This is a genomic window from Jejudonia soesokkakensis, from assembly GCF_042664795.1.
GTDB classification, from domain to species: Bacteria; Bacteroidota; Bacteroidia; order Flavobacteriales; family Flavobacteriaceae; genus Jejudonia; species Jejudonia soesokkakensis.
On sequence record NZ_JBHTBN010000007.1, the window covers coordinates 1 to 57,671 of the forward strand.

Consider the following 57,671-nt stretch of genomic DNA (forward strand, 5'->3'; position numbering starts at 1 on the left):
AGGGTAACTCCTACCAATCCATCCAAAATCTCCAAATCCTTAGAAGTCAAATCAAATACCTCACTGCCATCCCCATCATTATCACACTCAACATAATCCATAATAGGATCCTCTATCTCTGGGGAATCATTGACATTTAATTCCAGTTCGACTACATTATAGCAAGTAGGACTGGATGCATTGGCTACCCGAACATAGATGATCTGAAAACTGGACATAGTATTTTCAAAAGGACTTGATTGTGGATTCATGCCATTATCTGCTTCTAGCTGAGATAAATGGTAGGTTACCATGGCATTGGGATTAGGCCCGTTGGTTATTTCATCTGTTTTGCTTTCAAGGTCAAACTCTGCAATACCATCATTAGGAACCTCATCACACATTTCCATTGGAGTTGGCTGCACAAATTCTGGAGCAACCGCAATAGTAATATCAAAACTATCCGTACCATAGCAATCTGTATTATCTCTATTTTCTACTCTTACAAATACCTGTTGTGGAGTAACGTTTGTTACATACGGATTGGCTAATGGAGACGTATTGCCGTCTGCATCCATCTGAGTAGGGTGAAATGAGACCCTATAATCTAAAGGGTCCTGTCCATTAAGTGCTTCTGAACCCTTTAAAGTTTGTAGGTCTAAAGAAACAGTACCGTCACTATCAAGATCACAAGCATCTAAACTTGTCATGGGACCTGCAGAGGCTTGAGAATAAGTGATTGTAAAAAATGCAGTTGCAAAACAAAGCCCTGCATTTTGTTCTATTCGTACATAAATTGTTTCCGTACCACCTGTTGCAGGATATGTAGTAGGATTAAGAATGTTATTTGACCCCATATTTGCATCAGCTTGAGAAGTATGATAAGTAATATTGTCAAATTCGGTAGGGTCTTGACCTCCTAAAACATCATCATCATTCTGAGTTAAGTCAAAACTATTTGGCATAGTACTATCATCACATATAAAAAAATCTTCTGGCTGTGTAGCAATAACAGGTTGAGGATATATAGTTACATTAAATGTCATATTGCCTGACGGTGCTGAAGGATACTCTATGGTAACATCGTAAATTCCAGTTTGTGTTGCATCAAAAGTAGGGTCTGGTGAATTCTGAACAACAACTGGTCCGCCACCCATTCCATCATCAAATGTCCAAATATAATTGTTTGCAGCAGGGTCAGTTGCGTCTAATTCAAAACTATCTCCTTGGCAACCAAAAAAATCATTTGTAGCACCACCTACAGTTACATTAACAGTATCGAATACTGTTGTTGTTGTACCATTTGGAAGTGTAAATGTTACCGTAACGGTGTATGTTGTTGTTCCTATTGGAGAACAAACACCTGCTGCCAATAAATCCGAGGATATTACACTTCCATCTGGGGCTGTCCAAACAACGGTCGTATTCGGATCTTCAGGCCCATCTGGAATAAATCTATAACTTTCATCCACAGCATCCCATACTCCAGTATTTCTGCCTGGAGGTACAGCAAATTCTCCCGTGTTATTGCCTTGAATCCCTAATGTGGCACGTCCTCCATTCCAACCAGTACAGGCAGGCTTGTCAACTAAATTAACTTCAATGACATTTGAACTTTCGTATAAAATCACCTGCTGTGTTGTAGAAAAACTACTACAAGAACTACCAAAATGCTCTACATCATCAAAATTTAAAATAAAACTTCTAAAAGGTGCAGTGCCTGCTACTAAATAATTAATTTGAGTAGGATCAGGACTTATACTCGGATCCATATCATGATAGGCTCCGTAAATCGTATTTAATGTAAAAGTCCCATTAGTGGTGGGTAATAAATCCCCAGCTCCAATCACATACCCACTCCCAGTGTCAGCCAGCGAGGTGTCAAAACTAATTTGGCCATTAGCTCCTATAACTAGGCTTGTATACGTGTTTTGATAGTATTCAAACTCAAAAGGAATATTAATAATTTGACTCCACCTATCATCAATTACAACATTAGAAGGAGACCCCCCATTAATTGGAGGTAATGGACAAACAGGTTCTCCTACAACGTAGGTCGATGTATCTGTATTCGGAAGCCCTATCAAGGTTGCAAGCAAATCGGTACAAGGCATCGAAACATCTAATGTAACATCTGAACCTGCATCTAAACTCTCACAAGCAAGTTGTGAGAAAGAATGTAATGGTAATAGAAAAACAAGTATAATAAAATAGGGGAATGTAATTTTCATAGCATTAAAAATAGTTCTAGCGCGAAATTTAAGAATTTTTTATGAAAATTATAGTTTTCAAAAGTAAAAATAGTAGGGATCAATATTTTAATCCACGTGGCTAAAACCGTATCTTTGCCCCTTATTTCCTTTCAAGGATATTTTTTCAGAAAAATGGATTTAGAAAAACAGCTTAAAGAAATTGAAGAATTAGGAAATGATCATGAGAGTGGCGCTACCGAAACTCCTATGCGTCCTGATGCTTTTGAGCTAAGTGATATCGAGAAAATCGCAGCTATCAAAGAAGATGTTCAACACATCATGCACACGCTGGGTCTTGACCTAACAGACGACAGCCTAAAAGGTACTCCTACTCGTGTTGCAAAAATGTTCGTTCAGGAAATCTTTGGTGGATTACACCCAGATCGCAAACCAAAAGCTTCGACCTTCGATAATAAATATAAGTACGGCGAAATGCTGGTAGAAAAGAATATTACCTTGTATTCTACCTGCGAGCATCACTTACTCCCTATCGTAGGAAAAGCCCATATTGCCTACATCTCTTCTGGTGCTGTCGTGGGTTTAAGTAAAATGAACCGGATCGTCGATTATTTTGCTAAAAGACCACAGGTTCAGGAACGTTTAACCATGCAGATTGTAAAAGAACTTCAAAAAGTACTAAAAACAGACGATGTAGCATGCGTCATAGACGCTAAGCATCTTTGTGTGAATTCTAGAGGTATACGCGATATTGACAGTAGTACTGTGACCAGTGAATTTGGAGGCGCTTTTAAAAAGGCAGACGTGCGGAGAGAATTTCTGGATTATATAAAACTGGAAACCGAATTCTGATAACAGTGTAAAGACTACTCCATGAAAAGATACGAATCGCAATCCATTACGATTTATAATTCTATTAGTAAACAAAAAGAGAAATTCACTCCTATTCATGAAGGAGCCGTAGGCATGTATGTGTGTGGCCCCACTGTATATAGTAATGTTCACTTAGGGAATTGTCGTACTTTTTTATCTTTTGATTTGATCTTTAGATATTTAAAACATCTTGAATACAAAGTACGCTACGTTCGTAATATTACCGATGCCGGTCACCTAGAAAATGATGGTGAAAGTGGTGACGATCCCATCTTGAAAAAGGCACGTATTGAGCAATTGGAACCTATGGAAGTGGTGCAGAAATACACTGTGGACTTTCATGAAACCATGGCAAAATTTAATGCACTCCCTCCAAGTATAGAGCCCACTGCGACAGGGCATATTATGGAGCAAATTCATATTGTAGAAGATATCATTAAGAAAGGATACGGCTACGAAAAAAACGGATCGGTCTATTTTGATGTATTGAAATTTAATGAAGATCATTCCTACGGAAAGTTAAGTGGAAGAAATCTTGAAGATATGATCACCAATACGCGTGAATTGGCTGCGCAGAGCGAGAAGAAAAATCCGCAGGATTTTGCCTTATGGAAAAAAGCCGAACCACAACATATTATGCGATGGCCGTCTCCTTGGAGCGATGGATTTCCGGGATGGCATCTCGAATGTACTGCGATGAGTACGAAGTATCTGGGAACTAATTTTGATATCCATGGTGGCGGAATGGACCTAAAATTTCCACACCACGAATGTGAAATTGCACAAGCGGAAGCAAGTAACAATCAATCTCCTGTAAATTACTGGATGCACGCCAACATGCTTACGCTAAATGGTAAAAAAATGTCGAAATCTACGGGGAATAATATTTTACCTTCGGAGTTGATCTCGGGAGAGAACGATATTTTAAATAAGCCGTTTTCAGCTTCAGTCGCAAAATTCTTTATGTATCAGGCGCACTACCGAAGCATCTTGGATTTTAGTAATGATGCATTGGAAGCTGCCGAAAAAGGGTTTAACAGACTTATGGATGCTAATAGGACTGTGGAGGAACTTTCGGTTGCTGAAAAGAGTTCAATTGACATCCCAGCTTGGAAACAATCTTGCTATGATGCCATGAATGACGATTTTAACAGCCCGATTCTCATCGCTCATTTATTTGAAGGCGTTAAATACTGTAATGGTATTAAGGATGCTTCAGAAACAATTACCGAAGCAGACAAACAAACGCTTAAAGAAACGTTTTACACCTTTATTTTTGAAGTATTAGGATTGGAGGATGAAGTTTCAGCAGGAAAGAACGAATCTGGAAAACTAAACGGGGCTGTCGAGTTATTGATTGAACTTCGCAACCAAGCACGTGCGAATAAAGATTTTGCGACCAGTGACCGAATTAGAGACGATTTGCAGGCAGTAGGCATTCAATTAAAAGATGGCAAAGAAGGCACTACCTTTTCTTTAAACTAGATTCATACCTTTGGGCCATTTATTCTCACAACTGAGCGTGTAGATCCATGAAAAAAATATTCACATACCCATTGGTTTTACTAGTGAAATGTTACCAACTCGTCATTTCTCCCTTAACACCCAATACGTGCAGATTCTCCCCTACTTGTTCTCATTACACGATTGAAGCATTACAAACACACGGACTCATTAAAGGGTCGTGGCTTGCGATAAAACGTATAAGTAGCTGCAATCCGTGGGGAGGCAGCGGATATGATCCTGTACCTCCAATTAAAAATGACCAACCTTAAATGGGTTCGCACTCGCTACTTTTAGTATCTTTACATCACTTAAAACACTTTACATGACACATTTTTTAAGTTTCACCTGGGATCCCTCTTCAGGAATTGACCTTGGTTTCTTTTTAGTTCGTTATTACAGTTTAATGTTTGTAATCGCCTTTGTTCTAGGGTGGTTTATTATGAAGAAGATCTTCAAATTTGAAGGTGAACACGAAAGCAAACTGGACAGCCTTTTTATCTATATGGTGGTTGCTACGTTGCTAGGTGCACGATTAGGTCATGTGTTGTTTTACCAAACAGAATTACTATGGCAGGATCCGTTGGCCGTGTTTTTACCTTTTGAAACACAACCTGAATTCAGGTTTACAGGATTTCAAGGACTAGCAAGTCATGGAGCAGCGATTTCGATTATTATCGCGATGTTTATCTACAGCAAAAAAGTATTGAAAAAACCTGTACTTTGGATTCTTGATAGAATCATTATTGCGGTTACTTGCGGCGGAATCTTCATCCGTTTAGGAAACTTTATCAATAGTGAGATCATTGGTAAGCCAACCGGAACAGACTATGGAGTAATCTTTAAGCAATTAGGGGAAGATTTTGCACGTCACCCTACCCAGTTATACGAAGCTGGAGGGTATCTATTGGTATTTTTAATTGTTTGGTATATTTACTGGAAAACAGAAAAACGTCACTATTTAGGATATATTTTTGGAGTATTTCTGGTATTATTATGGCTCGTTAGATTTATTGTAGAATTCTGGAAAGAAGCGCAGGTAGGTGAACGTGGAGACTGGATTTTAAATACAGGGCAATGGCTAAGCATTCCTTTTATTCTCTTCGGAATTTACTTAATATTTAGTTCAAAAAACAAAAAATATTCTGTATGAAAAGATTGATCATTCCACTAGCTTTAGCCGCTACGCTATTACTTTCTGAAAGCTGCAAGGAAACCACACAGGAGAAAGTACTTACCAAACAAGTAAAATTCACAAAGGAAGGTGAGCTTGCTATTAGAAAAGCAGTAACCGACTCGGTAATTGCGGTGTTAGATGTGGAATTTGCCAGAGATGATTATGAAACGCAGACAGGATTGATGTACCGTAAAGGCATGGTGAATAATCAAGGAATGCTTTTCGTATTTGACGATGAATTGGTTCGCTCGTTTTATATGAAAAATACCGAATTCCCATTGGATATTATCTACATCAACAGCAAGAAACAGATAGTAAGTATTGTTAAAGATGCAAAACCTTTAGATACCTCTTCCTTACCTTCAGCCGCTCCTGCACAATATGTTTTGGAAGTAAACGCTGGACTTAGTGATACTTGGGGATTAGAGGTTGGTGATGAAGTGCATTGGATTGAACTTGAATAGTAGTATGGTCGTATTTTAGATTACTGGTATTTTAGTATGTATTTAAACAATAAAAAAAGCCGCTCATGGAGCGGCTTTTTTTATTGTTTACTTTTCCGAAGAAAAGAACATTACTTCTTTTTTGCTTCAGGAAGTAGTTCGTCCTCTTCTTCTTTCTTTTCGGTTAAGTCAATACCTCTTTTCTTGACACTGTCAAAGAATACTGGTGTTGCAATAAACAGAGATGAATAGGTACCTACTAATACACCCACGATCAATGCAAAGATGAGTCCTCTAATCGATTCGGCACCGATTAAAAAGATACATAATAATACGATCAATGTAGTGATAGACGTATTTAACGTACGACTTAATGTACTGTTCAAGGCACTATTGATAATTCTGTTCATTTTCCATTTAGGATGCTCATTAAAGAATTCTCTAATACGGTCAAATACAACCACGGTATCATTTAGTGAGTATCCAATTACCGTCAAGATCGCAGCGATAAACGACTGATCGATTTCCATATTAAACGGCATGAACTTATAAGTTAACGAGAAGATCCCTAATACAATCAATACATCATGAAACACTGCCGTTACAGCACCTAAACTGAACTGCCATCTTCTAAAACGCAACAAGATGTATAAGAATACTACGATAAGGGATCCTAAGACGGCCCAGAACGATTCCTTTTTGATATCATCTGCAATGGTTGGACTAACTTTATAGTATTCCATACGACCCGCGACTTTCCCTTCATCATCTTCTTTGAATTCTTCAAAGGTCATTCCACTAGGTAAGTTAGGCTGTAAGCCTTCATACAACATCTGCTCGATTTCACCGTCTACTTCTTCGCCAGTTTCATCAACTTTGTACTTCGTTGTGATTTTTAACTGATTGTCTCCACCATAGGTTTTAGCTTCCGCAGAACCAAACACAGCTGTTAAATCTTCAGTGACAGCTGTTGCATTTACATCCTTGTCAAAACGTACTGTATACGTACGACCTCCTACAAAGTCAACACCCTGATTTAATCCATTTGTAAATAAAGAACCTAAACTGATTAAGATTAAAATTCCAGAGATCACATAGGCTACTTTACGTTTTCCTAAGAAGTTAATGTTTACATTTTTAAACAGATTCTTAGTCATTGCTGTAGAACATGGTAATGACTTCCCATTTTTCGTATAACTGTCGATAAACAATCTTGTAATAAAGATGGCTGTAAATAATGAGGTAGCAATACCAATTAATAAGGTCGTTGCGAAACCTTTAATAGGTCCTGTTCCAAATACTAATAAAATAAGACCAGTAAGTCCTGTTGTAATATTCGCATCTAAGATAGAAGACAATGCGTTACTAAATCCGTCTTTAATAGCATCTTTCTGAAGCTTCCCTTTGGCAAGCTCTTCCCGAATCCTCTCAAAGATAAGTACGTTCGCATCAACCGAAATACCAATCGTTAATACAATACCTGCAATACCAGGAAGCGTTAATACCGCTCCAAGTCCTGCTAATATTCCGAAAATAAACAGAATGTTTACTACCAAAGCGATATCGGCGAAGATACCTGCCTTTCCGTAGTAAAAAATCATCCATATCAATACAAATGCCAATGCAATAGCAAACGATAAAATACCACTGTCAATCGCTTCTTGCCCTAAGGTAGGTCCAACAACTTCAGCCTGAATAATATCTGCAGAAGCTGGTAATTTACCAGCACGTAGTACATTTGCTAAATCCTGCCCTTGTGTAATGGTAAAGTCACCTGTAATTTGTGAACGCCCTCCTGCTATAGGACCAGAAGTAACTCCTGGTGCAGAATATACGATATTGTCCAATAAAATTGCAATCTGAGATTGATTCGTATACGCGTTTCCGGTCATTTCTTCCCATTTCTTCGCTCCAACACCATTCATTTGCATGTCTACTGCCACACGGCCTACTTGGTCATATGATTGGTCTGCTCCTACAACTACAGCTCCTGCTAAAGGTGGCTGTCCTGTTCTGTCAACTTTTAAAGCATATAATCCAGAAGTAGCAACTGTCTCTCCTTCTTCATTAATTTGAGTGTCTTCAGGAATTCCCCAAACAAATTTTGTATATCGCTGCTCATTCGATAATAACGAACGAACTTCTGGCATTTTTAAGTATTTGTTTACAGTCGCCGTATCTTTTACTGAAAATCTTGCCAATACCGGTGAACCTTGAAATCCTGGAGACACCATTAATCCTAGAATAGGATTAGATTGTGAAGCGTTTTGTGCGTCTTCGATATCTTCAGTTTCCAAAAGATCTGCAATCACGTCTTCTTCTGTTTTTGTTGAGTCCTGTGCTACAGCTGCATCTTCTTGTGCTCCTTCTACTACTTCTTCATCTGAAGCTTCTGCGTTTTCTTCAGCAGCATCTCCAGCATCGTCAGCATCCATTAATTCCTTTACTTTCGCATCTGCCTGAAATAAGAACCCACCTAACTCATCACTCTTGTATACATTCCAGAATTCTAACTGTGCGGTCGATGTCACTAATTTCTTTACACGTTCTACATCACGAGCTCCTGGCAATTCTACCAAGATACGCGCAGAGTTTCCTAATCGCTGAATGTTTGGTTGTGTTACTCCAAACTTATCGATACGCTTTCGCAATACTTCAAAAGCAGAGTTGATTGATTCGTCAATTTTTTGCTTGATTACTGGCTCAACTTCTGCGTTGGTCATAGAACCATCAATATCTTCTTCTAAATTTTTGTTGAAGAAAATACTTGGAGAAGCTAAATTATTTTCCCCTGGCAGTTCTTCAAATGCTTCAAAGAAAAGGTCGATATACGTATCCTGAGATTGTTTTTGAGCTTCGGTAGCATTAGCGATTGCCTGATTAAAAGCAGGATCTTTGGTGTTATTTGCCAATCCTCTTAAAATATCCTGTACAGAAACCTGTAAGATAACGTTGATACCTCCTTTAAGGTCAAGACCTTTGTTGAGCTCTTTTTCCTTTGCGGTTTTGTAGTCGATTCCCAGCATTACCGGGTTTAACGCTACTGAATCAAGATACTGTGCTTCTGCCTCAGCTCTTTCTTTGTGTTGTTCATCTGTGTATTCACTTCTCGCAAATGCTTTCGCTTCGTCTTCTACCTGATTTGAAATGTAGGTAAACGATAATTGATATAAACTTACCAATCCGAATAGCACTGCAAACACTATTACGAGTCCTTTATTTTGCATTGTTTTATTTTTTAAGTCAGTTTTTTGAACGCGCGAATATAGAATTTACTGCACTAACTGACAATGATTTTTATTGTTAAATGAATTTTTAATTTCTTTCTGAAAGCGAAAGAAATCAATTGAAACGAAGAAAGGGAAAATTTTGCTTTATACTCCCCTTACGACAAAGGTCCGGCACGGACTTCGGGAATTATAAAATGTGGCGTTGTAATTAAAAGTGACAGACGTTTCTGAAACTGATAGGCGACTTCTTGTGTATCAATTCGTTCAGGAAGTAGTACTGAAATAGTCCAGAAATTAACATCCTGAACATAAAAACGAGTCGTTTTGCTTTCAAGGGTAAGCGCGACTCCATTAATATCAGAATCATAGTCTGGTAATTGTGTGATCTCATGTACCTCCAGCTCATAAAGCTTTCCAGGTCCTTCGGCGGGGATATCAGAATTTTCGGTAGTCGTAAGGGTCGTAACTCCAAGATCCAGCTGCTGTTCTTTTGCCAACGTTCGCTTAATCAAAGCGACATCCTGAATGCTGTAGTAGGTAATCTTCAGCAGTCCGCTTGCAGTTTCTGACACAGTGATATGTTCTGCACCAAGACTTTCAAGTTGTGACCTAACAATTTCAATCGTGTCTTTAGCATCTTCCGAAGAAACACGTTCGGCAGAAAATTGCACCACAATCTCTTGATTAGGGACCGTCATTTGACCCAGACTTACTCCTACGAGGGTAAGAACGACCAATAATGCACTTACGTACCATTTTTTCTGCATGCGGCAAATATAATTAAAAAAAAAGAAGAAAGACCGCATCGATTTCCCGATGCTGAAAGAAAAAAACCTCTCACGTATAAAACTTGAGAGGTCTCTTACTTTTTAAAAACTAAATATTAGAGTTCTAACAATCCATTGGTTGCATTCACACCGTCTGCACTTTCCTGCATATGTGCTTTTTCGGCATCGTTTAATTCAATCTCAACGATTTTTTCAATACCGTTTCGTCCTAAAACTACCGGCACACCAATACAAAGATCACTCAATCCGTACTCACCATTCAGCAATACAGAACATGGATATATTTTTTTCTGGTCACACGCAATGGCCTGCACCAATCCTGACACTGCTGCTCCTGGCGCATACCATGCAGAAGTTCCTAATAACCCTGTAAGTGTGGCTCCTCCTACTTTCGTGTCTTCTTTTACCTGATCTAATCGTTCTTGAGAAATAAATGCAGTTACTGGCACACTGTTTCTGGTTGCCAAACGTGTTAACGGCACCATTCCTTTATCACTATGACCTCCAATTACCATTCCATCAACATCACTAATAGGGGCTTCTAAAGCTTCTGCTAAACGATATTTAAAACGTGCACTATCAAGAGCTCCACCCATTCCAATAATACGTTCTTTAGGTAATCCTGTTGTTTTATGTACTAAATAGGTCATGGTATCCATCGGGTTACTCACAACAATGATAATAGTTTCAGGAGAATGTTTAATAAGATCTGCAGAAACAGCTTTAACAATACCAGCATTAATCCCAATTAACTCCTCACGTGTCATTCCTGGTTTACGTGGAATCCCACTCGTGATTACACAAATGTCACTATTGGCAGTTTTACTGTAATCACTTGTTGATCCTGTAATCTTAGTATCGAACCCATTTAAAGAAGCGGTTTGCATTAAATCCATTGCTTTTCCTTCGGCGTATCCTTCTTTAATGTCTAATAAAACAACTTCACTTGCAAAATTTTTAATGGCAATATACTCGGCACAACTTGCACCTACCGCACCTGCTCCTACTACTGTAACTTTCATATTTTTTAGTATTTATTATTAATTAATGTCTTCTTGAAAATGTGGTGCAAAAGTACAATTATCAGTACAATTAATTAAGTAAACGACTGATTATCTCGCTGCTGAATTTATTTATTTGGGCAATTGCTCAATTTTATTGAGCACTGCGCTTTTCGCTACTACTCCTCGCTTTTAAAGATTAAAAAGCTGTGGGGTAACCGCTGCAATCGCTATTGCATAAGACACTTTTTGTTTTAGTATACATTCCTCTCTTATTAGTGGGGAAGACTTAAATTCCAAAATGAATTCCGGCAGAAACGTTGCTATATTCGGCAATGTTATAATCTGCATGCAACCCAAAGAACCCTAACTGAAGCTTGGCTCCTATCGTCCCGTGAACTCCCGAAACCTTTGTGGTAATGGAGTACGGATCTGTAAATTCATTAGTTGTTTCAAATAAAGGGACACCTCCACGAACTCTATAGGTTCCCAGCACATCAAAATCTGAAGTTCCGGTTACCAACCCAACCCCACCATAAAAGTTGATTACTGGTAAATTAGTAGAGGCTTGTACTTGAAACAACCAGCTATTTTGTCTTAAATCAAACTGCTGGTTATCCCCTTCAATAATTTCATCGTCTGTAAAATCATAGTTAGCCGTAAGATTTGTATAGCCAACTACTCCAGAAATTGCTACTGGAAACACGTTGTCTGCAGGCAATAGTTTGGTAAACTCATATTGAAAACCTGCCCCTATCAATCCTACTTTCACATCTTCTTGATCAATTTTAGGAACATAGCGTGCTTTGATTTCGGCACCTTTAAAAAGCCCCAATCGGGCTTGTAAAAAAGCAGAAGGCACTACGTTCACATTCACCGATGCCAAACCTTGTGGCAGTATAAATTCTACTTCTTGGGTAAAGGGTCCGTCTTGAACTTCGGCAAAAACAACAATATCGGGATTATTTTCACCAAAAGCGGTAGCTACCTCTTTTATAGTGCTTCCATCTCTAAATTGTAGATTGTTATAATCTGCTGTGTTTAATGTAAAGGTTTTATTCTCATCACTCACGAAAGTGGCATTCCCTATAATGGAAATTTCAAACTTTAAAGGATCTTTCACCTTGGCTGTTTGCACCCATCCATTAGCTGTATTGTAGATCATAGCTTCGGTAGCCGGAGTGATATATCCATTGGTAAAGCGTTTTGCATCTTCAATCCCTGCCGCTAATAAGTCTTCGAGATTCTCTTGAGCAAAAAGACTACTAGAGAAGACTACACATAAAATAAATAAGAACTTTTTCATAACTAGATTTTTTTCAAAATAAAAAAACCCACAGCAGAAACTGTGGGTCTTTAGATAAAATTTAACGTAAAAAGTTAGGCGTCAATATTTGCATATTTTGCGTTTTTCTCAATAAACTCTCTACGAGGCGGTACTTCGTCACCCATGAGCATGGAGAAGATTCTATCAGCTTCGGTACCATTATCGATGGTTACTTGGCGAAGCGTTCTAAACTCTGGGTTCATCGTTGTATCCCACAATTGCTCTGCATTCATTTCTCCAAGACCCTTATAACGTTGGATATTGGCACTGCCCCCAAATTGTTCATTGAGTGCATCACGCTCTTTGTCATTCCAGGCATATTCTTTTTTCGCTCCTTTTTTCACAAGATATAAAGGCGGAGTTGCGATATACACATATCCAGCTTCAATAAGATCTTTCATATAACGAAAGAAAAAGGTTAGAATTAACGTAGAAATGTGACTCCCATCGACATCGGCATCACACATAATAACTACTTTATGGTAACGTAATTTCTCAAGGTTTAAGGCTTTACTATCTTCTTCAGTTCCAATAGTTACACCAAGTGCTGTGAAAATGTTTCTAATTTCTTCATTTTCAAAAACTTTGTGTTGCATAGCTTTCTCCACATTTAAGATCTTACCACGCAACGGTAAAATTGCTTGAAACATTCGGTCCCTTCCTTGCTTGGCTGTTCCTCCTGCCGAGTCTCCCTCGACCAAAAACACTTCACACTTTTCAGGATCCTGCTCAGAGCAATCAGATAGCTTTCCAGGCAATCCGCCACCACTCATCACCGTTTTACGCTGTACCATTTCACGGGCTTTGCGCGCTGCATGACGGGCTGTTGCGGCCAGTATTACTTTTTGAACAATTGTTTTTGCATCATTCGGGTTTTCTTCAAGATAATTTTCAAGCATTTCTGAAACTGCCTGACTCACCGCTGAAGTCACCTCTCTATTTCCTAATTTTGTTTTGGTTTGACCTTCAAATTGCGGCTCCTGCACTTTTACTGAAACAATCGCCGTTAACCCTTCTCTAAAATCATCACCAGATATATCAAATTTCAGTTTGTCCAACATGCCTGAAGCATCTGCATATTTCTTCAAAGTACGTGTTAATCCGCTACGAAAACCTGAAAGGTGTGTTCCACCTTCATGTGTATTAATGTTGTTTACGTACGAGTGTAAATTTTCATTATACGAGGTATTGTATACCATGGCCACTTCCACAGGGATGTCATTTTTCTCACCTTCCATGGCAATAACATCTCCTATAAGCATTTCACGATTCCCATCCAGAAAACGGATAAATTCTTTCAATCCTTCTTCAGAATAAAAGGTTTCTCCTTTAAATTCACCGTCGTCTTCAGTAAAACGTCTGTCTTCGATTGTAATGGTAATCCCCTTGTTTAGGTATGCCAATTCACGCAAACGACTTGCTAAGGTATCGTAATTGTATTCTAAGGTCTGCTGAAAGATTTTTGGATCTGGCTTAAATTTTACCAAAGTTCCTCTTTCGGTAGTTTCACCAATTGGTTTTACAGGATACATCGTTTTACCACGCTCGTATTCCTGTTCATAAATAGTTCCATCTCTGTAAACGGTTGCTTTTAAACTTTCAGAAAGAGCATTTACAACAGAGACTCCCACACCATGCAATCCACCAGAAACCTTATAACTATCTTTATCAAACTTTCCTCCAGCACCGATTTTAGTCATGACAACCTCCAGTGCAGAAACCCCTTCTTTTTTGTGCATATCCACAGGAATTCCACGACCATTATCCTTTACCGTAATGCTATTATCTTCATTGATCCAAACATCTACTCGATCACAATGTCCTGCCAGAGCCTCATCAATAGAGTTATCGACTACCTCATATACTAGGTGGTGTAATCCACGTGTTCCTACATCCCCAATATACATGGAAGGACGCATACGCACATGTTCCATTCCTTCTAACGCCTGAATGCTATCTGCACCGTACACTTTAATATCTTTTTCGTCAGCCATAAATTGATTTTTATCTATTTTTTTTATCCAAACAAATATAACGAAACCCTTTATAAAATATAGGTGTTTGGCGATGTCGACCTCTTAAGTTATTAACAAATTTTTGTGAAAAAAAAGCCATAAAAACAGGATATTTGTAAAGCGCTTACACAAGCGTTGTAATGAATACGTTATGGCACGACTAAATCGCCACTTGATTTTTAAAAAAATATGAAAGCAATTATCACCTCAGTCCTTATTTTACTTACATTTTTTCCTTCTGAAAATACTTTTGCTCAAAATGCATTTCCAAAAATGGATGCAAGTCCAATGGATTTAGCCATGGCAAGACCAGACAGGAACACACCCCCCTTGGCACGAGTAATTTACAGTCGTCCTTCCAAAAAAGGAAGAGAAATCTTTGGAGAACTTGTACCTTACGGTGAAGTCTGGCGAACGGGTGCTAATGAAGCTACTGAATTAACATTGTATGTTCCTATGGTCATTGACGGTAAAAGACTGGAGGCTGGCACATATACGCTATATACTGTTCCAGGAAAAAACACCTGGGAAGTGATTATTAATAGTGACACCAATGTATGGGGATCTTTCAGCTATAAAAAAGAAAAAGATATTCTTAGAATTAGTGTGCCCAGACATGACTCTCCGGCTCCAACCGAAACACTTTCTATGGTCTTTAGACCTGAAACTAACGGAACCACTTTGATGATAGGATGGGATACAACCTATATAGAAATACCTATGAAAACTAGTAATTAATTAATCCACATAATTTAAAGTAATCAACATGAAAAAATCAAACCTTTTTACAGTTATTGCACTAGCAATTGTAACTCTATTTTGTACAAATGCTACCGCTCAAGAATTTAAAGACTTAGATAAAAGTCCGATGGACGTTGCGTCCTATCCTGTAGACTACAGAGATGCCAACAAACTAATGAAGATCTCGTACAGTCGTCCTCAGTTAAAAGAAAGAACTCTGGCAAAACTTGCACCTAACGGGGAAGTTTGGAGAACCGGAGCAAATGAGGCTGCAGAGTTAACTCTGTATACAGACATGATGCTTGGAGACACTATGGTAGAAGCAGGAACGTATACATTTTATACAATTCCTGGTGAAGACGAGTGGACGGCAATCATTAGCAACGACCTTAATGTTTGGGGTTCATATTTTTACAAAGAAGAAAATGATGTTGCGAGAATTACAGTTCCTGTTACTATGGCAGACGAATCTTTAGAGGCTTTCTCGATTGCAATGTCTCAAGCAGAGAATGGTATTGATATGCATCTTGGATGGGATAAAGTTCGCGTAACTGTACCTTTTACTAAGAAGTAAAATTATCTTTATAAAACTAAAAAATCCGCTCAATGAGCGGATTTTTTTTGTTACTTTCTGTTACACTTTCCTGTACATAACTACGGAATATTTAAATACTTATGTGTCTGTAGCGAAACCATCCACTTCGGATTTGCCATAACGTAATCTACAATCAACGGAATTACAGTATCGCGTTTGCTCCATTCGGGCTGTAAGTACAATATACATTTGTCATTCACTTGGGCTGCTTGTTCTTCGGCAAATTTAAAGTCAGCTTTGTTATAAATAATCACTTTTAATTCGTTTGCTGCTTGATACACTTCGGGTGTCGGCAGTTTTAGCTTTTTCGGAGATAAACATATCCAGTCCCAAGTACCTGAAAGTGTATAGGCTCCTGATGTTTCAATATGGGTATCCAATCCTTTTTCTTTTAGAAGAGACGTCAACGGATTCATATCCCACATGAGTGGTTCTCCTCCAGTAATCACAATAGTTTTTGAATACATCGCTGCATTGTTTGCAATCGCTTCAATCTGCGTTGGCGGATGAATATCTGGATTCCAGCTTTCTTTTACATCACACCAATGACAGCCTACATCACAACCTCCTACACGGATAAAATAAGCCGCAGTTCCTTTGTGAAACCCTTCTCCCTGGATGGTATAAAATTCCTCCATTAACGGCAACATGATGCCTTTATCAACTAATTCCTGTACCTCACTTTTCATAGAGGGCAAAAATAGTATATAGTTGGCAGTTTACAGTAACAGTCCACAGTTAATTATGGGACTCTCCGTGTATAATTTTTGAAGTACCAGATTTTACAGCAACCACTTCAATCTCTATTTTGGCACCTCTGGCTAAGGCTTTGGCAGCAAAGGTCGTTCTTGCTGGTTTCTGCGGAAAATATTGAGTGTATATTGAATTAAAAGCTGAAAAATCACCTATTGTATCCAATACAACCATCGCTTTTACCACATCGGTCATCTGAAGGTCATATTGTTGCAAGACTGCTTTAATGTTTTCAAGTGTTTGTCTCGTTTCAGCCCCAATGCCTCCTTCAACTAATTCTCTTGAAGAGTGATCCATCCCAATCTGGCCTGAAAGGAAAAATAAATTTCCCACTTGAACGGCATCGCTAAAAGGAGCATCTATCTTCTTCGTTTCGTGAGATTTGTGAAATATAGGCGCTTCAAATAGTGTTGATTGTTGATGGTCTTCGGTACCATTTTCGGCACAAGAGAAGCTTCCGAAGCAAATAAAAACTAGTAAAAATTTTAAAAAGGAATTCATTTTTTAGGTATTTAGGATTTTTCAGTATTTTAAATTACTGAATATTTCAATAGCAGCATTACAATTATTACTTTTAACAAAAATTTGAACCATGGCAGATACCCAGGCTTTTTTTGACTATATCAACTCTGGAAACACCTTTAAAGGTGATTCAATCATACTAGGCGCAGCAATGCTCAATGGCGAAACAGTCACCGACGCCTTGGTAAAAATTCCATTAAAAACATTGAACCGCCACGGATTGATCGCTGGAGCTACAGGAACGGGAAAAACAAAAACGCTACAAGTATTTGCTGAAAATTTAAGTGAACAGGGAATTCCTGTACTTTTAATGGATATGAAAGGGGATTTGAGCGGAATTGCACAACCAAGTCCTGGACATCCAAAAATTGATGAGCGCCACGAGAAAATCGGGTTTCCTTTTACTCCAAAAAAATTTCCGGTTGAGATTTTATCTTTAAGTGATCAGGACGGTGTTCGATTACGTGCGACCGTGAGTGAATTTGGACCTGTATTGCTTTCCAGAATTTTAAATGTTAGTGAGACACAATCGGGAATTATTTCGGTGATCTTTAAATACTGTGACGATAATAAGTTGCCACTGCTGGACTTAAAAGATTTTAAGAAGGTACTTCAATATGCTACGGGAGATGGGAAAGAGGAATTAGCAAAAGACTACGGAAGAATTTCAGCAGCCTCCACTGGAGCTATACTTCGGAAGGTGGTGGAATTGGAACAACAGGGAGCTGATCTCTTTTTTGGAGAGAAATCGTTTGAAACTTCAGACTTGCAACGAATCGATGAAAACGGAATGGGCTATATCAATATCGTACGCCTTACCGACATTCAAGACAGGCCAAAGTTGTTTTCAACATTCATGCTTTCGCTACTGGCTGAAATATATTCCACCTTTCCAGAACAAGGAGATAGCGGAAGACCTGAGTTGGTTATTTTTATCGATGAAGCACATTTAATTTTTAAAGAAGCCAGTGATGCCTTACTTGATCAGATAGAAAGTATCGTAAAACTAATACGCTCTAAAGGTGTCGGATTGTATTTTGTCACTCAAAATCCAACCGATGTGCCCGATGCAGTACTGAGCCAGTTAGGTTTAAAAGTCCAGCATGCCTTGCGTGCGTTTACTGCAAAAGACAGAAAAGCAATAAAATTAACAGCCGAGAACTATCCATTATCTGATTACTACGATACCAAGGAGGTATTGACCAAATTAGGAATTGGAGAAGCCTTGGTGACTGCTTTAAATGAAAAAGGAATTCCAACACCATTGGCTGCAACTATGTTACGGGCACCCATGAGCCGAATGGATATTTTAGAAGATTCAGAATTAAAAGATTTGATAAAAGCTTCAGAGTTGATACCTAAGTACAATGAAACGGTTGATAGAGAAAGTGCGTATGAAATGCTTTCAGAAAAAATAGAACAAGCAGATGCCGAGGAAGCCAGAGAAAAAGCAAAAAGAGAAAAAGAGGCCGTAAAGAGAACTTCATCCTCTCGAAGCAGAAGCACACGAACCAAACAAAATCCATTTATTAAAACACTAACAAGTCCCACCGTAATACGCAGCGTATTGGGAATATTGACCAAATTAATGCGTTAACAAATAATCAAAATAAATTACCATTATGAAAAAGACCCTTTTACTGGCAGTTCTTGCCGGAATTTTATTTACTCAATGTACAGATGAAAAAGATCCATTTATGATTTCTAATGTTGCGGTAGGCCCTATTACAAAAGACACAAAAGTCATGCAGCTTGATTCAATTTTTGCACAAGACAGTATTGTAAAACTGAATCCTATAGAAAATGCATTGGGTACTCAGGGTGAAGTCGAAGTTTACGATAAGGGAGGCGCCAAATTATTGTTATTATCGCCTAACGATGAGAATGATCCAAATAGCAAGATTACCAATATTCAAATATTTGACGATCGTTATAAAACCGATAAAGGGCTCACTTCAAAAAGCACTTTTAAAGATGTAAAAGAAAATTATACCGTTAAAAGCGTAGAAACAACCATACGCTCTGTAGTTGTATTCCTTGAAAATAGCCCTATTTATCTAACTATTGACAAGATGGAATTACCAGAGAATTTACGCTATGATCCTTCGGTAAAAGTGGAAGCATCTCAAATACCAGATACAGCTACCTTTAAATATTTTATGATAGGTTGGGAAGCCGACACTGCTTCAGTTGAAAATTAAAATATTCTAAAAACCTTAACAAACTTTTGTTAAGGTAACGAGCTACTTTGGGTTTTTAAACTATTTTTATTTGACAACTTAAAAACCAATAGATATGATTAAGATTTTAGGATTTATTTTGACAATCGGTGGGATGATAGGTCTCATTATGGGTGTTCTAGGAGTTTTCGGAAGTATGGAAACAGGCTTGAGTCCCTGGGCTCTAATTATTTTAGGAGTCGTATTTTTCTTTGCTGGTATAGGACTACTTAAGTATCGAAAAGACACCGATACGATTGATGCTGAAAATAATTGATTACTTTAGACCCTCTGAAAAGAGGGTTTTCTTATTAATTTAAAAGTATGCAAACTATACAACCTTTCCACCTTGCTATACCCGTGCACAATCTGGCCGAATGCCGCATTTTTTACAGAGATGTGTTAGGCTGCCTTGAAGGAAGAAGTAGTGATCATTGGGTTGATTTTAATTTCTTTGGGCATCAACTTGTCATTCATTTTAAGGAGAAAACTTTGGTCGATGATCCTACATTCAACCCTGTAGATGGTAAAGAGGTACCTGTACCACATTTTGGAGTGGTTTTGAGTATGACCGATTTCGAAGCACTTTCAGAAAGACTACAACAACAAAACATTCAATTTATTATTGCGCCTTATATTCGATTTAAGGGACAAACGGGTGAGCAAGCCACCATGTTTTTTAAAGATCCTGCAGGTAATGCCCTAGAATTTAAAGCGTTTAAAGATATTTCTCAATTATTTGCAACCTAACATGAGTAAAGCTACCATTCCTCCACATATTATACGACAGATTTTTATTCTGTTACTCATACTGTTAATGGGTACGCTGATTTTTAAGGAAACTCTCCCCTACTTATCGGGAGTATTAGGTGCTATCACCATATATGTATTGATGCGCCCTTGGATGACTAAATTGGTAAAAAGAGGATGGAACGCAGATCTTGCTGCGGGAGTATTAATGTTTATATCGTTCATTGGAATTTTATTGCCAGTTGCAGGTATTGTACTTATGTTAGGCAATAAAATTGGAGAAGCAGTACAAAATAGTGAAAGAGTAGTAAAGGCTTTTAAGAGCCAGTCACAACAATGGGAAGACAGACTGGGCTACGATTTAAGTAGTCAAATAGACGGACAAGCCATATCATCTTGGCTTTCTGAAAATTTACAAGGACTTGCTGGTGGCACATTCAATATTTTTATTGCCATAGGATTAATGTACTTTATGCTCTATTATATGTTAACAAATCGTAGGGAATTACGTGAGTCAATGTATGAATATGTACCTATTAATAAAGATAATCTGAAAACCATAGGGAAGGAGATCAATCATATGGTACGTTCTAATGCGTTGGGAATTCCTATGGTCGCTATTGCACAAGGAATTATTGCCTTAATAGGTTTCTTAATCTTTGGAATAGAAGATCCGTTCTTTTGGTTTGTTATTGTCACCGTAGGTTCAATGATTCCTTTTGTAGGAACAGCTCTTGGTATCATACCCGTTTTTATACTTACACTTTCTACAGGCACCCCCTTGCAGGCTTGGGGTATTTTGATTTATGGAACTGTTGTAGTTGGCGCTACAGATAATGTAATCCGACTTTATGTACTCAAAAAATTAGACAACGTGCATCCGCTTATCACCTTAATTGGGGTCATTGTGGGAGTTCCACTATTTGGTTTTATTGGGTTGATCTTCGGTCCTCTTTTAATTAGTTTATTTATTGTGGTGGTACGAATCTACCGAAAAGAATACGGTAAAAAGAAACAATCCACTAACCAAGAAGTACTCTAGTGTTTGCCAAACTATCCAAAACTAATTTTCCTCCATCTGTAAAACCGACGTTGGTTTGGGATGGCGATTGTACGTTTTGTAAATTCTGGGTAACCCGTTGGAAAATGCAAACGGGAGATGCTGTTGAATACAAAACCTATCAGGAAGTAGCAGAGCAATTTAAAGACATCCCCATAAAAGAATTTAAAAAAGCGTCCCGTTTTATTGATTTAGACGGAGCAATCTATAGCGGTCCCAACTCGGCCTATAAAAGTTATACCTACGCAAAAAAGAATACGTTACCGTGGCACCAATGGTATCAAAACCACAATTGGTTTGCCTGGCTGAGCGATCATGCCTATAACTTCATCGCCAAACACCGCTCTGCATTTTATAAATTTACTGTGGCGTGCTTCGGAAAGACTCCCGAGCGATTGAAGCCCTATTGGATGTTGTATGTTATAGGGTTGTTTTTTATTAGCTTCGGAATGTGGATGATTTTATAACAAAATTTTAAAACTCTTACTGGCGCTTTTATCCTACCTTTATACAAAACAGAAAAACGATGTTCGGAAAGAAAAAAAGAGACAAGGTGTTCTTCAACCCAGGAAACAGAGATACAGGAGTTTCCGAAGAATATGCCAAAGAAGAAGTTGAGAAAATAGACGATAAAGATGTTGAAGTCATCTTAAGCAAGGAAGAAGATATTGACAAAAAATTTAGCGGAAGTAATACGCTTGGTAAATATCTCGAACTTGGAAAGATCATGATGCAACTCTTAAAAGATACACGTAAAGGACATTATAAAAATGTACCCTGGTTCACCATTGCTACAATCGTATTAGCTTTTTTATATATTTTAAATCCTATGGATATCATCCCAGATTTTATTCCGGGCGTAGGCTATATAGATGACGTCGCTATGCTTTCGATTGGTATTGGTTGGATTGAAACAGATCTTCATAGATACCTAGACTGGAAAGTAAAGCAAGGTGAAGGGATTACGATTTAAGATTGTTGATGGTTGATTGTTGATTGTGAGTAAAAAAAACTGCCAACCGAATATCTGCCTGTCGTGCCCTAGCAGGCAGGCTGTGACTGTAAACTAAACTATCCTCTTCGTTGCTCTCTTGCCAATAGCGTATTTTTTAGCAACATCGCAATCGTCATTGGACCTACTCCCCCTGGCACAGGGGTAATAAAACTAGCTTTCTTACTCACATTTTCAAAATCTACATCGCCAGTGATTACATAGCCTTTTGGATGTGATTCATCTTCAACACGGGTAATACCCACGTCAATAATAACCGCATCATCTTTAACCATTTCAGCTTTTAGAAAGTTAGGTACTCCAAGTGCGGAAATAATAATATCTGCCTGACTCGTAATCTGAGTGATATTCTTCGTATTGCTATGCGTTAAGGTTACCGTACTATTCCCTGGCCAACCTTTTCTACTCATCAAGATGCTCATAGGGCGGCCAACAATGTGACTTCTACCAATAACCACAGTATGCTTTCCTTTAGTATCTACATCATAGCGCTCCAATAACTCTAAAATTCCGAAGGGAGTCGCAGGAATAAATGTACTCATATCAAGTGCCATCTTCCCAAAGTTCTCCGGATGAAAACCATCTACATCTTTACTGGGATCTACCGCCATTAAGACACGTTGCGTATTGATCTGAGGAGGTAATGGCAACTGAATTATAAATCCGTCGATATCGTCATTTTCATTCAGTGCTTCAATTTTATGTAATAATTCGACTTCACTGGTTGTGTGAGGCAAACGAACCATCGTCGATTCAAATCCAACCCTTTCACACGCTCGCACTTTACTACCTACGTAGGTTAGACTCGCACCATCATCCCCCACGATCACTGCAGCCAAATGCGGAACTTTCTCTCCCTTGGCAATCATTTTATCGACCTCAGCCTTGATCTCGTTCTTGATGTCGTTGGATGCTTTTTTACCGTCTAGTAGGATCATTCTTGGCTTGTTAATTGTTATCAGTTGTCTATTTTCGGTTGTCGGTTAAAATTTTAACTAGTAACCTTCAACTTTTAACAGTGCAAAGCACTATCTCATATTGTTCATCATCTGCATCATCTTACGACCACCGCCGCCTTGCATCATCTTCATCATTTTACTCATTTGGTTGAATTGTTTCAGCAATTGATTTACTTCCTGAACTGAAGTTCCGCTTCCTTTTGCAATTCTCTTTTTTCTGCTTCCGTTAATTACTGAAGGTGTACTGCGTTCTTCGGGGGTCATACTATGAATAATCGCTTCAATTCCTTTAAAGGCATCGTCATCAATATCCACTCCTTTTAAGGCTTTTCCGGCCCCGGGAATCATTCCGACGAGATCTTTCATAGACCCCATCTTTTTTACCTGCTGAATTTGTTTTATAAAATCATCAAACCCGAATTGATTTTTTGCTATTTTCTTCTGAAGCTTTCTCGCCTCTTCTTCATCAAACTGTTCCTGTGCTCTCTCTACTAAGGAAACGACATCCCCCATCCCCAAAATACGATCTGCCATACGAGCGGGGTGGAATACATCGATTGCATCCATCTTCTCTCCCGTACCAATAAATTTTATGGGCTTATCGACCACACTTTTAATTGAAATAGCAGCACCCCCTCGGGTATCACCATCCAATTTGGTTAATACCACTCCTTCAAAGTTAAGTCGGTCATTAAACGCCTTTGCCGTGTTCACTGCATCCTGCCCTGTCATCGAATCTACTACAAATAGCGTCTCATCTGGATTGATTGCTTTATGAACGTTTGCAATTTCGGTCATCATTTCTTCATCTACCGCCAAACGACCTGCCGTATCGACAATCACTACATTATGTCCATTTTGCTTTGCATATGCCAATGCATTTTTTGCAATCGCAACAGGATCCATATTTCCTTCTTCGGAATAGACATCAACCTTAATTTGATCTCCTACAACATGCAACTGATTAATTGCCGCTGGTCTGTACACATCACAGGCAACCAATAAAGGTTTTTTTGATTTCTTCGTTTTTAAGAAGTTAGCCAGTTTTCCAGAAAACGTTGTTTTACCACTACCCTGCAATCCTGACATTAAAATAACACTTGGCGAGCTACTTAGATTGATCCCTGCAGTCTCACCACCCATTAATTCGGTTAACTCATCCTTAACAAGTTTCACCATTAATTGTCCCGGTTGAAGCGTAGTCAATACATTTTGACCTAACGCTTTTTCTTTCACCCGATTGGTGAACTCTTTGGCCGTTTTAAAATTTACATCGGCATCGAGTAAGGCACGACGTACTTCCTTTAAGGTTTCGGCAACGTTTACTTCGGTAATGCTTCCATGTCCTTTGAGGACGTGAAGGGCTTTATCTAACTTATCACTTAAATTATCGAACATCTTTTTTCTGAAATTTTGGAATTGCAAAGATAACAATTGGAGAGGGAGTTACAAAGTAAAAAGTCGAAGCAGTTTCAGAGGCAATTCAACCTTTTTAGTTATCTTGACATCGCTAATCACAAAGACTATTCTAATGAAAAAACTTCTTACTACCCTAATCCTTTCCGTAGCCATTTTTGGTCTTAATGCTCAGACTGCTCAAATTATTCATGCGGGTTCTTTACTGGCAGAACCTGGAAAAGCACCTTTAAAAAATCAAAGCATTCTTATAGAAAACGGAAAGATCAAAGAAGTACGAAGCGGATTTTCTACCGCTGAACAAATGGGGTATGAATCCTCCAAAGTAACCTTACTTAATCTAAAAGATAAATTCGTAATGCCTGGTTTTATCGATTTACACACCCATATCACAGGTGAGCGGGATATAAATGCTAATCCATACGAATGGGTAAAACTGGAAGAAGCCGATGGTGCCTACCGTGCTATTCCTTATGCACAACGAACACTGAATGCTGGTTTTACTACGATTAGAAACCTAGGAGGAGAGCCAAATATCATGAATGCCTTAAAAAGGGCGATTAGTCAAGGGGTAGTTACAGGCCCACGCATATTTGCTTCTACAGGAGCCGTTTCTGCAACGGGCGGTCATGGAGATACACATGGATATAACAGTAATATTATGGAAATGATTGGCGTGGATGCAAGTATTTGTGATGGTGCCGATGATTGCCGCCGTGCCGTTCGGGATATGGTAAAGCGTGGAGCAGACGTAATAAAGATCACCGCTACAGGAGGCGTATTAAGCAATACGGCTGCAGGTGTGGGACAACAACTCACCGATGACGAAATGAAAGCTATTGTTGAAACAGCCACCAGCATGGGAAGAAATGTAGCAGCCCATGCGCACGAAGCCGATGGAATTAATGCTGCATTGCGAGCAGGCGTCCAAACCATTGATCATGGTTCGTACTTAAATGATGAGTCAGTTCGATTATTCAATCAGACAGGTGCGTATCTTGTTCCTACATTACTAGCTGGAGTCTCTGTCAAAGAAGAATTGGAAGTAAACGATAAGATTCCTCCAGCCATTGCAGCAAAGATTCGGCAGGTAGCTCCGGTAGTAGAAGCATCTTTTAAAAGAGCACTTAAAGGAGGCGTTAAAATAGCTTTTGGAACCGATAGTGGTGTAAGCAAACATGGCTTAAATGCCCGAGAATTCGAATTAATGGTTCAATACGGAATGGACGAAAACGATGCAATTAAATCGGCAACTATTACAGCTGCTGAAGTATTAGGCATGAGCAATCAATTAGGCACTATAGAAAATGGTAAAATAGCAGATATCGTTGCAGTGGATGGCAATCCGCTACAAAACATTAGCCTTCTTAAAGATGTCAAGTTTGTCATGAAAGAGGGGGTGGTATATAAAGAGTAAAAAATAGGGCAGTTCGAGTGATTTCAAGAAAATTCATTTTTTTGAAGTTATATCGAGAACTTTCATTAATTATCTATTCTTACCACTTCTGTTCTTAGAATTTCCTCCACGACTCCGATTTCTAGAAGTTGAATTTTTTCTGGAATTTTGTCGGCCTCGTTGGTTGGCTGCTTTGTTTTCGGCCTTTGTGTCAAGTACTTCCTGAAGGCTTTCAGAAACTTCAAAGCCTTCAATAGTCTTCTGATCTAATTTTTCGCCAAGTAATTTTTCGATTCCCCGAACATATTCAAATTCGTCTACACTCACAATGGAAATCGCTTCACCACTCGCCCCTGCTCTACCCGTTCGACCAATACGATGGACATAATCTTCGGGAATGTTTGGTAGTTCATAATTGATCACATGAGGTAATAACGGAATGTCTAGTCCGCGGGCAGCTATATCGGTTGCAACCAAGACACGTACACGTCCTTCTTTAAAACCTGCCAGCGCTTTGGTTCGGGCTCCCTGACTCTTGTTACCATGGATTGCTGCGGAAGAAATCTTGGCCGAATCCAACTTTTTTGCCAAACGATTGGCACCGTGTTTGGTTCTCGTAAAGATTAGCACCTGTTGCCAGTCCCCTTCAGAAATAAGTTTAATAACCAAATCTGTTTTATCAGATTTGTTGGTTTTATAGATAAGCTGATCTACTTTTTCTGCCGTAGTATTTTCGGGGGTAGCTTCAACCATCACAGGATTACGAAGAAAACTAGAGGCCAGTTTTTTAATTTCCGAAGAAAAGGTTGCCGAAAATAAGAGATTCTGTCTTCTTTCAGGAATAAGCCGCAATACCTTTTTAATATCGTGAATAAAACCCATATCCAGCATTCTATCTGCTTCATCCAGCACAAAGAATTCGACATTTTTAAGACTAAAAACACCCTGACTGTGTAAATCGAGTAATCTTCCTGGAGTAGCGACCAAAATATCCACTCCCTGTCGTAATGTTCTAATTTGCGGATTGGCATTGACACCACCAAAAACTACGGTAGAACGAATATCAACAAATTTTGAGTATGTTTTTACATCTTCTAAAACCTGGGCTGCGAGCTCACGTGTTGGTGTTAATACCAAAGCTCTTACTTGTCGTTTTCCCTGAATGGGTTTACCGGCTAATATTTGAAGCATTGGCAATGTAAATCCGGCTGTCTTTCCTGTTCCTGTCTGAGCCGAAGCCAGAACATCTTTACCTTGTAAAATTTGAGGAATAGCTTTTTGCTGAATTGGAGTGGGTGTATCGTATCCTTTTTCGCTAATTGCTTTTAGCAGGGCATCGGACAGCCCAAGATTTTTAAATGACATAAATTGTTTTTGAGAAACAACGATTTAGGGATACTGTCATTTCTTTTGAGCGACAAAGGTACGGTTAATATAATTGAATGTGGAAATAATTATTATGAGACAAACTTATCTACAAAATTCATAATTCTATAAAAGGTTCAATTTATACTAAAAAAATAAAAGTATCTTTCTGCTTTAAAAAACATATCATGAAAAAAATCTTCAGCATCACAATTCTATCAATGCTTACCATTACTGCATTTGGTCAAACTGAACAACAAAAAGTAGAAAATACTATTTCAAAAGACAATATTAAAGGTCATATTTATTTTCTAGCAGACGACCTCTTAAAAGGGAGAGAAACCGGAACACCCGAAAATAAAATTGCTGCTTCTTACCTAGCAAATATGCTTCGAGGCTACGGTGTACAACCCAACCCAAAAACTGGAACATATTATCAAGAGGTTCAGTTAAATAAAATTACAACACCACAAAACACTACTTTAGCTATCAATGGAAAAGACATTAAAAAAATGGTCGCTATTGACGCCAATAAAGTTTCTTTCAAAGGAGATGCCGTGTATTTAAATTATGGTTTAGAAGAAGACTATAAAGGCAAAGACTTAAAAGATAAAGTTATCATCATACAAGCGGGAAGTGCCGAAACTAAAGATGCCAGAGGTGCTTTCAGATTACTGTCTCAAAAGAGGGAACTGGCTCAGGAAGCTGGTGTTTCAGCGGTTATCGAGTTATTAAATGCACAGGACCAGATGTGGGATTTTATCGATCATAACTTTAACGAGCCTTCGTTAGCAGTTGCTACTATGGAAAACGAAAGTATGAAGGAAAGTAAGATGGCTTACCTCTGGGTACAGGATGTAGATGCCGCTATGGCTTCAGATCTAATGAATTCAAAAAAACTAACTACTACACTTTCAATAGACAATAAAGTTGAAGAGCGTATAGTATCTCAAAATGTGATTGGCGTGATTGAAGGCACCGATCCCCAGCTTAAAAATGAGTATATCATTTACTCAGCCCATTATGACCATGTTGGGGTTGGAACGCCAGATGAGACTGGTGATACTATTTACAATGGCGCGAGAGACAATGGCGTAGGTACGACTACCGTTTTAAGTATGGCAGAAAATCTGGCAAAATATCCTACAAAGCGTTCGGCCCTATTTATTTTGTTTACCGGAGAAGAAAAAGGCTTATTAGGCAGCGAATATTATGTTGCAAATCCCGTATTACCCTTAGACCAAATGGTCTATTGCTTTAATAGTGACAATGCGGGCTATAATGACACTTCCCTTATCAGTATTATAGGATTACCAAGAACTACAGCCGAAAATCATATTAAAAATGCCGCAAAAACCTTTGGACTTACAGCAGTTGACGACCCTGCTCCAGAGCAAGGTTTATTTGATCGAAGTGACAACGTTCATTTTGCAGCAGCTGGAATTCCGGCACCAACCTTTTCATTAGGTTTTACTGCTTTTGATGGAGATGTGACCAAATACTACCATAGACCTGGTGACGAAGCAGACACCCTCGATTATGAGTATCTAGAACAATTTTTTAAGGCCTATGTGATGGCTGGACGTGCAATTGCAAATGATCCTGTAACTCCTACTTGGACTGCTGGAGATAAATATGAGGAAGCAAGTAAAAAACTGTATAATAAGATTGATAAAAATTAGTGTTTCAGGTTCGAAACTTATTGCTATTACTCATCTTTGGAGCTTCCTTTTCAAGCTGCTTCTGGAAACCGCCCGTAATGACCTATACCTATACCGATCAGAATAATAATCAATATTATATTTCAAGTAGCGAAATAAGGTATGTTCCTATAAAGGCTTCGGAAAGTTCTTCGGGGGAGTATGACGGGGGTGAACCAGTTACCATCCCAATTACCGAAACTCAGTTTTCAGAAATAAAAAAATTGACTGAATCAGTCTTTGAAGCGATAGATTCGCATACCACAAAAAGACAGATGATGACTTCGGTGATATCCTTAACATCCAATGGAGAAACAAAGCGGCTTACGCTAACACGTTCAAAAGAACGAACGGCATTAGAAACATACTTGAAAGCTGTAAAACAGTAGTTTTTATAGCATATCAAAAAGAAAAGCCGTTCTATCTTTCGACAAGAACGGCTTTATCATTGGGGAAAAAAGAAACTTAATTTTTTGTAAAAATAAGGATATCGGTTCCTCCATTTCCACCACTTATATCAATAAGGGAAATGGTAGTTGAGTTGACAAGTGTAATATCCCAGTCATCTACAAGATCATCAAAATCATCATCATCACTCACAGAAAAGAAGATATTGAAATCGTCGTCATCTGTTCCGTCATCATCATCAGATGAATTACTACTGTCTGTCACAGACCAAGTTCCAACCAACGTTCTAGAGCTACTCATAGCTGTTAATACTCCATCACTTCCAAATGTAAATGTGAATCCATTATAATCTGAAGTTTCATCTTCTCCATCATCCGTATAGGTAGATACGCGCCAATTGCCATCCTGTGCAATTAAAGCAACTTGGTCTGCACTTGAAGTACCATCATCGTTGTTATTATCGTCACTCGGATCACAGGCGACAAATACAAACCCAATTGCTAAACTAACCAACCAAATAAAATTTTTCTTTTTCGTTTTCATATTTATAATTCTAAATTATTATTAATTATTACAGTTTTTCAAATACTAAGGTGTCGGTTCCGCCGCCGCCTCCACTTACATCTCTAAGCTCTACTCGTGTACTTGTATAGCTTATCACATCCCAATCATCATCATTAAATTCTTCAAGGGGAGCCATTGGTCCAAAATCTAATGCCATATCAAGCGTAGTACCGCCTAAAACCATCCAGGTACCATTTACGGTTGTTCCATTGCCATTGGCTATAACTTCATCATTCACATTAAATGAAAAATTAAAATCTTGATACGTACTAGTTTGGTCATCTCCATCTTCATCATACAATGCTACAAACCACTCACCCTCTAAGAGGATATTTGTAAGTTCGGTTGCATTATTTCCAGTACAGTCATTTAAAGGATTTCTTTCAAAATTTAGGAAATCGGTTCCACCGCCACCTCCACTTACATCAACTAATCGAATAATTTGACCGTCAAATTCAATCACATCCCAATCATCGTTTAACTCTTCAAAAGGGTCGTTTGTTCCTGTAAATTCATACATAAGTGTCAAATCAATCCCGCTCCCACTATTTTGAGCAGACCATGTTCCATTAACAGTGTTGGTGTCGCTTGTAGCGGTAGAGGTTCCATTGGTAAAAAACTCAAAAGTATAATCTACATAGTTACAAGCTTCATTACCTTCATCTTCTTCATATAAAGTAATAAACCAGTTGTCTGTAATTAAATTTTCAATAAAAGCTGCAGTATTACCACCTGTACCGCAATTAGTAGGTGGCGTACGACCAAATACAAGGTTGTCAGTTCCACCGTTACCTCCACTTATATCTATAAGTCGAACTACCTGAGCATCAAATTCTACCACATCCCAATCGTCATTTAAATCTTCAAAAGGATCATCATCTCCCATGTGGTTAAAATTTAGTACAAGATCCAGACCAGAACCACTATTTTGTACTGCCCAATTTCCTGTCACAGTATTTGCAGAACTTACTGCAGTAACACTCCCATTACTTGTATAAGTAAATTCATAATCAACATAATCACAAGTTTCATCATCTCCATCATCATCATAGGTTGTCACGTACCAATTATTTGATATTAATACTTGAATAAGTGCATTTACATCACCTCCACCAGTATTTGTATTTGGTTCACGCTCAAATGTTAGATAATCTGTGCTTCCGTCACCACCACTAATATCTCTTAAGCGAATGATATTTTCATTAATTTCCAGTATGTCCCAATCTTCATCAAGTTCATCAAAAGGATCCTGTGTTCCGAAGAAGAGTTCAAAATCTGGTGTGCTACTACCTGTTAATTCCCAGGTTCCAGTAACGGTATTACTCCCATTGGTTGCAGCAGCTGTATTGTTGGTCGCAAATGTAAATTCATAACCATCAAAATCATCTGTTTCATCCAAATCATCAAAGAAATAGGTTATATACCAAGAACCGCTAGTGATAAAGGCTTCTAATTCATCTACTGGTATTGAACTATTGTCGCAATTGGTTTCAGACAACAGTGTAACCAACTCAGTATTATTAGCAATAACAGTAGTTTCTCCATTCACAATAACCGATACTGGATATTGTAATGCAATGATGTCATCATCATCTAAATTGCTAAGAAACAGAAACATTTCAACATCGCTATTTATAATTACAGTACCTGTTTGTTGCTGATTTGAATCATAGGTGAAAAATGTGAGTGGATATACAAACGACACGCATTCTAGAGTGTCATCAAGATCGTTTTCACAAGCTGCAATAATGGCATCAAGTTCAGTCTGACTAGTAACAGTTACTTGTGTAAAATCTGCTAAGACAATATTTATTGGAAAAACAATTTCAAGGGTATCTTGATCATTCGGAAATTGATCAAAAATATCTTCTACAATTTCGATATCATCTTCATCTGTAATAATTACTTTTTGACCGTTTGCAAATACTGTAATAGGTAAAACCACTTGAACACAGTCGCTACCGTCAATAATATCGTCTAAATCGCCGGGATTTTGAGAACTTCTACTTAACAGATTCGCTAAGGTAGAATTTGCAGTTATTGTTTCTTCGTCAGTTTCATCGATCATCTCACTTTCTTCCTTCTGACAAGAAAAAAGTACTAAGACAGATACTAAAAGAAATACTAGTTTTGTTAGTGTATTTTTCATAATATATTTTTTGGTGTTTATTAGTAAAACAATTAACTTTTAAAATACCCTACCTAAAAATATAAAAAATTTCTGCTTATTTTTATAAATAATTGTTAATCAGCTTATGAATAAACCCAACAATGTGTGCCAGGAAAGTACATTCAACTCTATATACAGTGACCACGGAAAATCCGTTTGGAGATTCCTTCTTTTCAAATGTGGAGATGAAGCACAAGCAGACGATTTGGTGCAGGAAGCATTTATTAAATTATGGCAGAATTGTGCTAAAGTTCCTGTTTCAAAAGCTAAATCTTTTTTATACACTGTTGCAAACAATATGTTTTTAAATGAAGTCGCTCACAAAAAAGTAGTGCTCAAATATGCTAACGCAAAAAACTCTGGATATAACAATCAATCTCCAGAATTTTTACTTCAGGAAAAAGAATTTTCAGAAAAACTAACTACAGCGATTCAAAATCTTACCGAAGGACAACGCACTGCTTTTTTACTAAATAGAATTGAAGGAAAAAAATATAGAGAAATTGCAAAATTATTAGACATATCTGTTAAAGCAGTAGAAAAAAGAATGAGTCAGGCGCTTGCATCCTTGCGTAATGAAATTGATGAAATAAAATAATACCTACAATAAGTAGGGTAAAAACAAATTGAACTGTTTTAATTATAGTTCACATACCATGGAAAAAAATTACCTTTTACATAAATATCTCAATAATGAAGCTACAGCCGCAGAAATCGAGCTTTTACAAAATGATTCTGAGTATAAGCGCTATATAGAAATTGCCGATAGCACCTCCAGGTTTGATACTCCTGTATTTAACGAGAAGGCTAATTTTGAAGCAATTTCATCAAAATTGACCTCTGCTACCAAAGTTAGAAAACTACATCCGTTGTCTACAGCTTTAAAAATTGCAGCCGTTCTAGTTGTCTTAGTTATGGGCTATTTATTTATTTCAAATTTGGATACGAAAGTTGAAACTGCAATTGCAGAAAATAAGTCAGTAGTATTACCAGACACTTCAGAAGTAATTCTCAACTCAAATTCTCAAATGACCTATAAAAAGAAAAACTGGGAGGAGAATAGGTCGCTTACCTTACAAGGAGAAGCCTTTTTTAAGGTTGCAAAAGGGAAACAGTTTGATGTCGAGACAGCATTAGGACATGTACGTGTTTTGGGCACTCAATTTAATGTTTTTTCAAGGGATAGAAATTTCCGCGTTTATTGTTACGAAGGATTAGTAGAGGTACATATTGGAGAACAAAAAATCCAATTACCAGCGGGGCATAGCTTAAAATGGAGCGGTGGGATTATTACCACCTCAACTAATACAGACGCACAAAGTCCTAGTTGGACAGAAGAGGAAAGCTCATTTGAAAATGATTCATTATCGTTTGTATTAAAAGAACTAGAGCGACAGTACAAGGTTACTGTGGATGCTTCAAAAGTAACTACCTCAATTAAATTTACAGGAAGTTTTACGCATACTAATCTTGAAATTGCGCTTCGAAGTATCTGTGAACCTCTTCAAATAGAATATACAATCGATGATTCTAACATACTACTCAATGAGAAAGAAAGTCGGTAATATTTTATGTTTACTAATCCTTCTCTCTTGCTTCGGAAGCACTTTTTTTTGCAGTGCACAAACTGAAGAAAAAACCTCATTGCTTTCTGTTCTTTCAGCTATTGAAACAAGATTTAATGTGAGATTCTCATATGCTTCCGAAGAAATTAAAACAATCAGTATTGTTGCGCCTTCTGAAGTAAATACACTGGATGAAACTCTTACTTATCTTGAAAAAAACATTCCTTTTCAACTCAAAAAAATTAATGAACGTTATTTTGCCATCACTCCCTACAAAGAAACTCAATGGTGTGGCACCATCATTTCTATCGAGACGGGAACACCGTTGGTTGGAGCTACTATCGTAGAAGACTCAGGTACTTTTTCTGTGGTATCAGATTCAGAAGGTCGGTTTTTTATTGACGATCAAAAATCTTCGACATTTATGACCATTTCGTATGTTGGTTATAAAAACCTTCGCATATCTACAAGTGAGCTTACAAGAGAATGTGTGCACATTTTTATGGAGGCTGAAACAACCACATTAGAAACGGTGGTTTTAAACTCTTATTTAACCAAAGGAATTACAAAGCACGCCAACGGAAAAATTACGCTTAATACAAGAAATTTTGGTCTTATACCAGGACAAGTTGAAAATGATGTGCTTCAAATTGCGCAAGTTCTCCCTGGTGTGGAGAGTGTCGATGAAACTATTTCGAATATTAACATTAGAGGAGGTACGCATGCCGAAAACCTTATTTTATGGGAGGATATAAAAATGTATCAAAGTGGTCATTTTTTTGGGCTTATATCGGCTTTTAATCCCGATCTTACAAAAGATGTTTCAGTCTACAAAAATGGTACCCCAAGTAGATATGGTGATGCTGTTTCGGGGGTTATTGACATGCGATCTGAAGATCACATCGCCTCTCAATTTAAAGGTGGGGGCGGACTTAATTTAATTCATGCCAATGCTTTTTTTGAAATCCCTTTTTCTGAAAAATTCGGACTTCAATTCGCAGCACGAACCTCTCTTAACTCACTTATTGAAACACCTGTTTATAAAACCTATTCGCAACGAATTTTTCAGGATACAGAAATAGAAAGAGACGACGAAACCAATCCGTTACTAAGTGCTCAGGAAGATTTTTACTTCTATGATATTAGCACTAAGTTTTTATGGAATCCTTCTGAAAGAGATGCCTTTGGTTTTCGCTTTTTGACAATTGACAACAGATTGGATTATAATGAAACGATTATTGACAATAATAGCTCAAAAAACAGCAATCTGGACCAACGCAGTATTGCAACTGGCGCTTCCTGGAAAAGAAAATGGAATGAGCGCTTCCATACTTCTGCCTCCTTGTATTTATCTTACTATTTCTTAAATGCTGTCAATCGTGATATTTTTACTACACAACGATTGATTCAAGAAAACGAAGTTGTGGAAAATGGTGTGAAACTTGAAAGCGCCTTACAACTTTCAGAAAACATAACAATACAAAACGGGTATCAGTTTAATGAAACAGGAATTTCAAATACACAAGATGTTAACTTACCAAGATTTCGAGATTTTCAAAAAGAAGTGATAAGGACCCATAGCGCATTTTCAGAAGTAACATTTATTTCAGAAAATAATAATACTGCACTTACATCGGGGCTGCGATTCAACTATATCACTAAATTTAAAGAACTGCTAATTGAACCCCGTTTAAGTGTGAGGCAAAAATTAAACAACCAATTTGCAATAGAAGCCAAAGGAGAATTTAAATCGCAAACTACGACCCAACGCATCGATTTTGAAAGTGATTTTCTAGGGGTCGAAAAAAGGCGATGGGTGCTTGCAAACGAAGAAAATATTCCAATCATTAAAAGCAAACAGGCCTCGGTTGGTGTTTCCTATGAAACCATAAAATGGCTGATTTCCTTAGAGGGATTCTACAAAGTAGTTGATGGAATTTCCAGTATTAACCAAGGCTTTCAAAATCAGTTTCAGTTTACTAATTCGCAAGGACAGTATCAAGTATCAGGAATCGAAGCTGTAATCAATAAAAGAACAAAACATTTTCATACATGGGTAAGCTATAGCTGGACAAATAATGAATATACTTTTGACGCTTTTTCTCCTTCTGTTTTTCCAAATAATTTAGATCGGGAGCATAGTGCAACTCTTGCAGGGTCTTATTATTCTGGAAATTTTAAACTAGCTATCGGAGTTAATTGGCAGAGTGGCAAACCCTATACGCTTGCTTTACCTGAACAAATGCAATCTATAAATTCTCAAGACCCCATTAACTATGACGCCCCTAATAATGAGCGCCTGCCAGACTACTTTAGAGCAGATATATCGTCTGAATATAGTTTTTCACTTTCGGAAAATTCTACAGCAAAAATAAGTGTCGCCCTTTTAAATGTATTCGATTATGAGAATACGTTAAATACTAGATACGCCCGATTAGAAAATAGTGATGGTACTAATACGATTCGAGAAATTAACGAAGTAAGCTTAGGACTCACTCCCAATGCTGCGATTCAAATTTTATTTTAGTAAAAGCTTTCAATGAAATCATATATTTTTAAATCCTCCTAGAATTCTTTGATAGGGTTCATCTATTGTTCTTATAAGTTTGTGGTATAAATCTTTATATCATGAAAAAATTCGTCCTTTCCTTTTTAGTAATAGTAAGCTGTATATTTATAGGAAATGCCCAAGCAGAATGTAGTGAAGAGTTTAAACAAATTCAGGGATTCTGGGAAACATTGACTATCGAAAATGCCATTAATGATCCTGAAGCGCTTTCGGCTGGATTTAATTCTCTCAAAGATAATTTGTCTACCTCTTTAGGAAAATTAAGTTTCGACAAATCCTTACCTAAGTTTTTACCCAACACGGGGAAACTTAAAAAAGGAACTCTTAAAAAAGGAAAAAAACGTTCTTATGTTACCTATTTGTCTTCTAAAGATACTATGGAAGTTATCGTAGCCAGCGAGCTGCAATTGACGGGGCTTTCTGTGATGATTTGTACCCATAACAGGGAAAAGATGGCTGAGAATGCCTTTGAATATACTTTTACTGACGAAGATACCACAAGCGAACATGGCTTTTATCTTACAGGTATTAAGGGAAAGGTCATAAGTGTAGCTCTAAAAAATAACGGTGAAAAACTACCTTACACATTAGCCTTTAGAGCTCCACAAATACAGGATACGAATACTACGTTTGATGAGGAAGAATACGAAGAGGAAATTGAAACTGATGATGGCGAATACTAAAACAATAATTCTATTGCTTCACCTATAAGACCGCTTATGCGGTTTTTTTTTTAGATCTCAAAATCGTTTGTATGAAATCATATATTTTAAAATACTATGTGAATTCTTTGATACCGTCACCGTTGACAAAAAGTAATTTAGGTGAAAAATTGAAACTTTATAACCAAATTAATATGAAAACCTTTTTGTTTTTAAGTTTATCCATTTTAATACATTTTGGAAGCCTAGCTCAAAGTCTAAATACCAATACTGAAATAAAAGAAAAAAGTAACCGTACTACTTCTGAAAAATTATGCAGATATGTTGCGGCAGATCAAAAAGGTAAAATTCTTGCTGGCAATCTTATAAAAATTGAAAGAAAGATCTCTAATGCAGCTGTAACGATTTCAGTCACTAAAACTGAGGGAGAATCAAGAGCAACAGCAAGTATTTATATAGATGAAAAATTTGTTGACCGACTTGTTTTTAATCCAGATGACAGAGATACTACTTTAACTAAAAACCTTTCAGAAGTCAACGGGAAAACAGTTCGGTTAGAAATAATAAATCAATCTAAATCAGCATTTTTTGTGTATTCGGCAAGCATTGAAACCAATAGTAACAGTTTACTGGAAAAAGGAAATCAAATTAAAGGCATCCTGTTAGGACAAACCAAAAAAACCATCACCAGTTTTGCGTCATGTACCAATAGAGCATCCATTCTAATAAACCGAACGGATGGCAGCGCAAGAGCTGCTGTTAAAATTTGGAAAAGAAATGATAAAAATTGGGAGTTACTGGAAACTAAGACCTTTGAAACCTTACAACCTAACAACCAATTAATTTTAAATTACAACACCAGTAAGCCCTTAAAAATTGAAATCAAAAATATATCTGTGAAAGAAAAATTTAAGTACCATATTGATGTTGTCGCAGTACATTAGTTTTAGGGAGTTCTACACATCATGAGACCAGTTTAACAGCTGGTTTTTTTATTCCTCCATGAATTCCCATATTTTGAATTACTACTAGAATTCTTTGATAGTAAGACAGATACATCAACCTACATTTACAATATCAAAATTAAAATCCATATATAAATTAGTAACACTAAAATTAAAATCCATGAAAAAATTAGTCTTTATTTTAACAGTTATGCTTGTAAGCTGCCCGACAATTATATCTGCTCAGCAAAGTCCAATCGACGGTGTAAGAAATACAATAAGTAATGTACTTCGTAGTGTAAATACGAATATTGCTTCTATCTCTCCTGCTAAGGCAGCAAATGAAATTAAAAAGAACTGGAATACCATTGCAGGTCGAAACGGATCCTTAACCATTGGCCCAAGACCTTTGGATACATCGAGAGAAACTGGCACAGTGTACGGACAGACAAAAAGAACTTTTATAGTAACACCCCGAGATACTAAAGATGTAGAAATCAAGCTTAATAAAATAGATGGCAAAGCCGAAACTATTGTGTATATAAGTGAAATTTCCAGAAATTATAGCAGTGATAAACTATTAGAAACATATGTTTTTAGAAATAGTAGCAGGCCTGAAAACAAAACATTTTTATTAAAAAATGTAACTGGTCAGACATTAGTGGTTGAAATCAAAAACAAGTCGGTTGGAAATAAGTTTCAATATCAAATTATTGCCACTGGAAAAGGGAGCACTTCTACTTCAAACACCACGGCTTCAAGTGGATCAACTAAAGGAGTTGGAAGTGTAAGAACTACGTCATCTACAAGTTCAAATGGGAGCACTGCCAGACCTACTGTACCTCTGTCTCCAGCAAAAGAATGTACGGCAACTTTAGACTATAAATCTGGTACTGTATATGCTGGAGGTCCAAAGAAAATAAAAGTAACTCCAACGGCAAATTCTGTAGAGGTTATCATCAAAAAAACAGATGGAAAGGCACAGACAGTTGCCAATATTTATGTAGCGGGTTCTCAAAAAAAGGTATTAACTTTTCCAAATGGTAGAAATGCACCTATGACCTTGCGATACACCGTACCCAATACAAGAAACAAAGAGGTACGCGTTGATATTGTAAACCAGTCTGTTGCTAATAAATTCTCATATCAAGCCTGGATTAAGGGTGGTTCAACTACTACTATGGGAGGTGAGATCACAGGAAGTATCTTACCGCAAACTAAGAAAACGGTTGAGACAAAAGCTTCTTGCACGCAAAAAAATCAGGTTGTTTTAGAAAGAACTTCAGGAAATGCAAGAGCTACAGTACGTTTCTGGAAGAAACTAACCAATGGGAGCTGGGAGGCAATTCGGGATAAGGATTTTACTTTTGAAACGAATGATGCGAACAAACAAGTGATAAAAATTAATACCAGTAAGGAGCTAAAAATTGAAGTGAAGAATATTTCGGTAGGAAATAACTTCAAATATAAATTGGATGTCATGCCTATTTAAGTGGCGACCAACTACTTAAATGTAGTATAGTACAAAAGCCGGTGCAATGCACCGGCTTTTACTTTTCTATATGAATTCATAGATATTGAGCTTCTCTATGTATTCTTAGATATGCTTATCACTAGTTTATAGTAGATTTAATAATTAAAACATAATCCTTATTAAGCCATGAAACAACTCCTCACTTTACTGATATTAATTGCCCCATTGATTATAAGCGCTCAAAAAACTCAAGAAATAGAAATAATGGATGACACTCAAAACGAACAACACTTCGACCAACACACTGGAACAACTGTTTTCAGTATAGCTCATGTACCTAATGGAGAAATTGCCTACGAGGGAAATCTAAATGAAGGGATTTTTTTAGACGATTTATCTTGGGCATGGAACAGTTCTGTTGCATGTTTTCCAGCCACACAAAAAAACAAATTTACAGGCAAACACGTCTTTTTTTCGGGGATTATTCCTAAATACAGTGAAATGGAAGTTACAGTAATACCCACTGACCCTTCTCTTAATTTAAGTATCTATGCTTATGAGGTTGGAGTAAATAACGATGCCATGGTGCCTAATCTTTCAAGTTGCATTCGTTGTGAAGCAGACCATAAACAAGAACGAAATTTTGTAGGTAAAGAGCCGCAGGATCACACAAGAAAAGTTACAAACCTAGTTACCATTAATCGACCTTACAAGGTTGTAATTGGTGTTACAGGGGCAGATGGCCTAGAAGAAGCAGATTTTACACTCGTTGTAAAGATGAAGACCCGGTAAATACAGATTGTAATTAATTGCGTAAGGGATTGGGTGCTTTACGCAATAAATTTTTTACTAACTTTAAAGAACCAACCCAACCTTTATTTTGTGAAAAAAATACTATTCATTCTGTCAATATTCCTAATTTCAAGCAAGGTACCTGCACAGGAAGTAACCCTAATTGATAGTTTACTAAGAATAACCAAGCATCACAAAAATGACTCTGTAGTAATGCAAGCCTATAATAAATTACGCAGAGCAACTTATTATAGTGATATTGAAGAATCCAAAAAATATACAAAAAAGTTTTTGGAATATGCCAGAAAACGAAACGACTCACTTCATATCGCTTTTGCGCATTTCTACCTTGGAAACTCATATGTACAATCCAATGATTTAACATCGGCTATTGCTCAATATCTAAAGGCTTCAGACTATTACGAACGAGTAAAAGATTCTGTACGATTACCCTCTGTCTTAAATGCCATTGGAGCCGTATATGAAAAAAAACTAGACGATTCCTTATCGCTTCGGTATTATGAAAAATCATTACAATTAAGTCAAGCAGCGAATGACAAAAGGAGGTCCAGTATCGCACTTATCAATATTAGTAATATTTTTCAGAAGCAAGGAAATTATTCAGTAGCCATAGAGAAACTGGAAGAAGCTATTCGATTAATTGAAGCGCATAAAAATGTTGACAATAAAACCAATGTAAAGCAGCAGGAACAAATCGCCAAAATCAATTTGGCAACAGCCTATCTCGAAGTACAGAATCTGGAAAAAGCGAAAGATATTTTTTCAGAATTACTAAATACAGTCGATACGATTAAAAACAAGTATGTCTACAACTATAGCCTGGTAGGACTTGGAAAAGTAAATCTTAGAGAAAATAACAACGAGGTAGGGACCACCTATCTTGAAAAGGCCTACAAAAGTTATACTGCTAATAATTTTGAGGAGGACAGGTATCTAATTATGATGGATCTTATAGACGCCTATAATTCGACCAATCAGGAAGAAAAGGCCTTACGTATTTTTTATGAGTACAACACTATTAAGGATTCTATTTTTAATGTAGATAAAGATAAAAATCTGGCAGATATGCTTCAGAAATATGAAGCTGAAAAAAAAGACAATGAGATTCTTGCACAAAGTCTTACCATTGAGAAAAAGAACAAACAAAAAAACAGAATTCTTATAGGCTTAATAGCTTTGGGAATACTTTCGATTATTGGATTTCTTTTTCTTCGGAAACGTCATCAATACAAAAGCAAATTGGCAAGGCAAAAACAGGAAATTCAGAAACAAAAAATTACCGATCTTCAACAAAAAAATAAGCTTTTAGCGATGAGTAGTATGATTAAAGGACAGGAAGCAGAACGGCTTCGAATCGCCAAAGATCTACATGATAGTTTAGGTGGCTTATTAAGTACAGTAAAAGCGCATTTTACGACAATTCAGAATAAAATAAAGCAACTAGAAGATCTTAATATTACTGGAAAAACAAATCAGCTTATTGACGAAGCCTGTGTTGAAGTACGACGAATTTCGCATAATATGATGCCTCACGCTCTAAGTATTTCGGGACTCAAAGGAGCCGTAGAAGATGTAGGAGCCCATCTTACTGCACAAGGCTATAAAACAACGGTTGAAATAAAAAATTTACCTTCTAAAATAGAAACCACGAGAGAAGTTATGGTTTACCGCCTTATTCAGGAGATTGTATCCAACATTCGAAAACATGCCGAAGCAAAGTCGATTTTAATTCAGTTAATTGGCTTTAAAAATGACCTCAACCTTACCATAGAAGATGATGGTAAAGGTTTTGAATATAAAGCTGCTATTGCCAAAGGCGGATTGGGACTTAAGTCTATTGACAGCCGGGTACAGTTTTTAGATGGCACCATCGATTGGGACACCCAAACGAACAGAGGAACTTCGTTAACTATCACCATCCCAGTTGTATGAATATCTTTAGAAACATAGCATATTTATTGGCGTTTGGCATCCCTTTTTTAGTAAGTTCTCAAGAGGTGTCAAAAGTATATATGGATAGTGTTTTGAGTCGTATTAAAACGCAACCCGAAAAAATTCAGAAAAAAAGCTATCAAGAACTGGGCATCCTACTTAATAAAACAAGACCCGAAGAGAAAGCATCACAGTTTTATGAATATCTGTTCAAAAAAGATTCTTCAGAAATCATGAAATTGAATATCTACCAGTTTTACTGGAGAAACCTCTCAAGAACAGGGAAGCTGGACAAAGCAATTGAAATTTGTAAGAAAGGAATTGCTCTTTCAGAAAAGTATAATGATGAACGCTTTCTTATACATTATAACTCTTCTATTGCTACATGTTACCATTATAAAAACAAAGCAGAAGAAGCACTCTATCATTTAAATGAAGCCGAAAGACTTGCATTAGACGGAACTAACGGTGATATGCTGCGACATGTCTATTATACAAAAGGGCTTGTGTATATTTTGCTGAAGGATTACAAAAAAGCAGAAGAAAGCTATCTGAAAATGTGGGAAGTAGTAAAAAATTATGAAAACTCAGCTACAAAACGCTTTGTTGTGTATGTGCTGGTAGATTATTTTTCTCAGGTAGATCGACCTAATGAGCTGGTTCATTATACAGAAATCCTTTCTGAATTATATGAAGATGCAAATCCAGATATGCCTTCAGGCCACATGCCTATCAAAGACATCTTTAAGAAAAGTCTGGACCCTGAAAAAATTCCAATCCTTCAAGAAGCCATACGCGTTAGCGATAGTATGAACAGCATGAACTCCCTATTACAAACTACGCTTGCTCTCACTAATATCTACAACGAGCTAGGACAATCTGCCAAAGCAATTCCCTATCTCAAAAGAATGGAAATAAAACTTGACTCAATTCATAAACCTTTTAACTTAAAGGATACCTATCAGGCGCTTTCCTATACCAGTGCTAAAGCAAAAAATTATCAGGATGCCTATACCTACAGAATTCTTCAAGCGTCTCTCGAAGACAGTATTATTTCTGAAAATACAAAACGTAATATTGCCAAGCTTGAGATTGAATTTGAAACCGAAAAGAAAGAACGGCAGATTGCAGAACAAAAACTGGAACTGGAACAAAAAGAACGGCAGCGAAAGATGATTCAATACGGATTGATTGCCCTTGGAGTGCTGTTAGTTTTGTCTTTATTCTTTTTTAGATACCGATTGAAGTCTCAACATACCATTTCGACTCAAAATGAAGCCATTCAAAAACAAAAAATCACAGACCTTCAGCAAAAAAACAAACTACTTGCCATGAGTAGCATGATTGAAGGACAGGAAGCAGAACGGCTTCGTATTGCAAAAGATTTACATGACAGTTTGGGAGGTTTATTAAGTACCGTAAAAGCGCATTTTACAGCCATTCAGAATGAAATAAAACAACTGGAAGCGCTCAATATTACAGAAAAAACCAATCATTTAATCGACGAAGCCTGTGTGGAAGTACGCCGAATTTCACATAATATGATGCCACATGCGTTAAGTATTGCCGGATTACAAGGTGCCATCGAAGACGCGGGAGCACATTTAAACTCTCAAGGATATAATACAACAGTGGAAATAAAAAATTTACCTAGAAGACTTTCGGAAACCAGAGAAGTGATGATTTACAGATTGATACAAGAGATACTTTCGAATATCAGAAAACATGCAAAAGCAAAATCGATATTAATTCAGTTATTGGGTCATGAAGACCTTATCAACCTTATTGTTGAAGATGACGGAAAAGGATTTGTATATGAGACTGCGGTTATGAAAGGAGGACTCGGATTGAAGAGCATAAATAGCAGGGTTCAGTTTTTAGATGGAACCATAGATTGGGATACAAGCCCCGGCAACGGAACATTAATTACTATTACAATTCCTGTCGAATAATTTGTAGGAAACATTCCTAACAGAATTCATAGATATCCTTTTACTATAGGATATCATATAGTAAACAAAATCAATAAATTGTACATTAGTACCTGGCATTTACAAACATTGTTTAAAGACTGACTAACCATCAAAAACAAGATAAATGATACATGTATTTATAGTAGATGACCATAAAATGGTAATAGATGGCATGAACCTGCTTCTTAAAGATGAAAAAGGAATTAGTGTGGTAGGATGGGCAGAAAATGGAGAAGATGCTATTAAGGAAATACCACAACATGAAGTAGATGTTGTATTACTAGACATCAATATGCCTGGAATCAATGGGATTGAGACTTGTAAGGAATTAATGAAACAGAATGAGGCTTTAAAAATTATTGCCATCTCCATGCACAAAGAAAGTAGTCTTATCAAATTGATGTTAAGCAATGGAGCAAAAGGCTATGTGCTAAAAAACGCTGGTCAGGATGAAGTCATTGACGCTATAACCACAGTCTACAATGGCAAAATGTATCTGGATGACACTGTCAATGAGATAGTATTAAACAGTGTTGCAAACAATGGATCTCAAAAAACCGTAAGTCCGTTTCCTACCTTGTCCCGTAGAGAAAAAGATGTACTCGAATTAATACTTGATGAGCGTACGACTCAAGAAATTGCCGAAAAACTTTTTATCAGTTTTGGTACCGTAGAAACACACAGACGAAACATGCTTATTAAAGTAGGAGCAAGAAATACGGCTGGATTAGTACGAACAGCTATAGAATATGAATTACACAAATAACAAACAATCATGAAAAAAATACTTCTACTACTTACAGTTATCTGTTTAGTATCCTGCGCAAGTGAATCAGAACAGGAGGGACTAAATAATGTTGCAGATATTTATGATGCGACTACCTCATATAGCAAAAGTTTTAATACTAATAATGGAAAGAAGACTTCATCTTTTAATGTAAAAGTTTCAGGGAGTAAAATGATTGATAGCTTGCAGCCAACTGTTACAACTGCCAATATTGCCACATTAATTTACGGAAATATGAACGAAGAAGAACGCGGCGATTATGATCATATTGATGTCGAATTGGTCAATGCCAAAAATGACACTGTAGGCTACTATTACCCCATGAATATCCTCGAGAATATTTATAATAAATCAAAGAATTTTAAGGCGTTTTCTGAAGCATTAATAAATAATGATGCTGCAAAATTGGATGAAATAAGGCATAAAGCTGACTTTGAAAAACCTATTGGACAACCTCTTCTCAACGTTATTAAAAATTTAGAAAAAAAACACGGACAATTAATGACCTATAAGCCTTTTGGGATAGCTGAAATTAACAATAGCGCCAATGAGCAAGCATTCCAATACCAAGGAAATCTTATTTTCCGAAATGGAAAAGTACCTTACTTGGTGACTATAGAAAATATCCCTGGACAAGATGAGGTCATCGGTTTCAGGATATTTTAAAATTACATCCGTTCTGGAACGTTAATACCTAATAGGTCAAAAGCACTTTTAATAACTTCTGCAACAGCTTTACTCAAGTGGATGCGGAAGTTTTTTTCTTCGGAAGTATCCGCTGCAAATATGGGAACATTCTGGTAAAACGAATTAAATTCTTTAACCAGATCGTAGGTATAGTTTGCGATCAACGCCGGACTGTAATTTTGTGCTGCTAACTGTATGGTTTCTGGAAATTGTTCAAGTAACTTGATGACTTCTTTCTCTTTCTCATGTAACTGAAAATTTTCTGTATACTCAAAGTTTTTCAGTGCCTCACCCTCTGCTTTTCTCAATATCGACTGAATTCGTGCATAGGTATATTGAATAAAAGGCCCCGTATTTCCTTGAAAATCGACACTCTCTTCGGGGTTAAAAAGAATACGCTTTTTAGGATCCACTTTCAGTATATAATACTTTAACGCTCCCAATCCAATAGTTTGGTATAAATCTGATTTTTCTGCTTCGGAAAAATCATCGATCTTACCTAATTCTTCACTAATCGTACGAGCGGTCTCTGCCATGTCTGTAATTAAATCATCTGCATCTACGACGGTTCCTTCACGACTCTTCATCTTTCCGCTGGGAAGATCTACCATTCCATAGCTTAAATGATATAAATTTTCTGCCCAGGCGAATCCTAACTTTTTCAGAATTAAAAACAAAACTTTAAAGTGGTAATCTTGTTCATTTCCTACTGTATAGATCATTCCGTTTACATCTGGAAAATCTTTAATTCGCTGAATCGCTGTTCCAATATCCTGGGTCATATAAACTGCGGTGCCATCACTTCGCAAAACGATCTTTCTATCCAAGCCTTCGTCTGTTAAATCACACCAAACCGACCCATCCGGATCTTTTTCAAAAACACCTTTCGCCAATCCTTCGGCTACAAAATCTTTTCCTAATAAATAGGTGTCACTTTCGTAATAATTTTTATCAAAATCTACTCCAATATTTTTATAGGTCACCTCAAATCCGTCATACACCCAACCGTTCATTTTTTTCCAAAGTGCCACAACCTCATCATCTCCTGCCTCCCATTTCTGAAGCATTTGCTGAGCTTCTAAAAGGATAGGAGCGTTCGCTTTAGCGACTTCTTCAGTTTCTCCTTGTAGTTTTAATGCCTCTATTTCTTTTTTGTATTCCTTGTCAAAGGTTACATAGTAATTTCCTACTAATTTATCACCTTTTAAACCTGAACTTTGGGGCGTTTCTCCATTACCATACCGTTGCCAGGCTAGCATACTTTTACAAATATGAATTCCGCGGTCATTAATAATTTGGGTTTTATAGGTTTTTTTTCCACTAGCTTTTAAGATTTCAGCGACCGAATACCCTAACAACACATTTCTAATATGTCCCAGGTGCAAGGGTTTATTGGTATTTGGGGAGGCATATTCTACCATCCGTGCATCATCACTTTGAGGCATCTTTCCGAAGTCTGAAAAATCTCCTACATTCGTGAAAAAATCTAGATAATAGCTGTCACTCAATACTAAGTTTAAAAAGCCTTTCACGACATTGAATTTTGAAACTTCAGCTACTTCTTTAACCAATTCTTCTCCAATAACTTCCCCTATTTGTACTGGATTTCCCTTTACAACTCGTAGCATCGGAAAAATGACTACAGTAATATCGCCTTCAAAATCCTTACGGGTTGCCTGAAACTCTACAGTCTCGAGATCTGCGCTGTATGTATTTTTTACAACTGACTTAATTTTTTCTGAAAGGGTTTGCTGTAGACTCATGAGTTAAATTTTTCAACGGCAAAGGTACGCTTTTACCTATTTTTAAAGAAAGCTTATTCCTATCTTTATAATTCTAAATGGATAGCACATGCTCGTAAACGTATCATACAACATTAAGGCAATTAGCCAAAAGATCGATCAGGAGGTTGGAAAGCCCTTTACTATTAGAGAGCGGTTAAAAATGAAAGGCATTGGTTCTACCAAATTAATCATTACTGAAACCAGTGTTCAAATTAATAATCTTCTCATTCTAGACAACAATAGAAATCAGTGTAATATAGAAATGCGCCCTAACGGAATTATTGTTGGTTTTAGGTCACTCCTTGAAAGCTATGCACTTATTATTCCTTATTACAAATTAGTATTATACAAAGGCAAAGCCGAAGAATACTCCATATACAGAGATGATTATTGGTTAAAAATTGAAGCCCGTTCAAAAGACAAAAGTATTCATAAGTTTATGCAGAAGATACTTTCGGCAAAAGCCGAAGCAGCTCCCACTAGATTAGAAGATTTGTAAAATCCTGGCTTTAAAAATTTATTTAGCAGCTGGTTTTTCAGTAGCCACGGTTTACCTGCTTGCCAAGGCATTACAAGCTAGCTATTTCCGGTTCTTCAAAAATGCACCTGCAATCAAAGCGACAACCCCTAAACCTATCATTCCTAGTGTCTGATTGCTAATTCCCTCTTTTGCTGAAACTTCTAAAGGACCAATATCTACTACTTGCTGAGGTACAAATGCTTGATATAGACCTAAGACAATTAGAACGATTCCTACAATTACAAGAACAAGTTTTAAAATTTTCATATAGGTTGTTTTTAAAATATTAAAGATAGAAAATTTAATAGTACAACCAATTTATAGTTACGGAGCGCTTTTTTAATTCACTCTAAAAAGGAGTACATTTGTGTAAAATAATAGGCTATGTTAAAAGCAGGAGTGCTAGGTGCGGGACATCTTGGCAAAATACATTTAAAATTGCTTCAGCAGTCAGATAAATACGAGCTAGTTGGTTTTTATGATGCCAATCAGGATGCTGCCAAAGAAATAGAAAAAGAATTTGGGTATACGAGTTTTCCAACGATGGAAGCGCTTATAGATGCCTGCGACATGGTCGATGTAGTAACTCCTACAATCTATCATTTTGAATGTGCCGAAAAAGTAATAAAAGCAGGCAAACACCTCTTTATTGAAAAACCAATTACGCATACTGTAGCAGAAGCAGACATCATTCGTGATCTGGCAAAAGAATATAAAGTACGAGGACAGGTTGGACAAGTAGAACGTTTTAATCCAGCGTTTATGGCTGTAAAGGATATGATTGGAAACCCTATGTTCATTGAAGCGCATAGACTTTCAGAATTTAATCCGAGAGGAACAGATGTGTCTGTTGTGCTCGACCTGATGATTCACGACATAGATGCTATTTTAAGTATTGTAAAATCTAAGGTAAAGCATGTATATGCCAGCGGGGTTTCGGTAATTAGTGATACCCCAGATATTGCCAACGCACGTATTGAGTTTGAAAATGGCTGTGTGGCAAATTTAACGGCCAGTAGAATTTCGATGAAGAAGATGCGGAAGGCACGTTTCTTTCAGAAAGATGCGTACATTTCAGTAGATTTTCTGGAAAAGAAATGTGAAGTTGTAAAGATGAAGGATGCGCCGGAGAAACCAGATGATTTCGCCATGATCCTAACGAATGCTGAAGGGGTCAAAAAACAGATTTATTTTGATAATCCAGAAGTAGAATCAAATAATGCAATATTAGATGAACTGAATAGTTTTGCTGAAGCAATCAAGAATGACAGAGTTCCAGAAGTCTCACTAACACAAGGAGCAGAAGCACTTCGGGTCGCAATGTTAATTATCGAAAATTTTAAAATAATATAATAATCCAAAAGCTTATTGCCTTACGCTTTAAGCCTATAGCTTTTAAATATGAAAAATGTAGCAGTAATAGGAGCAGGTACTATGGGAAATGGAATTGCCCATACTTTTGCTCAGTATGATTATAAAGTTCAATTGATAGATATTTCGCAGGAGTCACTGGACCGCGGAATGGCAACCATCACCAAAAATCTAGATCGTATGGTCGCTAAAGAGAAAATTTCTGAAGCCGATAAAAATCAAACGCTCAAGAATATCACAACCTACACCAGTCTCGAAGAAGGGGTAGAATACGCAAGCCTCGTGGTAGAAGCTGCCACCGAAAATATTGATCTAAAACTGAAGATTTTCAGAGATCTTGAAAAATTCTGTCCAGACGATACCATTCTAGCGAGTAATACTTCATCTATCTCAATTACACAAATCGCAGCAGTGACCACAAGACCCGAAATGGTCATCGGGATGCACTTTATGAATCCTGTGCCAATAATGAAACTGGTTGAGATTATTAAAGGGTACAGCACCAGTGACGAAACTTACAAAACGGTAGAAGAGATTTCAAAAAAACTCAATAAAGTTCCTGTTGAAGTAAACGATTACCCAGGCTTTGTAGCAAATCGTATCTTAATGCCTATGATTAATGAAGCAATTGAAACACTTTACAATGGTGTAGCTGGTGTCGAAGAAATTGACACGGTTATGAAACTTGGAATGGCACACCCAATGGGACCATTACAATTAGCCGATTTCATCGGTCTGGATGTGTGTCTTTCAATACTCAATGTGATGTATGACGGATTTAAAAACCCAAAATATGCACCATGTCCATTACTCGTAAACATGGTGATGGCAGGCAAAATGGGTATAAAAAGCGGTGAAGGATTTTATGAGTATGCTGAAAGTCGCAGAGCCGAAAAAGTAGCAAAAATGTTTAAGTAAAAAAGTTGGATGAAAAATAGCGTATTATTTGTACTTCTTGTTTTTTTTAGCATTTCAAATGCAATTGCATGTACTTGTGTGTTTGAAAAGCAATCGCTACACAAAAAGGTAAAAATAGCATATGCAACATCTAAAGTTGTATTTACAGGTAATGTTATAGCTAAAAAAAATATACCGGACCAAACTGACAACCATTTAAAATTAGATCTTATACGTTATACTTTCGAAGTGATTAATCCCTTCAAAAATACGGAGGGAAATGAAACAATTGATGTAATTTCATTGGCAGATGGCGGCATGTGCGGGTATACTTTTGTTGTTGGAAAGACCTATCTTGTCTATGCAAGAACTTCAGAAAGCTATTCAGATCATTCAGAAATCAAAACGTCTTATACCACAGGTTTGTGCGATAGAAATAATACTATTCGCAATGTTAATAAGAGAGAATTACGCAAACTTCGTTATTTAAAAAAACGAAAACAGTAATCAATGACAGTTTATAGTGCATAAAATCAAGAACCGATAATTTGGTACCTAATAACTAATAAATGGCTCACATCGTCCCTTTTAAAGCAGTTCGCCCTACACGCGACAAAGTAAGTTTGCTTGCGGCAAGATCTTATGACAGTTATACTCCTGCTCAAGTGGAATCAAGACTTCGAGACAACCCGTTTTCTTTTTTACACATTGTAAATCCAGGATATAAATACGATAAGGTGATTGCTGGTACAGAACGCTATTCATTGGTTCGTAACAGATATCTAGAATTTAAAGAAGATGGTATTTTTATGCAGGACAAGAAACCCTCTTTTTATATCTATAAAATTGTCAATAGAGACGGATTGGAGTTCAACGGAATTGTAGCTGCTGCCAGTGTAAGAGATTATGAACAAGATGTCATAAAAAAACATGAGGATACCATTGAATACCGCGAAGAGATTTTTAAAAATTATCTCAAAACGGTTGGTTTTAATGCCGAAGCAGTGCTCCTCACCTATCCCGATAATGATTCTTTAGAGGCTATTATTGAAAATGGAATGAAGGACAGAGCCGAATATGAGTTCACAACTACTTATCGCGACACACACTATGTCTGGAATGTTGATGATGCCGTATTGGTTGAGAAGATCACATCCTTATTTTCGGAAATGAAAACGCTTTACATCGCAGATGGGCACCATCGTTCTTCTTCTTCTTTTTTAATGGCAAAAGACTGTGCATCAGAAAATAAAAACCATACTGGAGAGGAACCCTATAACTTTTTTATGAGCTATCTCATTCCCGAAAGTGACTTAAAAATTTACGAATTTAACAGACTTGTTAGAGACCTCAATGGTTTGACCAAAGAAGAATTCTTAATCAAGCTCGACGCTGTGTATCGTATTGAAAATCGCGGGCAAGAATACTACAAGCCTTCAAAAAAACATCATTTTAGCATGTACCTTGATGGCTCCTTTTATTCGTTATACCTTCGGAAAGATTACAAATTTAAAAATGCTTTAGATAGCCTTGACGCTCAAATTCTACATGAAACGGTGTTAAAACCTATACTTGGAATTGAAGATGCACGTAATGATACACGGCTGGATTATTCCCACGGAAAAAATGACTTAGCCTATGTAAAAACAGTGGTGGACAAAGGCGATTTTAAGGTAGGCTTTGGATTATTACCTGTGACCACTTCAGAATTAAAACAAATTGCAGACGAAGGTTTAAAAATGCCCCCTAAAAGCACCTATATCGAACCAAAATTACGTAGCGGGGTTACCATTTATGAGTTTTAAAAACCGAATGACTTTCAGAAAAAAATACAGAAGCTTCCCTCAAAATTAAGTATCTTTGTGCGCTTAACTATGTAAGCTATGTCAATCCACGCACTTCAAGCCATCTCTCCTATTGATGGACGTTACGCATCCAAAACCAATTCGCTTATTCCTTTCTTTTCTGAAGAAGCACTCATTAAATACAGAGTACATATTGAGATAGAATATTTTATTGCGTTGGTAGAACTTCCGGTACCACAACTCAAAGATTTTGACGCCAGCTTATTTTCAGAATTAAGAAAACTGTATACTAATTTTTCTACGGAAGATGCACAGCACATAAAAGATACCGAAAAAGTAACCAATCACGATGTCAAGGCGGTTGAATACTTTATCAAAGAAAAATTTGACAATCTGAAGCTTGAGAAATATAAAGAATTTATCCATTTCGGATTAACCTCTCAAGACATTAACAATACGGCTATTCCATTGTCTTTAAAAGATGCTATGAACGAAGTGTATGTTCCGCAACTTTTTGAACTTAAAAACAAACTTGAAGAACTGGCAAGTGAATGGGCAGACATTCCCATGTTGGCTCGTACCCATGGACAACCCGCCTCCCCTACCCGTTTAGGCAAAGAAATTGAAGTCTTTGTGGTTCGTCTCGAGGAGCAATTTGATTTATTGAACAACATTAAAAGTGCTGCAAAATTTGGTGGTGCTACAGGAAATTTTAACGCACATAAAGTTGCGTATCCTCAAACCGACTGGAAAGCATTTGGAACTCAATTTGTACAGGAACGACTTGGACTACATCATTCTTTCCCAACCACCCAGATCGAGCATTACGATCACATGGCCGCATTATTTGATTGTTTAAAAAGAATCAATACAATCCTTATTGATTTAGATCGGGATATGTGGACCTATGTATCTATGGATTATTTTAAGCAGAAAATCAAGAAAGGAGAGATAGGCTCTTCGGCTATGCCACATAAAGTAAATCCGATCGATTTTGAGAATAGTGAAGGGAATTTAGGAATCGCCAACGCCATTTTTGAACATCTGTCTTCAAAATTACCTGTAAGTCGTTTGCAGCGAGATCTTACAGACAGTACGGTTTTAAGAAATATTGGAGTACCTATGGGGCATACGATCATAGCTATGCAATCTACCTTAAAAGGGTTAGGGAAGCTATTACTCAATAAAGAGAAATTTGCTGAAGACCTCGAAAATAACTGGGCAGTGGTTGCAGAAGCTATCCAAACCATCCTTAGAAGAGAAGCTTATCCAAATCCGTACGAAGCACTAAAAGGCTTAACAAGAACAAATGAAAAGATTAATCAGACTTCCATAGCCAACTTTATAGAAACCTTGGAAGTGCCTGAAGCTGTCAAGGCAGAAATGCGAGCAATTACTCCTGCAAATTATACGGGTATTTAAGAAAAAAGAAAATCCAGAGAGGTACCCTGGATTTTCAAAATATATTCAACCTAACCTAACTGTGCAGGATCTCTGGTTGATGGTTAAAGATTGCTAGCATAAGTGGGGACGAAAGGTCTGTTACAATCTCTACTACGTACATTTCAAAGGTCGTGCCAAACTTACAACTAACTAATTTACAATGTATTAAAACAAAAAAAAGCTTCTTTATCAAGAAGCTTTTTTATCCTAATCAGCTAGTATGTTTACATATCAAACATCCCTAAAATACCATTTAATTGGGTTGTATTCATATCTGAAGAATCCATTGAACTAATTAATTGCATCATCTTTTCGGGTCTCATGTTTTTTCCTAACAGCCGTACCACAGTAAATCCTTTGGTATCGTTGCTGGCCAATACAATAACCTCATCAATCGCATCTTCTTTCCCTACATATTTGAGTGTAACATTTGTACCTTCAAAATTTAGTTTCGATAAAAGTTGGTATTTTTCATCATCCAATATTGTTTTTACTTTTTGCTTTTCAGTCCTATATTCAGCTTCATTACCATCTTTTATTGGATAGGCAACCACATTCATCTTCTTAACCGTTTTTAAAATTTCTTTTTGTTCGGCATCGAGATTACTTTGTTTTGTATCTAAAAGACTTGAAGGTAAATCTACCTTTACAAACTTACTGTCATCTTGTTTCGCTACAAGGTATTCTTGTAGAGAAGGTTCGGTATTACAGCTTGCCAGTGCCAGCATGGCAAGGACAACTGCAGTGATATATTTAATAATGGTGGTCATGTTTTTAAGGTTAGAAGGTTATTTTTGCTTTTTTTCTACGTTTTTAAGTTCATCACTACCTGGCACGTTAAGATCTTTGGTAAGTTTAGAGATTTTTTTAAGGTCAATATTACCAGTAATACTCATCACCACACTCATATATTTTCCATCAATATCACCTTGAAGGTGCATAAGCAATTCGCTTACAAAGTTTTCATTCTTTCCTTCTTTTGAGTAAAACTTAATATTTTTACCGTCGTCTTTTACTCTCATTAATTCACTAAGGCTTTTATTTCCTGAAATGTACGTAGTAACGGCAGAGTTCATACGTTCTGCCACTGCAGGGTTTGAAGTACTGTAAACTTGAATGTTATTCAAATTATTTACGAGTTCCATATATTCCTTTACTTCAGGGTCGTCTGATTCAATATCAATCTTAGCCAGAAGTTTGAACATATTTTTAGTAACTACTACAGAAGAAACATCTTTATCATCTTCAAATGAGGCAAAAGGGTTCTGTGCGATAGTAGCTAAAGGTGCTATAATAAGTGCGATAATTAATGCTATTTTTTTCATTGTGTATGGGTCCGAAAAGTCGGGTAACTATTTAATTTAGGTTATTATTTTAAAATTTTATTTTTTGATTTTGTGAATTGTTGAATGTAAACTAGGTCTTCTGCCCCTTCATTAAAACTTTGTGACATAAGCTTTAGCGCTTCTTTCGATTCCTTAAAAGCTGCCAGTGCTTCTTTCTCTTCGGAAGATAAATCAGAAGGCTGAGAAAAAATAAATCCGCCAACGGTTACAGCTACGATTAATAAAGCTGCGACACTATACCACCAGGGTTTAATGATTGACGATTGCTTCGGAAGGAGTACTTCTCTGTCTGAGCACTCTCCTCGTGCTGAAGCAAATTCAGTAAACATTGCTTTATACACATCAAGATGGGGCGCAACCTCGTTTCCGCAGAAATACGCTTGAAGCATCTTCTCTTCTTTTAACGAAGTAGTACCTTCAAAATACTTTTCTAAAAGAGCTTCTATTTTAGCTAACTCCATAATTGTATTGTTTTATTAATTGTTCTCTTACAGTTTTTCGTGCTCTCGATAAATTAACACGAACTGCTGTTTCATTACTTTCTAGCATTTGAGCGATTTCAGAAAATTCAAATTGCTCAACATCCCGTAATTGCAATATTATTTTTTGTTGTTCTGGCAAGGTTTCCATAATCTTAAAAACAATACTCACTCCGTCATTAGCTTCTACTTGTTTTTCCAGATTATCTCTATTCTGAAAATTAGTATGTACAATTTTTAAATTTCCTGCTTGTTTAGATTTCAATCTGTCAAGACAGTAATTCTTAGTCATTGTAATTGCAAAAGCTTGCGAAGAACGATAGTCTTTCATTTTATTTTTGCCTTTCCATAATTTCAAAAAAACTTCTTGAACGGCGTCTTCGGCTTCATCTTTTGAAACTAAAAGTCTCTTTGCTATTCTGTACAATGTATCTTTATACGGAAGTACGGTCGCTATGAATTCTTTTTGTTTCATTTAATTTCCCTGTAAACAGAGAGTTTTTGGTGTTAGCTAGTATAAAATATGCCGTTCTATAAATACGACGAATGACCTTAAATTTTGTTACATTCTATTTTTTATTGAATGTAAATAATGAAACTTTTTTTCGACCGTTTATAGTAAAGTCCTTACTTTTAAGAAAAACTTTTTTAAAAGAAAGTTTAAAAAGATTACAAATTACTGAAACATAAAATATACACCTTGAAAAAGCTATTTACCCTATCCCTATTATCTGTTACGTTATTATTTACTTCTTGTTTTGAAGACTTGGATGATAATGAACAACTAGCTTCTACCAGTGATATACAAAATTTTATATATCGCGGACTTAATTTTTTCTATCTATACAAAGCAGACACACCAGAACTTGCTAATGACGCTTTTGCAAACGACGGAGAACTCAATGACTTTTTGGATACTTATGAAACACCCGAAGCACTTTTTGAATTTCTAAAGTCGCCTCAGGATCGATTTAGCATTTTAGTGGATGACTATATCGCACTGGAAAATGCAATCAATGGAGTTTCAGTAAGTAATGGAATGGAATTCGGTCTGGTTTTTTATCCTGATATGAGCGGAAATCTCTTTGGATATGTTCGTTATGTCTTACCCAATACCGATGCCGCCAATGAAGGGATACAACGAGGTGATATCTTTAATAGAATTGACGGACAACAAATTACAGAATCAAATTTCAATAACTTATTATCACCAGACACCTATACTATTGGCTTAGCAACATTTGACGGACAAACAATTACCCCTATACAAGATGAAATAGAACTTACCAAAATCCAGTATGAAGAAAATCCTGTCTTTCTTGCACGAACGCTTGATGTCGATGGACAAAATGTTGGATATTTAATGTATAATTCTTTTACTAGAAATTTTGACGAAGCGTTAAATAATGCTTTCGGTCAGTTTCAGGCTGAGGGTGTGACAGAATTGGTTCTTGATTTACGATACAACGGTGGCGGCTCGGTTGAAACTGCAACAGATCTTGCCGGTATGATCACAGGACAATTTAACAATCAGATTTTTTATACTGAAGAATGGAATGCAGACCGCCAAGAAGACTATGCAGAACCAGGATTTTTCGATAGTACTATAAGTAATGGGAATAATACTAATAGTTTAAATCTTACGCGTGTCTATGTATTGACCACAAGACGTTCGGCTTCTGCTAGTGAACTAGTGATCAATAGCCTCGCACCTTACATTGATGTAGTGCAAATTGGACAAAATACGGCAGGAAAATTTCAAGCGTCTTTTATATTGTATGACGCCCCTGCTCCAAATTTTAGTCGAAGCCAAGCAAATCCAGGACATACCTACGCCATGCTACCTTTAGTTTTTAAGACTGTAAATACAGCAGGTAATACTGATTTTATTGACGGACTCGTACCCGACATTGAACAAAACGAAGATTTTTCTAATTTAGGAATGCTAGGTGATCCTAATGAGCCTTTTTTAGCAACCGCACTTTCTCAGATTTCTGGCGCTCCCAGACCGGCTTTACCTACTACGCTTCAGCTTGAAGAAACATATGGTAGTGATGAACAATCACCTGTTTTTCAGTTAATGTATGTAGATATAAGGGAATAAGTCTAATTTTATAGCCATACGCTAAAGTATTAGTGCTACCGAATCTGGGATTTAATTTTCACTTTCCCAATAGTTTCAATATTAAAAACTTAACGTGAATCCGGAACGTATGTTTCTGCCCCGCGTCTGAAAACGAAACAATTCCTCATATTCAGAATTAAAAATATTTGAGATTCCAGTAAATATCTTAATATTGTCTGTAATCTGAGTTGAAAGTGTTAGATCCAATACCCCATAGCTATCTAATATCACATTTTCACTTGCAAAAGTTTCCGAATTAAAAAAACTATCGGTTCGTTCACTGTTATATTGATACGTTACCCCTATAGAAGTACCATTA

The 57,671-nt window shown here is 37.0% G+C and carries 54 protein-coding genes and 1 pseudogene (1 of these 55 running past the window's edge); 35 read left to right on the top strand and 20 right to left on the bottom strand.

The genetic code is table 11. The features are described 5' to 3' along the window. Nucleotides 1-2,210, bottom strand: a pseudogene (locus ACFQO1_RS12295) (hypothetical protein); the annotation flags it as partial. Between the two features lie 153 nt (nt 2,211-2,363). Between ACFQO1_RS12295 and folE the strand changes: the two are divergent. The 5 genes from folE to ACFQO1_RS12320 are packed head-to-tail and all read left to right on the top strand — an operon-like array spanning nt 2,364 to nt 6,206. After that, nucleotides 2,364-3,041, top strand: a complete 678-nt coding sequence (gene folE / locus ACFQO1_RS12300) for a GTP cyclohydrolase I FolE (RefSeq protein ID WP_380218446.1) — start codon at nt 2,364-2,366, stop codon at nt 3,039-3,041. Between the two features lie 21 nt (nt 3,042-3,062). Further along, nucleotides 3,063-4,547, top strand: coding sequence for a cysteine--tRNA ligase (cysS, locus tag ACFQO1_RS12305; protein ID WP_380218447.1), 1,485 nt, complete (start codon nt 3,063-3,065; stop codon nt 4,545-4,547). 47 nt (nt 4,548-4,594) lie between these two features. Next, a complete protein-coding gene (yidD, locus tag ACFQO1_RS12310; RefSeq protein WP_380218448.1) occupies nt 4,595-4,837 on the top strand; it encodes a membrane protein insertion efficiency factor YidD in 243 nt (80 codons plus the stop codon). Nucleotides 4,838-4,890: 53 nt separating this feature from the next. After that, nucleotides 4,891-5,718 (top strand): prolipoprotein diacylglyceryl transferase, encoded by an 828-nt coding sequence (gene lgt / locus ACFQO1_RS12315; RefSeq protein ID WP_380218449.1) that lies wholly within the window; start codon nt 4,891-4,893, stop codon nt 5,716-5,718. Beyond that, entirely contained in the window at nt 5,715-6,206 is a 492-nt protein-coding gene (locus ACFQO1_RS12320; RefSeq protein WP_380218450.1) for a DUF192 domain-containing protein, read from the top strand. The genes lgt and ACFQO1_RS12320 overlap by 4 nt, the downstream gene beginning before the upstream one ends. Nucleotides 6,207-6,316: 110 nt before the next feature. Here the strand turns inward: ACFQO1_RS12320 and secDF are convergent, their stop codons facing one another. The 5 genes from secDF to gyrB all read right to left on the bottom strand — a co-directional run bounded on the left by secDF (nt 6,317) and on the right by gyrB (nt 14,525). Next, nucleotides 6,317-9,412 (bottom strand): protein translocase subunit SecDF, encoded by a 3,096-nt coding sequence (gene secDF / locus ACFQO1_RS12325; RefSeq protein ID WP_380218451.1) that lies wholly within the window; start codon nt 9,410-9,412, stop codon nt 6,317-6,319. A 158-nt stretch (nt 9,413-9,570) separates the two neighbouring features. Continuing rightward, on the bottom strand, nt 9,571-10,182 hold the full coding sequence (locus ACFQO1_RS12330; protein WP_380218452.1) for a hypothetical protein: 612 nt from the start codon (nt 10,180-10,182) through the stop codon (nt 9,571-9,573). A gap of 116 nt (nt 10,183-10,298) precedes the next feature. Then, complete coding sequence (mdh, locus tag ACFQO1_RS12335) at nt 10,299-11,225, bottom strand: malate dehydrogenase (protein WP_380218454.1); 927 nt, start codon at nt 11,223-11,225, stop codon at nt 10,299-10,301. A gap of 268 nt (nt 11,226-11,493) precedes the next feature. Continuing rightward, complete coding sequence (locus ACFQO1_RS12340) at nt 11,494-12,510, bottom strand: DUF6588 family protein (protein WP_380218455.1); 1,017 nt, start codon at nt 12,508-12,510, stop codon at nt 11,494-11,496. Nucleotides 12,511-12,584: 74 nt separating this feature from the next. Continuing rightward, nucleotides 12,585-14,525 (bottom strand): DNA topoisomerase (ATP-hydrolyzing) subunit B, encoded by a 1,941-nt coding sequence (gene gyrB, locus ACFQO1_RS12345; protein ID WP_380218456.1) that lies wholly within the window; start codon nt 14,523-14,525, stop codon nt 12,585-12,587. A gap of 210 nt (nt 14,526-14,735) precedes the next feature. On the opposite strand from gyrB, the gene ACFQO1_RS12350 reads away from it, so the two are divergent. Together ACFQO1_RS12350 and ACFQO1_RS12355 are read left to right on the top strand one after the other, a co-directional pair. Continuing rightward, entirely contained in the window at nt 14,736-15,284 is a 549-nt protein-coding gene (locus tag ACFQO1_RS12350) for a DUF2911 domain-containing protein (RefSeq protein ID WP_380218457.1), read from the top strand. Between the two features lie 28 nt (nt 15,285-15,312). Next, nucleotides 15,313-15,861, top strand: a complete 549-nt coding sequence (locus ACFQO1_RS12355) for a DUF2911 domain-containing protein (RefSeq protein WP_380218458.1) — start codon at nt 15,313-15,315, stop codon at nt 15,859-15,861. Between the two features lie 80 nt (nt 15,862-15,941). On the opposite strand, the gene ACFQO1_RS12360 is transcribed toward ACFQO1_RS12355, so the two are convergent. Then, on the bottom strand, nt 15,942-16,571 hold the full coding sequence (locus ACFQO1_RS12360) for a 7-carboxy-7-deazaguanine synthase QueE (RefSeq protein ID WP_380218459.1): 630 nt from the start codon (nt 16,569-16,571) through the stop codon (nt 15,942-15,944). 49 nt (nt 16,572-16,620) lie between these two features. Further along, nucleotides 16,621-17,136: a Rid family detoxifying hydrolase gene (locus ACFQO1_RS12365; protein WP_380218460.1), complete on the bottom strand. Its 516-nt coding sequence runs from the start codon at nt 17,134-17,136 to the stop codon at nt 16,621-16,623. 91 nt (nt 17,137-17,227) lie between these two features. On the opposite strand from ACFQO1_RS12365, the gene ACFQO1_RS12370 reads away from it, so the two are divergent. From ACFQO1_RS12370 to ACFQO1_RS12400, 7 genes are all read left to right on the top strand, one after another. Then, the gene (locus ACFQO1_RS12370; RefSeq protein WP_380218461.1) at nt 17,228-18,754 is read left to right on the top strand and encodes a helicase HerA-like domain-containing protein; all 1,527 of its coding nucleotides are present in this window, start codon (nt 17,228-17,230) and stop codon (nt 18,752-18,754) included. 25 nt (nt 18,755-18,779) lie between these two features. After that, nucleotides 18,780-19,358: a hypothetical protein gene (locus ACFQO1_RS12375; protein ID WP_380218462.1), complete on the top strand. Its 579-nt coding sequence runs from the start codon at nt 18,780-18,782 to the stop codon at nt 19,356-19,358. A gap of 94 nt (nt 19,359-19,452) precedes the next feature. Next, entirely contained in the window at nt 19,453-19,653 is a 201-nt protein-coding gene (locus tag ACFQO1_RS12380) for a hypothetical protein (RefSeq protein ID WP_380218463.1), read from the top strand. Between the two features lie 47 nt (nt 19,654-19,700). After that, entirely contained in the window at nt 19,701-20,126 is a 426-nt protein-coding gene (locus ACFQO1_RS12385) for a VOC family protein (RefSeq protein WP_380218464.1), read from the top strand. A gap of 1 nt (nt 20,127) precedes the next feature. Further along, entirely contained in the window at nt 20,128-21,168 is a 1,041-nt protein-coding gene (locus tag ACFQO1_RS12390) for an AI-2E family transporter (RefSeq protein ID WP_380218465.1), read from the top strand. Next, nucleotides 21,168-21,653 (top strand): thiol-disulfide oxidoreductase DCC family protein, encoded by a 486-nt coding sequence (locus tag ACFQO1_RS12395; protein WP_380218466.1) that lies wholly within the window; start codon nt 21,168-21,170, stop codon nt 21,651-21,653. Before ACFQO1_RS12390 ends, ACFQO1_RS12395 begins: the two co-directional genes overlap by 1 nt. A gap of 59 nt (nt 21,654-21,712) precedes the next feature. Next, nucleotides 21,713-22,159, top strand: coding sequence for a YkvA family protein (locus tag ACFQO1_RS12400; protein ID WP_380218467.1), 447 nt, complete (start codon nt 21,713-21,715; stop codon nt 22,157-22,159). A gap of 98 nt (nt 22,160-22,257) precedes the next feature. On the opposite strand, the gene ACFQO1_RS12405 is transcribed toward ACFQO1_RS12400, so the two are convergent. Together ACFQO1_RS12405 and ffh are read right to left on the bottom strand one after the other, a co-directional pair. Next, nucleotides 22,258-23,136 carry a bifunctional 5,10-methylenetetrahydrofolate dehydrogenase/5,10-methenyltetrahydrofolate cyclohydrolase gene (locus tag ACFQO1_RS12405; RefSeq protein ID WP_380218468.1) on the bottom strand — a complete coding sequence of 293 codons (879 nt, stop codon included), beginning with the start codon at nt 23,134-23,136 and terminating at the stop codon, nt 22,258-22,260. A 90-nt stretch (nt 23,137-23,226) separates the two neighbouring features. After that, nucleotides 23,227-24,555 (bottom strand): signal recognition particle protein, encoded by a 1,329-nt coding sequence (gene ffh / locus ACFQO1_RS12410; RefSeq protein WP_380218469.1) that lies wholly within the window; start codon nt 24,553-24,555, stop codon nt 23,227-23,229. Between the two features lie 133 nt (nt 24,556-24,688). On the opposite strand from ffh, the gene ACFQO1_RS12415 reads away from it, so the two are divergent. Beyond that, on the top strand, nt 24,689-25,990 hold the full coding sequence (locus ACFQO1_RS12415; RefSeq protein ID WP_380218470.1) for a metal-dependent hydrolase family protein: 1,302 nt from the start codon (nt 24,689-24,691) through the stop codon (nt 25,988-25,990). A gap of 69 nt (nt 25,991-26,059) precedes the next feature. On the opposite strand, the gene ACFQO1_RS12420 is transcribed toward ACFQO1_RS12415, so the two are convergent. Beyond that, a complete protein-coding gene (locus ACFQO1_RS12420) occupies nt 26,060-27,334 on the bottom strand; it encodes a DEAD/DEAH box helicase (RefSeq protein WP_380218471.1) in 1,275 nt (424 codons plus the stop codon). Between the two features lie 188 nt (nt 27,335-27,522). Here ACFQO1_RS12420 and ACFQO1_RS12425 point away from each other — a divergent pair, with 188 nt between their 5' ends. Both ACFQO1_RS12425 and ACFQO1_RS12430 read left to right on the top strand, forming a co-directional pair. Then, complete coding sequence (locus ACFQO1_RS12425; RefSeq protein WP_380218472.1) at nt 27,523-29,016, top strand: M28 family peptidase; 1,494 nt, start codon at nt 27,523-27,525, stop codon at nt 29,014-29,016. Between the two features lie 77 nt (nt 29,017-29,093). Further along, complete coding sequence (locus ACFQO1_RS12430) at nt 29,094-29,423, top strand: hypothetical protein (RefSeq protein WP_380218473.1); 330 nt, start codon at nt 29,094-29,096, stop codon at nt 29,421-29,423. Nucleotides 29,424-29,499: 76 nt separating this feature from the next. Here ACFQO1_RS12430 and ACFQO1_RS12435 read toward each other — a convergent pair whose 3' ends face one another. Continuing rightward, entirely contained in the window at nt 29,500-29,985 is a 486-nt protein-coding gene (locus tag ACFQO1_RS12435) for a hypothetical protein (protein ID WP_380218474.1), read from the bottom strand. A 28-nt stretch (nt 29,986-30,013) separates the two neighbouring features. Further along, nucleotides 30,014-32,155, bottom strand: a complete 2,142-nt coding sequence (locus ACFQO1_RS12440) for a hypothetical protein (RefSeq protein ID WP_380218475.1) — start codon at nt 32,153-32,155, stop codon at nt 30,014-30,016. A gap of 106 nt (nt 32,156-32,261) precedes the next feature. Here ACFQO1_RS12440 and ACFQO1_RS12445 point away from each other — a divergent pair, with 106 nt between their 5' ends. The 11 genes from ACFQO1_RS12445 (at nt 32,262) to ACFQO1_RS12495 (ending at nt 45,561) form a co-directional block, all read left to right on the top strand. Next, nucleotides 32,262-32,774, top strand: a complete 513-nt coding sequence (locus ACFQO1_RS12445) for an RNA polymerase sigma factor (protein WP_380218476.1) — start codon at nt 32,262-32,264, stop codon at nt 32,772-32,774. A gap of 58 nt (nt 32,775-32,832) precedes the next feature. Continuing rightward, nucleotides 32,833-33,741 (top strand): FecR family protein, encoded by a 909-nt coding sequence (locus ACFQO1_RS12450; protein ID WP_380218477.1) that lies wholly within the window; start codon nt 32,833-32,835, stop codon nt 33,739-33,741. Continuing rightward, entirely contained in the window at nt 33,722-36,268 is a 2,547-nt protein-coding gene (locus tag ACFQO1_RS12455; RefSeq protein WP_380218478.1) for a TonB-dependent receptor, read from the top strand. The genes ACFQO1_RS12450 and ACFQO1_RS12455 overlap by 20 nt, the downstream gene beginning before the upstream one ends. 101 nt (nt 36,269-36,369) lie before the next feature. Then, nucleotides 36,370-36,993, top strand: coding sequence for a hypothetical protein (locus tag ACFQO1_RS12460; protein WP_380218479.1), 624 nt, complete (start codon nt 36,370-36,372; stop codon nt 36,991-36,993). Between the two features lie 173 nt (nt 36,994-37,166). Beyond that, the gene (locus ACFQO1_RS12465; protein WP_380218480.1) at nt 37,167-37,916 is read left to right on the top strand and encodes a hypothetical protein; all 750 of its coding nucleotides are present in this window, start codon (nt 37,167-37,169) and stop codon (nt 37,914-37,916) included. A 181-nt stretch (nt 37,917-38,097) separates the two neighbouring features. Continuing rightward, entirely contained in the window at nt 38,098-39,408 is a 1,311-nt protein-coding gene (locus ACFQO1_RS12470; RefSeq protein WP_380218481.1) for a hypothetical protein, read from the top strand. Nucleotides 39,409-39,576: 168 nt separating this feature from the next. Then, nucleotides 39,577-40,182: a hypothetical protein gene (locus ACFQO1_RS12475; protein ID WP_380218482.1), complete on the top strand. Its 606-nt coding sequence runs from the start codon at nt 39,577-39,579 to the stop codon at nt 40,180-40,182. Between the two features lie 90 nt (nt 40,183-40,272). Next, the gene (locus ACFQO1_RS12480; RefSeq protein WP_380218483.1) at nt 40,273-42,135 is read left to right on the top strand and encodes a tetratricopeptide repeat-containing sensor histidine kinase; all 1,863 of its coding nucleotides are present in this window, start codon (nt 40,273-40,275) and stop codon (nt 42,133-42,135) included. Next, the gene (locus ACFQO1_RS12485) at nt 42,132-44,087 is read left to right on the top strand and encodes a tetratricopeptide repeat-containing sensor histidine kinase (RefSeq protein ID WP_380218484.1); all 1,956 of its coding nucleotides are present in this window, start codon (nt 42,132-42,134) and stop codon (nt 44,085-44,087) included. The genes ACFQO1_RS12480 and ACFQO1_RS12485 overlap by 4 nt, the downstream gene beginning before the upstream one ends. Before the next feature lie 145 nt (nt 44,088-44,232). Further along, nucleotides 44,233-44,874 carry a response regulator gene (locus tag ACFQO1_RS12490; RefSeq protein WP_380218485.1) on the top strand — a complete coding sequence of 214 codons (642 nt, stop codon included), beginning with the start codon at nt 44,233-44,235 and terminating at the stop codon, nt 44,872-44,874. 9 nt (nt 44,875-44,883) lie between these two features. Beyond that, nucleotides 44,884-45,561 carry a hypothetical protein gene (locus tag ACFQO1_RS12495; protein ID WP_380218486.1) on the top strand — a complete coding sequence of 226 codons (678 nt, stop codon included), beginning with the start codon at nt 44,884-44,886 and terminating at the stop codon, nt 45,559-45,561. A gap of 2 nt (nt 45,562-45,563) precedes the next feature. On the opposite strand, the gene argS is transcribed toward ACFQO1_RS12495, so the two are convergent. Then, nucleotides 45,564-47,345 (bottom strand): arginine--tRNA ligase, encoded by a 1,782-nt coding sequence (gene argS, locus ACFQO1_RS12500; RefSeq protein ID WP_380218487.1) that lies wholly within the window; start codon nt 47,343-47,345, stop codon nt 45,564-45,566. 88 nt (nt 47,346-47,433) lie between these two features. On the opposite strand from argS, the gene ACFQO1_RS12505 reads away from it, so the two are divergent. Then, nucleotides 47,434-47,865 carry a hypothetical protein gene (locus ACFQO1_RS12505; protein WP_380218488.1) on the top strand — a complete coding sequence of 144 codons (432 nt, stop codon included), beginning with the start codon at nt 47,434-47,436 and terminating at the stop codon, nt 47,863-47,865. An 81-nt stretch (nt 47,866-47,946) separates the two neighbouring features. On the opposite strand, the gene ACFQO1_RS12510 is transcribed toward ACFQO1_RS12505, so the two are convergent. Continuing rightward, nucleotides 47,947-48,153 carry a hypothetical protein gene (locus tag ACFQO1_RS12510; RefSeq protein ID WP_380218489.1) on the bottom strand — a complete coding sequence of 69 codons (207 nt, stop codon included), beginning with the start codon at nt 48,151-48,153 and terminating at the stop codon, nt 47,947-47,949. Nucleotides 48,154-48,270: 117 nt separating this feature from the next. Here ACFQO1_RS12510 and ACFQO1_RS12515 point away from each other — a divergent pair, with 117 nt between their 5' ends. The 5 genes from ACFQO1_RS12515 to purB all read left to right on the top strand — a co-directional run bounded on the left by ACFQO1_RS12515 (nt 48,271) and on the right by purB (nt 53,381). Continuing rightward, nucleotides 48,271-49,239 carry a Gfo/Idh/MocA family protein gene (locus tag ACFQO1_RS12515; RefSeq protein WP_380218490.1) on the top strand — a complete coding sequence of 323 codons (969 nt, stop codon included), beginning with the start codon at nt 48,271-48,273 and terminating at the stop codon, nt 49,237-49,239. Nucleotides 49,240-49,287: 48 nt separating this feature from the next. Next, nucleotides 49,288-50,175 (top strand): 3-hydroxybutyryl-CoA dehydrogenase, encoded by an 888-nt coding sequence (locus ACFQO1_RS12520; protein ID WP_380218491.1) that lies wholly within the window; start codon nt 49,288-49,290, stop codon nt 50,173-50,175. A gap of 9 nt (nt 50,176-50,184) precedes the next feature. Then, nucleotides 50,185-50,661, top strand: a complete 477-nt coding sequence (locus ACFQO1_RS12525) for a hypothetical protein (RefSeq protein WP_380218492.1) — start codon at nt 50,185-50,187, stop codon at nt 50,659-50,661. A 62-nt stretch (nt 50,662-50,723) separates the two neighbouring features. Continuing rightward, nucleotides 50,724-51,959 carry a DUF1015 domain-containing protein gene (locus tag ACFQO1_RS12530; RefSeq protein WP_380218493.1) on the top strand — a complete coding sequence of 412 codons (1,236 nt, stop codon included), beginning with the start codon at nt 50,724-50,726 and terminating at the stop codon, nt 51,957-51,959. Between the two features lie 78 nt (nt 51,960-52,037). Beyond that, complete coding sequence (gene purB, locus ACFQO1_RS12535; protein ID WP_380218495.1) at nt 52,038-53,381, top strand: adenylosuccinate lyase; 1,344 nt, start codon at nt 52,038-52,040, stop codon at nt 53,379-53,381. A gap of 245 nt (nt 53,382-53,626) precedes the next feature. On the opposite strand, the gene ACFQO1_RS12540 is transcribed toward purB, so the two are convergent. Genes ACFQO1_RS12540 through ACFQO1_RS12555 form a run of 4 tightly spaced genes read right to left on the bottom strand, consistent with a single transcriptional unit; the run spans nt 53,627 to nt 55,702 of the window. Further along, entirely contained in the window at nt 53,627-54,172 is a 546-nt protein-coding gene (locus tag ACFQO1_RS12540; protein ID WP_380218496.1) for a DUF4252 domain-containing protein, read from the bottom strand. Between the two features lie 18 nt (nt 54,173-54,190). Next, nucleotides 54,191-54,727, bottom strand: coding sequence for a DUF4252 domain-containing protein (locus ACFQO1_RS12545; protein WP_380218497.1), 537 nt, complete (start codon nt 54,725-54,727; stop codon nt 54,191-54,193). 44 nt (nt 54,728-54,771) lie between these two features. Then, complete coding sequence (locus ACFQO1_RS12550) at nt 54,772-55,209, bottom strand: hypothetical protein (protein ID WP_380218498.1); 438 nt, start codon at nt 55,207-55,209, stop codon at nt 54,772-54,774. Further along, nucleotides 55,196-55,702, bottom strand: coding sequence for an RNA polymerase sigma factor (locus ACFQO1_RS12555; RefSeq protein WP_380218499.1), 507 nt, complete (start codon nt 55,700-55,702; stop codon nt 55,196-55,198). The genes ACFQO1_RS12550 and ACFQO1_RS12555 overlap by 14 nt, the downstream gene beginning before the upstream one ends. Before the next feature lie 225 nt (nt 55,703-55,927). Between ACFQO1_RS12555 and ACFQO1_RS12560 the strand changes: the two genes are divergently transcribed. Next, entirely contained in the window at nt 55,928-57,331 is a 1,404-nt protein-coding gene (locus ACFQO1_RS12560) for a S41 family peptidase (RefSeq protein ID WP_380218500.1), read from the top strand. Nucleotides 57,332-57,412: 81 nt separating this feature from the next. Here the strand turns inward: ACFQO1_RS12560 and ACFQO1_RS12565 are convergent, their stop codons facing one another. Beyond that, nucleotides 57,413-57,671: the 3' portion of a TonB-dependent receptor plug domain-containing protein gene (locus ACFQO1_RS12565; RefSeq protein ID WP_380218501.1), read on the bottom strand. It continues 1,664 nt past the right edge of the window; 259 of the gene's 1,923 nt are visible here — the last part of the coding sequence; the start codon falls outside the window, past its right edge — the gene reads right to left on this strand; the stop codon is at nt 57,413-57,415.

Bases quoted from the DNA above. Each gene is read 5' to 3' on its own strand.
- folE (WP_380218446.1), top strand. From the start codon at position 2,364: ATGGATTTAGAAAAACAGCTTAAAGAAATTGAAGAATTAGGAAATGAT.
- cysS (WP_380218447.1), top strand. From the start codon at position 3,063: ATGAAAAGATACGAATCGCAATCCATTACGATTTATAATTCTATTAGT.
- yidD (WP_380218448.1), top strand. From the start codon at position 4,595: ATGAAAAAAATATTCACATACCCATTGGTTTTACTAGTGAAATGTTAC.
- lgt (WP_380218449.1), top strand. From the start codon at position 4,891: ATGACACATTTTTTAAGTTTCACCTGGGATCCCTCTTCAGGAATTGAC.
- ACFQO1_RS12320 (WP_380218450.1), top strand. From the start codon at position 5,715: ATGAAAAGATTGATCATTCCACTAGCTTTAGCCGCTACGCTATTACTT.
- secDF (WP_380218451.1), bottom strand. From the start codon at position 9,412: ATGCAAAATAAAGGACTCGTAATAGTGTTTGCAGTGCTATTCGGATTG.
- ACFQO1_RS12330 (WP_380218452.1), bottom strand. From the start codon at position 10,182: ATGCAGAAAAAATGGTACGTAAGTGCATTATTGGTCGTTCTTACCCTC.
- mdh (WP_380218454.1), bottom strand. From the start codon at position 11,225: ATGAAAGTTACAGTAGTAGGAGCAGGTGCGGTAGGTGCAAGTTGTGCC.
- ACFQO1_RS12340 (WP_380218455.1), bottom strand. From the start codon at position 12,510: ATGAAAAAGTTCTTATTTATTTTATGTGTAGTCTTCTCTAGTAGTCTT.
- gyrB (WP_380218456.1), bottom strand. From the start codon at position 14,525: ATGGCTGACGAAAAAGATATTAAAGTGTACGGTGCAGATAGCATTCAG.
- ACFQO1_RS12350 (WP_380218457.1), top strand. From the start codon at position 14,736: ATGAAAGCAATTATCACCTCAGTCCTTATTTTACTTACATTTTTTCCT.
- ACFQO1_RS12355 (WP_380218458.1), top strand. From the start codon at position 15,313: ATGAAAAAATCAAACCTTTTTACAGTTATTGCACTAGCAATTGTAACT.
- ACFQO1_RS12360 (WP_380218459.1), bottom strand. From the start codon at position 16,571: ATGAAAAGTGAGGTACAGGAATTAGTTGATAAAGGCATCATGTTGCCG.
- ACFQO1_RS12365 (WP_380218460.1), bottom strand. From the start codon at position 17,136: ATGAATTCCTTTTTAAAATTTTTACTAGTTTTTATTTGCTTCGGAAGC.
- ACFQO1_RS12370 (WP_380218461.1), top strand. From the start codon at position 17,228: ATGGCAGATACCCAGGCTTTTTTTGACTATATCAACTCTGGAAACACC.
- ACFQO1_RS12375 (WP_380218462.1), top strand. From the start codon at position 18,780: ATGAAAAAGACCCTTTTACTGGCAGTTCTTGCCGGAATTTTATTTACT.
- ACFQO1_RS12380 (WP_380218463.1), top strand. From the start codon at position 19,453: ATGATTAAGATTTTAGGATTTATTTTGACAATCGGTGGGATGATAGGT.
- ACFQO1_RS12385 (WP_380218464.1), top strand. From the start codon at position 19,701: ATGCAAACTATACAACCTTTCCACCTTGCTATACCCGTGCACAATCTG.
- ACFQO1_RS12390 (WP_380218465.1), top strand. From the start codon at position 20,128: ATGAGTAAAGCTACCATTCCTCCACATATTATACGACAGATTTTTATT.
- ACFQO1_RS12400 (WP_380218467.1), top strand. From the start codon at position 21,713: ATGTTCGGAAAGAAAAAAAGAGACAAGGTGTTCTTCAACCCAGGAAAC.
- ACFQO1_RS12405 (WP_380218468.1), bottom strand. From the start codon at position 23,136: ATGATCCTACTAGACGGTAAAAAAGCATCCAACGACATCAAGAACGAG.
- ffh (WP_380218469.1), bottom strand. From the start codon at position 24,555: ATGTTCGATAATTTAAGTGATAAGTTAGATAAAGCCCTTCACGTCCTC.
- ACFQO1_RS12415 (WP_380218470.1), top strand. From the start codon at position 24,689: ATGAAAAAACTTCTTACTACCCTAATCCTTTCCGTAGCCATTTTTGGT.
- ACFQO1_RS12420 (WP_380218471.1), bottom strand. From the start codon at position 27,334: ATGTCATTTAAAAATCTTGGGCTGTCCGATGCCCTGCTAAAAGCAATT.
- ACFQO1_RS12425 (WP_380218472.1), top strand. From the start codon at position 27,523: ATGAAAAAAATCTTCAGCATCACAATTCTATCAATGCTTACCATTACT.
- ACFQO1_RS12430 (WP_380218473.1), top strand. From the start codon at position 29,094: ATGACCTATACCTATACCGATCAGAATAATAATCAATATTATATTTCA.
- ACFQO1_RS12435 (WP_380218474.1), bottom strand. From the start codon at position 29,985: ATGAAAACGAAAAAGAAAAATTTTATTTGGTTGGTTAGTTTAGCAATT.
- ACFQO1_RS12440 (WP_380218475.1), bottom strand. From the start codon at position 32,155: ATGAAAAATACACTAACAAAACTAGTATTTCTTTTAGTATCTGTCTTA.
- ACFQO1_RS12445 (WP_380218476.1), top strand. From the start codon at position 32,262: ATGAATAAACCCAACAATGTGTGCCAGGAAAGTACATTCAACTCTATA.
- ACFQO1_RS12450 (WP_380218477.1), top strand. From the start codon at position 32,833: ATGGAAAAAAATTACCTTTTACATAAATATCTCAATAATGAAGCTACA.
- ACFQO1_RS12455 (WP_380218478.1), top strand. From the start codon at position 33,722: ATGAGAAAGAAAGTCGGTAATATTTTATGTTTACTAATCCTTCTCTCT.
- ACFQO1_RS12460 (WP_380218479.1), top strand. From the start codon at position 36,370: ATGAAAAAATTCGTCCTTTCCTTTTTAGTAATAGTAAGCTGTATATTT.
- ACFQO1_RS12465 (WP_380218480.1), top strand. From the start codon at position 37,167: ATGAAAACCTTTTTGTTTTTAAGTTTATCCATTTTAATACATTTTGGA.
- ACFQO1_RS12470 (WP_380218481.1), top strand. From the start codon at position 38,098: ATGAAAAAATTAGTCTTTATTTTAACAGTTATGCTTGTAAGCTGCCCG.
- ACFQO1_RS12475 (WP_380218482.1), top strand. From the start codon at position 39,577: ATGAAACAACTCCTCACTTTACTGATATTAATTGCCCCATTGATTATA.
- ACFQO1_RS12485 (WP_380218484.1), top strand. From the start codon at position 42,132: ATGAATATCTTTAGAAACATAGCATATTTATTGGCGTTTGGCATCCCT.
- ACFQO1_RS12490 (WP_380218485.1), top strand. From the start codon at position 44,233: ATGATACATGTATTTATAGTAGATGACCATAAAATGGTAATAGATGGC.
- ACFQO1_RS12495 (WP_380218486.1), top strand. From the start codon at position 44,884: ATGAAAAAAATACTTCTACTACTTACAGTTATCTGTTTAGTATCCTGC.
- argS (WP_380218487.1), bottom strand. From the start codon at position 47,345: ATGAGTCTACAGCAAACCCTTTCAGAAAAAATTAAGTCAGTTGTAAAA.
- ACFQO1_RS12505 (WP_380218488.1), top strand. From the start codon at position 47,434: ATGCTCGTAAACGTATCATACAACATTAAGGCAATTAGCCAAAAGATC.
- ACFQO1_RS12510 (WP_380218489.1), bottom strand. From the start codon at position 48,153: ATGAAAATTTTAAAACTTGTTCTTGTAATTGTAGGAATCGTTCTAATT.
- ACFQO1_RS12515 (WP_380218490.1), top strand. From the start codon at position 48,271: ATGTTAAAAGCAGGAGTGCTAGGTGCGGGACATCTTGGCAAAATACAT.
- ACFQO1_RS12520 (WP_380218491.1), top strand. From the start codon at position 49,288: ATGAAAAATGTAGCAGTAATAGGAGCAGGTACTATGGGAAATGGAATT.
- ACFQO1_RS12525 (WP_380218492.1), top strand. From the start codon at position 50,185: ATGAAAAATAGCGTATTATTTGTACTTCTTGTTTTTTTTAGCATTTCA.
- ACFQO1_RS12530 (WP_380218493.1), top strand. From the start codon at position 50,724: ATGGCTCACATCGTCCCTTTTAAAGCAGTTCGCCCTACACGCGACAAA.
- purB (WP_380218495.1), top strand. From the start codon at position 52,038: ATGTCAATCCACGCACTTCAAGCCATCTCTCCTATTGATGGACGTTAC.
- ACFQO1_RS12540 (WP_380218496.1), bottom strand. From the start codon at position 54,172: ATGACCACCATTATTAAATATATCACTGCAGTTGTCCTTGCCATGCTG.
- ACFQO1_RS12545 (WP_380218497.1), bottom strand. From the start codon at position 54,727: ATGAAAAAAATAGCATTAATTATCGCACTTATTATAGCACCTTTAGCT.
- ACFQO1_RS12550 (WP_380218498.1), bottom strand. From the start codon at position 55,209: ATGGAGTTAGCTAAAATAGAAGCTCTTTTAGAAAAGTATTTTGAAGGT.
- ACFQO1_RS12555 (WP_380218499.1), bottom strand. From the start codon at position 55,702: ATGAAACAAAAAGAATTCATAGCGACCGTACTTCCGTATAAAGATACA.